We start from the raw sequence: 55,472 nt of genomic DNA on the forward strand, positions 1-55,472 counted from the left end.
CGAGGAGCAGCTCACCGGGCTCGGCTTCAAGGTCGCCTACAAGGCGTGCACGCCGGCAGCGGCCTGCGTGCTCGTCAACTGGAAGTCGCTGCTCACCGTGTCGAGCTCCGACCCCGGCGCGACAGCGACCGGCTTCCGGGGCGACACGATCACGCTCAAGTACAACGCGTTCGGGATCGGCTAGGCCGGAGGGCCGGCCGCCCGAAATTCAAGGAGATTCTCGGCCTCGTCGACGGCGCGACAGCGATCTCGGGCCGCTGCGGCAAATATCTCCTTGAATTTTGGCGGGGGGGGGCACAAGACGAGACCCCCGCCGACGGGAGTCGACGGGGGTCTCGGGGCTGGGCGCGGCGCCGCTAGTTGTTGCCGGCGAGCTCTTCGGCCACGAGGAACGCGAGCTCGAGCGACTGCATGTGGTTCAGGCGCGGGTCGCAGAGGCTCTCGTAGCGCGTCGCGAGGGTGGCCTCGTCGATGTGCTCCGATCCGCCGAGGCACTCTGTGACGTCGTCGCCGGTGAGCTCGATGTGGATGCCGCCCGGGTGGGTGCCCGCGGCGCGATGCGACTCGAAGAAGCCCTTGACCTCGTCGACGATCTCTTCGAAGCGCCGGGTCTTGTAGCCGGAGGGCGTCGTCATGCCGTTGCCGTGCATGGGGTCGCTGACCCACAGCGGAGTCGCGTCGGCGCCCTTGATGGCCTCGAGCAGCGGCGGCAGGGCGTCACGGATCGTGCCGGCGCCCATGCGCGTGATGAACGTGAGACGGCCGGGCTCGCGCTCGGGGTCGAGCTTGTCGATGAGCCGCATCATGTCGTCGGGCGTCGTCGTCGGGCCGAGCTTGACGCCGATCGGGTTGCGCACCCGCGACAGGAAGTCGACGTGTGCACCGTCGAGGTCGCGCGTGCGCTCGCCGATCCACTGGAAGTGGCTCGACAGGGCGTACGGGGTGCCGGTGCGCGAGTCGATCCGGGTCATGGGGCGCTCGTAGTCCATGAGCAGCGCCTCGTGGCAGGTGTAGAACTCGGCGCGCTTCATCTCGTCGAAGTCGGCGCCGGCGGCCTCCATGAAGCGGACGGCCTTGTCGATCTCTTTGGCGAGGTGCTCGTACATGACGTTCGCGGGGTTCGAGGCGAAGCCCTTGTTCCACGAGTGCACCTGGCGCAGGTCGGCGAACCCGCCCTGGGTGAAGGCCCGGATCAGGTTCAGCGTCGAGGCGCTGGTGTGGTACCCGCGGACGAGGCGCGCAGGATCCGGCTGCCGTGACTCGGGGGTGAAGTCGTACCCGTTGATGATGTCGCCGCGGTACGCCGGAAGCGTCACGCCGTCGCGGGTCTCGAAGTCGCTGGAGCGCGGCTTCGCGAACTGGCCGGCCATGCGGCCCATCTTGATGACGGGCACGCTGGCGCCGTAGGTGAGCACGACGGCCATCTGCAGGATCGTCTTGACCCGGTTGCGGATGTTGTCGGCCGTGGCGTCGGCGAAGGTCTCGGCGCAGTCGCCGCCCTGGAGGAGGAACGCGTTGCCGGCGGCCGCCTCGGCGAGACGGGCGCGGAGCGTGTCGACCTCGCCGGCGAAGACCAGCGGCGGGTACGTGGCGATCTCGGCCGAAGCCGCTTCGACGGCCGTCGAGTCGGCCCATTGCGGCTGCTGCTTGATGGGGAGCGTGCGCCAATAGTCCAGTCCTGCGATCACGTCGGGATCGGCGGAGATGACTGGGAAATCGGTCTGGAGCACGGCGTCCTCAATTAGGTGATGGCAGGTCGTCGATCAGTCGATCTCGACCAGGGGAGCCTATCGCGAAAGGACGGCTCGCCTCTCCTTGACCGAAGACGCGTAGACGTCGGCGTATTCCTGCCGACTGAGGGTCGCCAGCTCGTGCATGATCTCGTCGGTGATGGAGCGCAGGATGAACCGGTCGCCCTCCAGACCCTCGAAGCGGCTGAAGTCGAGAGGCTCGCCGAAGACGACCCCGATGCGGTGCAGGTGAGGCCGCTTCGAGCCGGTAATCATGACCTTCTGGGTGTCGATCATGGCGACGGGGATGACGCGGACGCGACCCTCGAGGATCATGCGCGCGACGCCGGTGCGACCGCGGTACAGGCGCCCGTCGGGGCTGCGCGTGCCCTCAGGGTAGATGCCGAGCTGCTCGCCCCGGGCGAGCACGGCGAGGCCGGTGTTGAGCGAGGCCTCGGAGGCCTTGCCGCCAGAGCGGTCGATCGAGAGCTGGCCGGTGGCGTTGAAGAACAACTTGGTGAGCATGCCGCGCACGCCGCGCCCGGTGAAGTAGTCGCTCTTGGCCAGGAACGAGATACGGCGCTCGAGCACCAGGGGCAGGAAGATCGAGTCGACGAACGAGAGGTGGTTCGACGCGAAGATCACGGGGCCCGACTCGGGCACGTGCTGCTTGCCGACGACCCAGGGCCGGAAGACGGACAGCAGGATCGGCCGGAAGAGGAACGTCTTCATGATCCAGTAGAACATCGGCGGTCTCCCTTGGCTGCGTCGGGCGTAGGCAGTCTAGAGCTTGGCTGCGTGCGTGCGGGCCAGGTCGGCGGCACCCACGACGCCGGCGTCGTTGACGAGCTCGGCGATGACGAAGTCGGGCTCGGGGTGGAAGCCGCGGGCTGGGAGATGCTCGAGGTAGGCGTCGCGCACGGGCTTCAGCAGCAGCTCGCCGGCCTGGGCGACGCCGCCGCCGAACACGAAGAGCTGCGGGTCGAGGATCACGCTGAGCGACGCGCACGCCTGGCCGAGCCAGGTGCCGAGCTCGGCGAGGGCCTCGAGCGCGCCGGGGTCGCCTGCGGCCATGAGGCCGGCCACGTCGTGGCCGGTCAGCTCGCCGTTCTTCACGCGGATGTCGCCGAGCGCCTTGCCGGTCGCGCCGCCGCGGTCGGCGACCTCGCCGGCCATGCGCAGCAGGGCACGGCCCGAGCCGTACTGCTCGATGCAGCCGCGGGCCCCGCAGCCGCACTCGAGGCCGCCGGGCACGATGCGCATGTGGCCGAGCTCGCCGCCGGTGCCGAAGCCGCCGCGGAACAGGCGGTCTTCGGTGACGATCGCTCCGCCGACGCCGGTGCCGATGGTGAGCATGGTCATGTCGCTGACGAGGCGGCCGGCTCCGAAGCGGAACTCGGCCCAGCCGGCCGCGTTCGCGTCGTTGTCGATGGTGATGTCGAGGTCGAGCTTCTCGCTCAGGCGCGCGCGGAGAGGCTCGTTGCGCCACGGGATGTTCGGCGTGTAGTAGACGGTCGACTGGGCGGCGTCGATGAAGCCGGGCGCGGCGACGCCGGCGGCGATCACGTCTCCCCCGGAGGTCGGCGCGACCTGCTGGAGCTCGTCGATCATGGCGACGACGGCGTCGACGATCGCCTGCGAGTCGTTGCCGGTGGGGGTCGGAACCCGCCTCTCGGCGACGATCTCGCCGAGCTCGGTGACCACGCCCCCTGCGATCTTCGTCCCGCCGATGTCGATTCCGATTGCCTGCACGAGCAATCACTCTACCCGGCGCGGCGCGGGCAGAGGGCGGCCCCGCCACGGGTCCGGACGGGTGGCCGCTACAGTGGAACGGCCCGACCCCGGGCGAGAGGAGCTGCCCGTGGACGACCCCGTCGAGGCCCAAGTCTCACAACCGGCGCTCCTGCCCGACGGCACGATCGGCGCCCTGGTCGTCCCGGCTCTCGAGGCCACGCCCGAGGCCGCTCTGATCGGGATCCCTGACGCGTTCGGCGGCTGGTTCGATCTGACGGCGGGCGAGTTCCTGCATCGGGCTCGCTCTCTGGCGTCCGGATTCATGGCGGCCGGGCTGCAGGCGGGCGACGTGATCGCCGTGCTCAGCACCAGCCGGTTCGAGGTGGCCCTCGTCGACCTCGCCGCCGCTCTGGCCGGCGCCGTCGTGCTTCCCCTCTCTCCTCTCGACGGGCCCACCGAGCTGCTCGCCGTGCTCGAGGAGACCCGTGCCCGCGCCATCGTCGTCGAGACGGTGCGCGACTTCGCCCGGTTCGACGAGATCCACGGCGACCTGCCCCTGGTGGCCGAGGCCTGGCAGATCGGCCTAGGCGACCTCGACAAGCTCGCCGAGCTCGGCGCCGGGATCAGCGCGCAGGAACTCGCGGCTCGCGCCGCGGCCGTCGACCCCGCCGCCGTCGCCGCGCTGATGGCCGACTCCGCCGGCGTCGTCGTCGAGCTCACGCACGCCGACCTGGTGTCGCGGGCCGTCGAGCTCGGCCTCGCCCTGGCGGGGTCGGGGGCCGTCGACGGGGAGGACACCGCCGTGCTGCAGATCCTGCCGGGTACAGACGCCTTCGCCCGCGTCACGACGCTGCTCGCCCTCTCGACCGGCTCGCGCCTGGGCCACCTCGCCGACCCGGCGCGGCTCATCGAGTCTCTGGCATCGTTCCGGCCGACGCTGCTCGTCGCCCGCCCGGCGACCTACGAGGCCGTCGAGGAGGCCACGCTCGCTCGCGCCGAGCAGACCAGCCGGGGCCCTGCGCTGAAGCAGGCGCTCGAGGTCGCGGTCGAGCACTCGGCCGCGCTCGAGGCCGGGACCGTGCCGCGCGGGCTCAAGACCCGGTTCGCCCTCGCCGACGCGCTCGTGCTGAGGGGCCTGCGGAAGGCCGTCGGCGGCCGCGTGCGCGTCGTCGTGTCGTTGGCCGACGAGGAGTCGCTGCCGCTGCGGCTGCGGCACCTGATGCGCGCGCTCGACGTGCGACCCCTCGAGGCGCTCGGCGGAGTACGGACCACCGGCCCGGCCCTCGTCGAGCGGTACGACGATGCGTTCGAGCGGCCCGTCGGCGGCGTCGGCGCCCCGCTCGCCGGCGTCGAGGTGGCCGTCGGCCCCGCCGGCGGCATCGGCCTGCGCGGCCCCGGCGTCGTCCCGCCCGACGGAGCCGACTGGCTCGACACCGGCCTCTTCGGCGAGGTCGAGGGCGGTCGGGTCTTCCTGGCCGACCGCTGACTCGCCTGGCGGATTCGCCGGGGTCGGCCGCGCGCCGAGATGGCCCCCGCCGTCGCCGAGCCCCCGCCGATCCGACGCCCACGGCCACCTCGCGCAGCCCGGCGCCGGCCGGCACCACGCCCCCGCGGCGCAGCCGCGAAGGGCGCACCGGATCAGAACCAGTCGCTCTCCCGGATCTGCCTCATGGCATCGCGTTTGATCTCGGGATCGAGGCCCATCACGTAGAGCTGCCCGTCGAGGTGGTCGGTCTCGTGCTGGAGCGCCTGCGCCATGAGGCCCTCGCCCTCGAGCACGACGGGGTTGCCGTCGAGGTCGACGCCCTCGACGCGAGCCCACGGAAACCGCCGGCGCGGGAAGTAGAACCCGGGCACCGAGAGGCAGCCCTCGTCGACGAGGTCGGCCTCGCCTCGCGTCTCGACGAGCACGGGGTTGAGCACGTAGCCGATCTCGCCGTCGACGTTGTAGCTGAACGCCCGGAGGCCGACGCCGATCTGGCAGGCGGCGACTCCCGCGCGGCCGGGGAGGGTGACGGTGTCGAGGAGATCCTGCACCAGATCGGCGAGGCCGGGGTCGCCGACCGTCACCGGGTCGGAGGGGCTGCGCAGGACGGGGTCGCCGAACAGGCGGATGGGGCGGTCGGTCATTCCGGGAGACTCCAGTGCGGCGAGATCAGGGGGCGGACTATTTCACCACGACCAGGAGGTCGCCGGCGTCGACCTGCTGCGTCACGGGGATGGCGAGGCGCTCGACGACGCCGGCCACCGGGCTGGTGATCGCCGCCTCCATCTTCATCGCCTCGATGGTCGCGATGGCGGCTCCGGCCTCCACGCGATCGCCCGCTGCGACCTTGAGCGTCACGACGCCCGAGAACGGCGCCGCGACCTCGCCGGGCTGCGTGCGGTCGGCCTTCTCAGCCGACTTCTGCGAGACCTCGATCGACCGGTCGCGGATGAACACCGGGCGCAGCTGGCCGTTGATCGTCGTCATGACCGTGCGCACGCCCTTGTCGTCCGCCTCGCCGATGGCCTCCAGGCCGATGTAGAGGTTCACGCCGCGCGAGACGGGCACCGTGTGCTCGACGCCGGGCTTGAGGCCGTAGAGGTAGTCGGGCGTGGCGACGACCGACAGGTCTCCGTAGGTGTCGACGACCTCGCGGTACTGCTTCGTCGGGCCGGCGAACAGGAGGCGGTTCAGGGTCTCCTGCCGTGCGCGGCCGGGCTCCTTCAAGAGCTCCAGGTCGGCAGGATCGACGGGCTCCACCCCGATCTTCACGTCGCGGCCCGCCAGCACCTTCGTGCGGAACGGCTCGGGCCACCCGCCGGGCAGATCGCCGAGCTCGCCGGCCATGAAGCCGATGACGCTGTCGGGGATGTCGAACTTCGACGGGTCGGCCTCGAACTCGGCAGGGTCGGCGTCGGCCGCCGCGAGCTGCAGGGCGAGGTCGCCGACGACCTTGGACGACGGCGTGACCTTCGTCGGGCGGCCCAGGATCCGGTTGGCCGCGGCATACCAGTCCTCGACCTTCTCGAACTGGTCGCCGAGGCCGAGGGCGATGGCCTGCTGGCGCAGGTTCGACAGCTGGCCGCCGGGGATCTCGTGCGAGTAGACGCGGCCGGTGGGGCCGGGCAGGCCCGACTCGAACGGCTTGTAGACGCGGCGCACGGCCTCCCAGTACGGCTCGAGGTCGCTCACGGCGGCGAGCGAGAGGCCGGTGTCGCGCTCGGTGTGCGCGAGGGCTGCCACGAGAGCCGAGGCGGACGGCTGCGACGTCGTGCCGGCCATCGGCGCGCTGGCGACGTCGACGGCGTCGGCTCCGGCGCGCGCCGCGGCGAGCAGCGTGGCCAGCTGGCCGCCGGCGGTGTCGTGCGTGTGCACGTGCACGGGCAGGTCGAAGCGCTCGCGCAGGGCGCCGACGAGCTTCTCGGCGGCGCTGGCGCGGAGAAGACCCGCCATGTCCTTGATCGCGATGATGTGCGCGCCGGCGTCGACGATCTGCTCGGCGAGGCGGAGGTAGTAGTCGAGCGTGTACAGCTCTTCGCTCGGGTCCAGGAGGTCGGCGGTGTAGCACAGGGCGACCTCGGCGACGGTGGTGCCGGTCGCCAGCACGGCGTCGATCGCCGGACGCATCTGCGACACGTCGTTGAGCGCGTCGAAGATGCGGAAGATGTCGACGCCCGTCGCGGCGGCCTCGTGGACGAACGCCTCGGTCACCTCGGTCGGGTACGGCGTGTACCCGACGGTGTTGCGGCCGCGCAGGAGCATCTGGATGGCGATGTTCGGGAGCGACTCGCGGAGCGACGCGAGCCGCTGCCACGGGTCCTCGCCGAGGAAGCGGAGGGCGACGTCGTAGGTCGCCCCGCCCCAGGCCTCGACGCTGAAGAGGTCGGGGGTCATGCGCGCGACGTACGGCGCGACGGCGAGGAGGTCTTTCGAGCGGACGCGGGTGGCCAGGAGCGACTGGTGGGCGTCGCGCATCGTCGTCTCGGTGACCGCCAGGCGGGTCTGGGCGCGGAGGGCGCCGGCGAACCCCGCCGGGCCGAGCTCGAGGAGCTGCTGTCGAGTTCCTGCGACCGGGGCCTCGGTGAGGTCGATCGACGGGAGCTTGAGCGCGGGGTCGATCGCGCCCTCGCCGTGGCCGTTGGGCTGGTTCACCGTGACGTCGGCAAGCCAGGTGAGGATCTTGGTGCCGCGGTCGCGCGAGACGTGGCCCTCGAAGAGCTGGGGTCGCTCCTCGATGAAGGCGGTGCTGAGGTCGCCCGCGGCGAAGGCCGGGTCTTCGAGGACGGCCTGCAGGAACGGGATGTTCGTCGAGACGCCGCGGATGCGGAACTCGGCGAGCCCGCGCTTGGCGCGCGTGACCGCCGCCGTGAAGTCGCGGCCGCGCGCGGTCATCTTGACCAGCATCGAGTCGAAGTGCGGGCTGATCTGCGTGCCGGGGTTGATCGTTCCGCCGTCGAGGCGGATGCCCGAGCCGCCCGGCGATCGGTACGTCGTGATGCGGCCGGTGTCGGGGCGGAAGCCGGCGTTCGGGTCTTCCGTGGTGATGCGGGTCTGGAGGGCCGCGCCGTGCAGGTGGATGTCGCTCTGCTCGAGGTGCAGGTCGGCGAGGGTCTGGCCGGACGCGATGCGCATCTGCGTCAGGACGAGGTCGACGTCGGTGACCTCTTCGGTGACCGTGTGCTCGACCTGGATGCGCGGGTTCATCTCGATGAAGACGTGCTGGCCGGCGCGCTCCCCCGCGGTATCGAGCAGAAACTCGACCGTGCCGGCGTTGACGTAGCCGATCGACTTCGCGAAGGCGATCGCGTCGCGGTACATCGCCTGGCGGATGCCCTCGTCGAGGTTCGGCGCCGGGGCGATCTCGACGACCTTCTGGTGGCGGCGCTGCACCGAGCAGTCGCGCTCGAAGAGGTGGACGGTCTCGCCGGTCGCGTCGGCGAGCACCTGCACCTCGATGTGGCGGGGACGCACGACCGCCTGCTCGACGAACATGGTCGGGTCGCCGAACGCGCTGTCGGCCTCGCGCATGGCTGCCTCGAGCGCGGCGCGGAGGTCTTCGGGCTCATCGACCCGGCGCATGCCGCGCCCGCCTCCGCCGGCGACGGCCTTGGCGAAGACGGGGAAGCCGATCTCGTCGGCACCGCTGATGAGCTCCTCGATGTCGCGGCTGGCGGGCGTCGACTTCAGGACGGGCACGCCCGCGGCAATCGCCTTCTCTTTCGCGGTGACCTTATTGCCGGCCATCTCGAGCACGTGCTGGCCCGGGCCGATGAAGGTGATGCCGGCTCTGGCAGCGGCCTCGGCGAGCTCCGGGTTCTCGGAGAGGAAGCCGTAGCCCGGGTAGATGGCGTCGCAGCCCGACTCGACGGCGACGCGCACGATCTCGGCGACGTCGAGGTACGCGCGGACCGGGTGGCCGATCTCGCCGATCTGGTACGCCTCGTCGGCCTTGAGCCGGTGCATCGAGTTGCGGTCTTCGTACGGGTAGACGGCCACGGTGCGGGCACCGAGCTCATAGGCCGCCCGGAAGGCGCGGATCGCGATTTCGCCGCGGTTGGCTACGAGGATCTTGGAGAACACAGGGTTCGTGCCTTTCGGAGGGGCCGGCGCCGCACCTGGGAATCCCTCGGATCGCCCCGCGGTTCGCTGTCGGCTTTTAGGTGCTTCAACAGTAGTGAAGCTATCGTGTTCAACGTGCATGTACTCAGCGTCAGCTCACTCAAAGGCGGCGTCGGCAAGACGACCGTGACGCTCGGACTCACGTCGGCGGCCTTCGCCAAGGGCCTACGGACCCTGGTCGTCGACCTCGACCCGCAGTCCGACGTGTCCACGGGCCTCGACATCACGGTGGCCGGGCACCTCAACGTCGCCGACGTCCTCGCCTCCCCGAAAGAGAAGACGGTGCGCGCGGCGATCGCGCCCTCCGGCTGGACGAAGGGGCGCCAGGGCAAGATCGACGTCATGATCGGCAGCCCGTCGGCCATCAACTTCGACGGGCCGCACCCGTCGATCCGCGACATCTGGAAGCTGGAGGAGGCCCTCGCGAACGTCGAGGCCGACTACGACCTCGTGCTCATCGACTGCGCGCCGTCGCTCAACGCACTCACGCGCACCGCGTGGGCGGCGTCCGACCGCGTCACCGTCGTCACCGAGCCCGGCCTCTTCTCGGTGGCCGCCGCCGACCGCGCCCTCCGCGCGATCGAGGAGATCCGCCGCGGCCTCTCGCCTCGCCTCCAGCCCCTCGGCATCATCGTGAACCGGGCGCGCGTGCAGTCGCTCGAGCACCAGTTCCGGATCAAGGAGCTGCGCGACATGTTCGGGCCGCTCGTGCTCTCGCCGCAGCTGCCGGAGCGGACGTCGCTGCAGCAGGCGCAGGGTGCCGCGAAGCCTCTGCACGTGTGGCCCGGCGAGTCGGCGCAGGAGATGGCGCGCAACTTCGACCAGCTGCTCGAGCGCATCATGCGCACGGCCAAGATCGGCGACTACGCCGAGACCCCCGCGCCCCGCTAGAGACCCTCCTAGGGCGCCAGACACACTGCAACGGCGAGAACGGCAGTCCGCGGACTGCCGTTCTCGCCGTTCTGGAGTGTCTAGGCCGTACGGGTGCGGCGGGCCGCGAGTTCGTCGGCTGGGTCCATCGCGGGCGTCGAGTCGAGCTCGACCAGGCTGTGCTCGACCTCGCGCAGCACCTTGCCGACGGCGATCCCGAAGACGCCCTGACCGCGCGACACGAGGTCGATGACCTCGTCGTTCGAGGTGCACAGGTAGACGGAGGCGCCGTCGCTCATGAGCGTCGTCTGGGCGAGGTCGTTGACCCCGGACTCGCGGAGCTGGTTGACGGCGGTGCGGATCTGCTGGAGCGAGATGCCGGTGTCGAGGAGCCGCTTGACGAGCTTGAGCACGAGGATGTCTCGGAAGCCGTAGAGGCGCTGCGATCCTGAGCCCGATGCACTGCGGACGGTCGGCTCGACGAGGCCGGTGCGGGCCCAGTAGTCGAGCTGGCGGTAGCTGATGCCGGCGGCGCGGGCGGCGGCGGTGCCGCGGTAGCCGTGATCGTCTTCGAGCTCGACCATTCCGTCGGTGAACAGCAGCTCTTCGCCGTAGGCCGGGGTGGTCGAGGGGCGAGAACCGTCGCTGAAGGCTTCCTCGGGGGAACCTGTCTCGCTCATGAAGTGCCTCTCACGTTGCCGACCACGCTGGACATTGACACATTAACGTTCAACATCGGGTTGATGGTTGTACCTGGGTCAACCGTACAGGCGGGCCCGCCTCGACCCGGCGACATTTGCCACCCTCGGGGCGGCGTGTCGCAGGTCGTCAGAGCAGTCTACGTATCGAGGCGGCCGAGCGCAGTGCGGATCAGCGATCCGCGCACGATCTCGAGCTGCTCGGCGATCTCGCGGGCCATCTCGGCGACGCGCGCGCGACCGGCGGCGTCGCGCCGACGGGCCGACGGTGCCACGGCGCTCTCGATGAGGCCGAGCTCGCGATCGGCGGCGGCGCGGAGGGCCCGGAGGTGACGCGGCTCGATGCCCGACTTCTTCAGCTCGACGAGAGCGGAGACGACGTGCACCGACTCGTCGCCGTAGAGATCGGTGGCCGGAATCAGCGAGGTGCCGACAGCGTCGTCGACGAGCGCCGCCGTGGCCCCGGTCTCGGCGATGAGCTCGTCGCGGCTGAGCCGGCGGGGCTGAGCCAGCATCGAGGTCGGCGCTGCGCCCGTGGGGAGGTTCACGGGGCGGCCGGCGTCGAGATCGTCGAGGTGCCCGCGGATCACCTTCAGCGGGAGGTAGTGGTCTCGCTGGAGCCCGAGGATGAACCGGAGGCGCTCGACGTCGTCGGGCGAGAACTTGCGGTAGCCCGAGGCGGTGCGCACGGGGGTGACGAGCTGGCGCTCTTCGAGAAACCGGAGCTTGGAGTTCGAGAGGTCGGGGAAGTCGGGCTTGAGGCGCGCGAGGACCTGACCGATGGTCAACAGATCCGGCGCAGCCTGGGCGGTGGACGCCCGGGCCAGAGCGCGCGGCACTACTTCGTCGCCAGATTCGCGAGATCGACTCGGGACGCATAGAAGGTGAGCCGGAACTTGCCGACCTGGACCTCGGCGCCGTCGCTGAGGAGGGCCTCGTCGATGCGGACGCCGTCGAAGTAGGTGCCGTTCAGCGAACCGAGGTCTTTGACGCTGAACGAGGTGCCGTGGCGGTGGAACTCGGCGTGCTTGCGGCTGACCGTGACGTCGTCGAGGAAGATGCCGGCGTCGGGATGACGGCCGGCGACGGTGACGTCGGCGTCGAGCAGGAAGCGAGCTCCGATGTTGGGACCGCGGCGGACCACGAGGAGGGCGGAGCCGGAGGGCAGGGCGGACACGGCCTCGCGCTCGTCGGACGACACGCCGCCTTCGAGGGCAGCAAGCTGCGCCTGGAACTCTTCGTTAAAGCTGAGGGTCGTGTCTACCTCGGGGCGGGCGTCACCGTGCGCGCTATCCGCGCCGGACGACGGGGTGGCTGACTCTGCCATCGTGGACCTCCTGTGGCCCCCAAGCGTAGCGGAATCGTTACCGAGCTTCAGCACCGGATTTCGCAGGTTCGGGCATTGGGCTGGTTATTGCCGTCTTCACCACTGTCGCTCAGAGTCGTCATAGGGATTTCCATGACTGGGCGCTTTGTATGGATTCACGTCACCACCCGCCCCAGGAAGGCAATCATGAACGACAGCAGCAACACCACGCCCGGTGCTTCTGGAGCCCCCGAAGACTCCCAGGGCGAGGAGAGCACGACGCCGACGTCGGCCCCCGAGAACGAGGCCGCAGCCGATGGCGCCACCGAAGAGCTCCCCACGGCCCACACGCTCCCGCACCGCACCGGCCCGACGCCCGCCCACTACGTGAGCGAGGCGGCCCCGCAGCAGGGCGCACCGCAGCAGGCGGCACCCGCCGCCGGCTCGGAGTGGTCCGAGATGGGCGCCGACGGCTACGCGGCCCAGCAGCGGGCCGGCTACGGCCAGCAGCCGTACGGCCAGCAGCCGTACGGGCAGCAGCCGTACGGGCAGCAGCAGTACGGCCAGCCCTACGGCCAGCAGCCCGGGTACGGCCAGCAGCCCGACTACGCTCAGCAGCCCGGCTACTACGGCCAGGCGCCCTCCGGCTACGGCGCCCCGGTGCCGCCCGCGTTCCAGAACGCGAAGGGCAAGCCGAAGCGCTGGATGACCATCGTCGGCGCGGCCGCGGCGGGCGTCATCATCGTCGGAGCAGCCGGCGGCGCCTTCGCGCTCGGCCACTCCACCGGCGAGAAGGCGGCCGACGCCGCCGGCCAGAGCCAGACGCTGCAGCTCCCGAACGGGTCGAGCGGCTCCGGATCATCCGGATCGGGTTCGACAGGCGGCACCTACGGCTTCGGCCAGGGCACGCTGCCCGGCTCCGGCGGCTCGTCGAGCGACGGGTCGAGCTCCGGCACCGGCACCGTTCCCGCCGACGCCACCGCGGCCACGTCCGCCGAGAAGCAGGGCGTCGTCACGATCGTGTCGACCCTCGACTACGACGAGTCGTCGAAGTCGGCCGGAACCGGCATGGTCATGACCAGCGACGGCGAGATCCTCACCAACAACCACGTCGTCGAGGGCGCCACGAGCATCACCGTCACGGTGGTCTCGACCGGCAAGTCGTACACGGCCAAGGTCGTCGGCACCGACGCGACGAACGACGTCGCCGTGCTCAAGCTCGAAGACGCGAGCGGGCTGCAGACGGTCTCCTTCGGCCAGAACGCCACCGTCTCGACCGACGACACCGTCCACTCCACCGGCAACGCGGAGGGCACCGGCAGCCTCGTCACGGCGAAGGGCACCGTCCTCGCGACCAAGCAGTCCATCACCGTGCAGAGCGAGTCCGGCACCGGCACCGAGTCGCTGTCGAACCTGATCGAGGTCAGCGCCGACGTGGTCTCGGGCGACTCCGGCGGCCCGCTCCGCAACTCGGACGGCAAGGTCGTCGGGATCATCACGGCCGCCTCGTCGGGCACCTCCGACACGACCGGCTACGCCATCCCGATCTCGGACGCCCTCACCATCGCCGGCAAGATCCTCGACGGCACGTCGACCAGCACGATCCAGATCGGCCTGCCGGCCTTCCTGGGCGCGCAGATCTCGTCCACGTCGACCGGCACGACCGGCAGCGGCGTCACCATCGCCGGAACCGTCTCGGGCAGCGCGGCCGCCAAGGCCGGGCTCGTCGCCGGCGACACGATCACGAAGCTCGGCAGCACGACGGTCACCGACTCGACCTCGCTAACCGACGCCGTGCAGTCGCACGACCCGGGCGACTCCGTCTCGGTGACCTACACCGACTCGGCCGGTGCCAGCCACACGGTCACCGTCACCCTCGGCGAGGGCCCGGCTCTCTAGCCACCCGCGTCACCGAACGGCCGTCCACCCCCGGGTGGGCGGCCGTTCCGCGTCGTGCAGGGTGCACGGCGCAGGAACTCGGGGCGCCCGCCTAGGCGAGCAGGTCGCGCAGCGCCGACGGCCCGATCACCGTCGCCCCGACGGCCGCCGAGCGCGAGGCGAGCTCCCGGTCGGCGGTCACCACGACGACCCGGGCCGAGCCGACGCGGGCCCGGGCCTCGGCGACCACGGCGGAGTCGCCGTCGACCGGAGCCCGGACGACGGTCAGGAGGTCGGGGGCCGGGAGTTCCTGCGCGGCCTTCGCTTCTCCTTCGACGACGAGCACGATGCCGGGCCAGCGTGTTGCGACGAGCGGGTCGTCGGTCAGGAGGGCGCCGGGGACTCCCCCGGCGGCGAGGCGGCCCAGGTCGGCGGCGAGGCGCTCGGTCGCGCCCACCCGGTCGCGCCACCAGCCGTCGGGCTTCGAGCCGACGACGTTGGCGGAGTCGACGATCAGGGCGACGCGGGTGTCGAGGAGCGGCCGGAGGCCCTTCCACGACGCGGCGAATCCGGGGTGGAGGGGGAGCGCGTCGACGGCGTCGACCGGCACCCACTCGAGCGCCTCGCTCTCGCCGTCGCCGATGACCGCCTCGAACGGGCGGATCGCCGTGGCGACGACGGTCGTGTACGACCAGAAGCCGAGGTCGACGGCCGAGGTGAACTCGATGCGGAGGGCGTCGGCGGGCACGGAGGCCTCTTCGGCGCTCTCGCGGAGGGCTCCGTCGACGGCGGACTCGTCGAACTGGCGGGCGCCGCCGGGGATCCCCCAGGTGCCGCCGAAGTGGCTCCATGCGACGCGGTGCTGCAGGAGGACGCGGTGCTGGGAGTCGACGATCAGGAGACCGGCCGCACCGGCCTTGCCCCAGTACTTGCGGCCGTCGGGCGCGACGACCCAGCCGTCGGCGGGTCCGTGAACAGTCACACCATGAAGCTTGCCACTGTTGGCGCCGGGTGAACGACCAGCGCCGCCCTCGACCGGATCAGAACAGCGGTGCGACGAACAGGAGGTAGGAGTACTGGGCGACGCCGAAGAGGCCGAGCCCCATCGCCCAGAGCGAGCGGCGGCGCCCGAAGGCCGCCTTGCCCCGGGCGACGAGCACGCGCGACCGGTGGAGGCCGAGGGCGCCGAAGACCAGGCCGAGCGCCGGGAGCACGTAGAAGCCGCTGACGAAGACCGCGCCGATCCCGACGATGATGCCCGCGATCGCGAAGCGGTTCGTCAGCTCGGGGTCGCGCACGGCCGGCGCCGGCGAGAGGCCCGGATCGGCCCCGTCGACGCGTGCCCCCGCGGCTTGCGCCATGCGGCGGCGCAGGCGCTCGGCTCGGAGCGACATGGACGTCACCGGTTGCGGCGGCGAGACCGCGGGCGGCGTCGGGACTGCGGGGCGCGTCGGCTCCGAGGGCGGCGTCGGGTCCGTCTGGTCAGCTGGCATGGCCCAGCAAGGATACCCGGGCCGTCAGGTCGACCGCGGCTCGACCGGACAGCGGCTCAGTTGGCGAGAACCGAGAGGATGTTGCCCGAGGGGTCGAGGAACCAGGCGATGTCGGGCCCCCGATCGGCCGCCTTGCCGCGCATGATGCCGCGCTCGTCGGCCCAGCCGCCGTAGTTCTCGAGCGAGACCCCGGCGGCCTCGAGCTCGTCGGCCGCCGCGTCGATGTCGGCGACCTCGAAGTTGAGGATCGTGAAGACGGCGGGCACGTGGTCGTCCTTCGGGTAGGCGATGACGTGGGCGCCGCCGGGAAGCGCGATGTCGAGGATCCCCATCCCGTTCTGCTCGACGGAGAACCCGAGCACTCCCCCGTAGAACTTCCGGGCGGCGTTGACGTCGCGGACGGCGAAACCGGAGAACGCGTGAGATGTGGTGAGCATGACGACTCCTTCGTGTCGATGTTGCATCAGCATGCCACTGGTGGTTCGATGTCGGAATGCTCTCGAACGACTCGGGAACCCACCACCCCGAGAATCAGTGAGGATTCGATGACCGACACCCGCGTGTCCGTTCCCGAGGCGCTGCACCGTGCGCTGGCGGACGTCGCGCTCGGCGGTCCGCTCACGTCGTGGGCCCACCTGACCGTCCAGGGCGACCGCACCCGGCCCGACGGCTGGCTCGACTCGCGCCGCCACACCCTCCGCCAGCGCCTCTGGTCGGCCGGCGCACCCGAACCCGACATCGACGCGATCGACGCCGCCATGGCCGTCGCGCCGGATGTCCCGGGCCGCGCCAGCCGCTTCGTCGTCGCCCGCGACGGCAATCTCCTGCTCAGCGAGCTCCTGCTCGGCGACCGCGCCGGGCACGACACCGGAGGCACGGGCTTCGTGCCCGACGTGGCGCCGGTGCTGGCCGCATTCGGCACCGTCGACGGCGGTGGCGCGCCGACCCGGTACGACGGCCTCGGCGTGCGCGACACCGTGCGGTCGCTGCGGGCGGGCCGCGTCGGCGTGCTGACGCTCGGCGACGCGGGCTTCGGCGAGCAGACGGTGGTCGCCCTGCGCGGGGCGCCCTGGCTGGGCGAGGTCGGCGACCTCGGGCTCGACGACGCCGACCGTCTGGCGCTCGTGCCGACGCGCGCCGGACTGCTGCGGGCGGCCCTGCAGACGGGTGTCGAGGTGGCGTTCGCGCAGCCCGGCGGCGTGCCCGACGACCTGCCGGTCGCGTACACGTTTTGCTGACCGCGCCTGCTCCCGGCCGGGCGGAGGGTCAGACGAACCGGACGGACTGCTGCAGGCGGTCGCGCAGCTCGAAGACGTCGACCCGCGGAGCCTCAGGGTCGAGCCCCTCTCGCAGCAGGTGCGGGAGCACGGATCGGCGCACGAGGTACGCCGAGTTCCGGCGCCCCTTGCCGATCGGCTCGACCGGATCGCCGGCGGCGTCGTCGGGCACCACGACCAGCAGGGCCGTGAAGGGCACCCGGCTGGTCTTGGCGAATGCGCGGGCGCTCCGGGTCAGCGCGCGCACCGGCTGCTCGTCGGGCGGGACGCCGTCGCCCACGAGCTCGCCCTTCACAGCCGACACCCGGCCGCCCCAGTCGTCGGACCGGATCGCGTACACGCCGGTCGGGGCCAGCACGACGTGGTCGAGCTTCACCTCGGCGCGCGCGGAGACGTCGCTCCAGACCGTGTAGGCGATGCCGAGCTCGCCGATGGCGGTCGCCGTCGCCTCTTCGGCCAGCGCCTTCGCCAGGCACCGACGGATCTCACCCGGCGCCGAGCGCACCAGCACCGTGTCGTACGGGTCGTCGACGGTCTCGCCGCGGCCGACCCACTCGTGCAGCAGAGCCAGGTACAGCTCGCGCGCCTGCCCGCCCGGGTGGCCGAACGCGCGGGCGCGGGGCTTCGACTCGGTGCGGCGCCGCGGCGGGGCGGGCGCCCAGGTGTGCCCCTCGCGCTGCGATTCACGGGCGGCGGGCCGCCCGCTGTCGTACCGGGCCCGATCGTCGACGGAGCCGACGAGCTCCCAGGCGAGCTGCACGCGCCGGAACCTCTCGGGAGTGCCGCCGAGGTCGGGATGCGTCTGGCGTGCCAGCCGCCGGTAGGCCCGACGCAGTTCGTCCTGACTGACGGCAGGCGAGACGCCCAGGACCTCGTAGGGCGTGGCGGAGGCGGGGCTGTCTGACATGTGTCGCACGAGGATACCGGGAGGGGATCGCCCCAGTATCCGAGAACGCCCCGAATCATCGGCGACGGCCGGGATCGCGGCCCGGGTACGGTTGTCGCGTGACTGATGACGACCTGAAGCCCCCGGCCAAGCGCAACGTCAAGGCGCTCACGGCGTTCCTCGCCGAGATGGAGCCCGACGACGCGATCGTCGCCACCTTCGCCACCGAGCGGTACGGCGTCTTCGCCGTGCGCGGCCAGTCGAAGCACTCGCAGTCGCTGGGCGGCTACAGCCTCGGCAGCCACCCCCTCGACTCGAACAGGAAGCCGCAGAAGACCCTGCAGCTGCTGCGGACCTTCCACTCGGCGGAGCGAGAGGCCCAGGCGCAGGAACTCCCGTCGGAGCCGCCCGCCGTCGACGCCTCCGTCGCCCACGGCGCCCTCGTGCGCGTCACCGTCTCCGAGCCCGCCTACGGGGTCTTCGACGTCGCCGGGGTTGCCGTGCACTCGTCCGTCGACGACAGCGTGCTGGTGGGCTCGTGGATCGTGTCGACCCGCGGCATCGTGGCCGAGCGGGTCGCCGCCGTCGAGGTGCTCGCGCCGGTCGGCGGGCACGACCTGGCCGTCCCCCGCGAGATCACGAGCTGGGGAGCCGAGGCGAGCGCCGAGGTCTAGCGCGGCGCTCGGGGGCGCAATCTGCTGCATTGTCGCTCCGCCGACATAGCTCCGCTATCGTCGGCGGCGCTCCGCCTTGCATCTCACGCCTCCGAGCACCGCGCCTCTACGGGGTGGGGGCGGCTTTGCGGGCGCGGCGACGCGCGCGACGGGCCTGGAACCAGGCGATGGCGCCCCGCACCTTGCGCTGCACCCACATGTTGAGCCGGTGCGCCGCCGGGAACTCCGTGCCGAGGATCGCCAGTCCGAGGAAGACGACGAGCCACCCCGGCCCCGGCAGCGGGATCAGGATGATGCCCGCGATGACGACCGCGAAGCCGATGATGCCGATCGCTACCTTGTAGGCCGTCCGCAGCCGCGGGTACAGGTTGAGCCGGGCACGGAAGAGACGGGCGCGCCTCGCGATCCGCGTGTTGCGGAGGCGGTGGTGGTGCGCGGGGTGGTCGGCCTCGTGCAGCGGCTCGTGCAGCGACATGACCGAAGCGTACCGGCGGCCCTTGGGAACCCCCGGGGTGCGAAGTGAGCGCTCACGGCCGGAGGGGTCTAGGCAGGACCAATGGAATACACACACCTCGGACGCACAGGGTTGTCCGTCTCCCGCGCCATCCTCGGCACCATGAACTTCGGTCCCGAGACCAGCGAGGCCGACAGCCACGCCATCATGGACGCCGCTCACGACAAGGGCGTCAACTTCTTCGACACCGCCAACGTCTACGGCGGCTCGGTGGGCAAGGGAGCCACCGAGTCGATCATCGGCCGCTGGTTCGCCCAGGGCGGCGGCCGCCGCGACAAGACCGTGCTCGCCACCAAGCTCTACGGCGACATGGGCGACTGGCCGAACTCGGGCAAGCTCAGCGCCTTCAATATCCGCCACGCCATCGACGCCAGCCTCGAGCGTCTCCAGACCGACCACATCGATCTGATCCAGTTCCACCACGTCGACCGAGACACCCCGTGGGACGAGATCTGGACCGCCATCGAGGTCGCCGTCACCCAGGGCAAGATCCTCTACGCCGGGTCGAGCAACTTCGCCGGCTGGCACATAGCGCAAGCGCAGGAGGCCGCGAAGGCCCGGCACTTCCTGGGCCTGGTCTCGGAGCAGTCGCTCTACAACCTCGTCGCCCGCGACATCGAGCTCGAGGTGCTGCCCGCCGCCCGCCACTACGGTCTCGGCGTCATCCCCTGGTCGCCCCTGCACGGCGGCATCCTGGGCGGGATCGTCGGCAAGGAGTCCTCGGGCAAGCGCCGCCTGACCGGACGCTCGAAGGAGTTCGTCGACGCGCACCGCGAGCAGCTCGAGTCGTACGAGACGCTGGCGCAGGAACTCGGCCACGCCCCCGGCGAGCTCGCCCTCGCGTGGCTGCTCCACCAGCCCGGGGTCACCGGGCCCATCACCGGCCCGCGCACCATGGAGCAGTTCGACTCCGCGGTCGCCGCCGTCGACATCCACCTCGACGACGCCGCCCTGGCACGCCTCGACGAGCTGTTCCCGGGGCACAAGCCCGCCCCGGAGGACTACGCGTGGTAAGAACGCAGCACCCGACGGCGGGAGCTGGCTCCTGCAACCCCTACGACAACGAGAGAGACCATTCATGAGACAGCGCATCATCGGAGATGTCAGCGTCAGCGCGATCGGACTCGGCGGCATGCCGATGTCGATCGAGGGCCGGCCCGACCGCAAGCGGTCCATCGCCACCATCCACGCCGCCCTCGAGGCAGGCGTGACGCTCATCGACACGGCCGACGCCTACAGCCTCGGCGGCAAGCCCGACGACGAGGGTCACAACGAGATCCTCATCGCCGAGGCGCTGAAATCGTGGCACGGGAGCATGGACGACGTGCTCGTTGCCACGAAGGGCGGCCACACGCGGATCCACAGCACCGACGGAGGCTGGGATCAGGACGGCTCCCCCGCCCACCTGAAGGAGGCCGCCAAGGCGTCCGCCAAGCGCCTCGGCGTCGACGCCATCGGGCTGTACCAGTTTCACCGGCCCGACCCCAGGGTGCCGTTCGCGGACTCGATCGGCGCGCTCGTGGAGCTGCTCGACGAGGGCGTGATCCGGATGGCCGGCATCTCGAACGCCGACGTCGACCAGATCCGCGAGGCCAACACGATCCTCGACGACCGCCTCGTGTCGGTGCAGAACCAGTTCAGCCCGGCGTTCCTGTCGTCGACGGCCGAACTGGAGCTGTGCGACGAGATGAGCATCGCCTTCCTGCCGTGGTCGCCCCTCGGCGGCATCACGGGGGCGTCCGCGCTCGGGTCGAACCACGCCGTGTTCGCCGAGATCGCGAACGCGCGCCGGCTCTCGCCTCAGGTCGTGTGCCTGGCATGGGAGATGCGCAAGTCGGAGGTCGTCATCCCGATCCCGGGAGCCAGCCGCCCGCAGTCGATCATGGACTCGGTCATCGCCGCGTCGATCAAGCTGAGCGACGACGAGTTCGCGCGTCTGGAAGCCGCCGCCGTCTCGGCGTAGGCCACCTCGAAAAGCCCCGATCGGGTGTTCTCGCTTGCGAGAACCCCCGATCGGGGCTTTTGACGTCTCCGCGGGGGGGGTCTAGGCCTCGCGGCCCGTCGGCATCTGCGTCAGCGTCGGGTCGGTCTCGGCCAGGCCGGCGAAGACGCCCTCGATGCGCTCGACGACGTCGGCCTCGAGAGCGACGCCCGCGGCGACCGCGTTCGACTCGACCTGCTCGGGGCGCGAGGCCCCGATGATGGCAGAGGCGACGTTGTCGTTGTGCAGCACCCAGGCGAGCGAGAGCTGCGCCTGCGTGAGGCCGAGGTCGGCGGCGATCGGCTCGAGCTGGGCCACCGCGTCGAGCACGTCGTCGCGCATCCAGCGGGAGATCATGCCGGCGCCGCCCTTGTCGTCGGTGGCTCGGGAGCCGGCAGGGAGTTCCTGCCCCTTCTTGTACTTTCCGGTCAGGACACCCTGGGCGATGGGCGACCAGACGATCTGCGAGATGCCGAGCTCCTTCGAGGCGGGCACGACCTCCTCTTCGATCACTCGCCACAGCAGGGAGTACTCGGGCTGGTTCGAGATGAGCTGGATGCCGAGCTCCTTCGCGAGGGCGGCGCCGTCGCGGAGCTGCTGGGCGTTCCACTCGCTGACGCCGATGTAGAGCACCTTGCCCTGGCGCACCAGGTCGGCGAACGCCTGCATGGTCTCTTCGAGCGGGGTCTCGACGTCGTAGCGGTGCGCCTGATAGAGGTCGACGTAGTCGGTCTGGAGGCGCTTCAGCGAGCCGTTGATCGACTCGGTGATGTGCTTGCGGCTGAGTCCGGTGTCGTTGTGCCCCTTGGGCCCGGTCGGGCCGTAGACCTTCGTGAAGATCTCGAGCGACTCGCGCCGCTCGCCCTTGAGGGCCTCGCCGAGCACGACCTCGGCCTGCGTGTTGGCGTACACGTCGGCGGTGTCGAAGGTCGAGATGCCGACGTCGAGGGCGGCGCGAACGCACGCCGTCGCAGTGTCGTTCTCGACCTGGGAGCCGTGGGTGAGCCAGTTGCCGTACGTGAGCTCCGAGATCTTGAGGCCGGAGTTGCCGAGATACCTGAATTCCATGCGAGTGTCGCTCCTGTCGTGGGGCGCGGCGGTGCGCCCTGGGCGACGGTACTCCGTGAGCGCTCACACGGGCGCGCGATCCGAGCCGTCGGAACCCTCGGAGTCAGAGGCGGAAGGTCGCGCGCGGGATCGTGTCGACGAGGTCGCGCGCGACGCGGAGGGCGTCGTCCTCGCTCATCTGATGGGTGACGACGAGCGACGCCAGGTAGCCGGCGTCGACCCGGCGCGACATGTCGTGGCGGGCCGGTATCGAGCAGAACGCGCGCGTGTCGTCGATGAAGCCGGAGGTCTTCGTGAAGCCGACGCTGTCGGTGACGGCCTCGCGGTAGCGGCGGATGGCCGCCGGGGTGTCGATGAACCACCAGGGAGCGCCCGCGAAGACCGAGGGGTAGAAGCCGGCGAGCGGCGCGATCTCGCTCGAGAAGGCCGTCTCGTCGACGGTGAAGAGCACCAGCCGGAACGTCGGGTGCGTGCCGAACGCCTCGAGGATCGGCCTGAGCGGACGCGTGTACGTGCCGGCGACGTCGGGCAGGTCGTGCCCGCGGTCGGGCCCGAAGCGGTCGAGCGACGGACGGTGGTGGTTGCGGAGCACGCCGGGGTGGAGCTGCATGACCAGGCCGTCGTCGGCCGACATCGCGGCGCTCTGGAAGAGCATGGTGCGGCGGTAGGCGACGGCGTCGTCGGGTGTCGCCAGGCCGCGGAGGGCGAGTGCATGCACGCGCTCGGCGTCGGCCGGGTCGAGCGGCTCGGACGACGCGTCGGGCACGCCGGTGTCGGTGGCGGTCGCACCGTGCCGGATGAAGTGCTCGCGGCGCGACCTCAGGGCGTCGAGAAGCCCCCGGTGCGTCGAGGTGTCGATGCCGCTGACCTCGGCGAGGCGCTCGACCGAGGCCGCCCACTCCGGCCGCGCCGGGTCGAAGTACGAGTCGGCGCGGAACGTCGGCAGCACGCGCCCGGTGAACGTCGGATCGTCGCGGAGCGCGGCGTGCGCCGAGAGCGACGAGGCCGGGTCGTCGGTGGTCGCGAGGACCTCGATGCGGAACGCGTCGAAGAGGGCACGCGGCCGCATGTCGCCAGCGGCGAGCCGCGACACGAGATGGTCGTACTGGCTGTCCGCGTTCTCTGCCGACGGATGCTCGTCGAGACCGAAGACGTCGTGCAGCTCGGTCTCGAACCAGTAGCGGACGGGTGTGCCGAGGAAGACGTCCCAGTGCTCGGCGAGGGCTCGCCACACCTCGCGGCCGGGCGCCGCCCGGCCCGACCCGTCGACCGGCTCGACGCCGAGCGCCTCGAGCGGCACCCCGGACGCGTGCAGCAGGCGCAGGACGTAGTGGTCGGGGGTGATCAGCAGCTCCGCCGGGTCGCCGAACGGCAGGTCGTCGACGAGCAGCTGCGCGTCGACGTGGCCGTGGGGCGACAGGATCGGCATCCGGGCGACCGACTCGTACAGGTCGCGCGCGATGCGCAGGGTCGCGGGGTCGGCCGGGAGCAGGCGGTCGGGGTGCGGGGCGAGGAGCCGCCCGATGGAGGTGGACGTCATCGTCGTGCCTTTCGTGATCAGCGAAGCGGGTTCGGTGGAGAGGGCTTGGTGGAGAAAGCTCAGTGGAGAGGGCTTGGTGGAGAAAGCTCAGTGGAGAGGGCTCAGCGGGGTGCGGGCCCGGTCGTCGACCGGACCGTCAGCGTGGTGGGGAGCACGACCGACTGGCGCTGGGGGTCCGTGCCGTCGGCCGAGCCGAGCTTCGCCATCAGCATGGAGACGGCCACGCGGCCGGCGCGCTCGATGGGGGCGTGGAGTGTCGTGAGCGGAGGGTTGCAGAAGTCGGCGCCGAAGATGTCGTCGCAGCCGACGATGCTGAGGTCGTCGGGCACCGACACGCCGCGCTCGCGGAGCCGCTGCAGCATGCCGATCGCGATGAGGTCGTTGAAGACGATGCAGGCGGTGGCACCCGAGTTCAGCGAGACATCGGCCGCGACCACGCCGGCGGCGGTCGTCGGCGTGAAGGGGCCGACGCGGCGGGGCGAGATCCCGAAGCGATCGGCGGCGCGCTCGAGCGACTTCCAGCGGCGCTCGTTCGACCACGACGTCACCGGACCCGACACATAGACGATGTCACGGTGGCCGAGCGAGTAGAGGTGCTCGAGGGCCTGCTCGATGCCGCCCGGGGTGTCGATCAGGACGTTGGCCACACCCTCCGGCCGGCGGTTGATGGCGACGAGCGGAATCCGGCGCGCGAACTCGGCGAGGTCGGCATCCGGCAGCCGGGATGCGGTCAGGATGGCGCCCTCGGCGCTGGACCGCAGAGACATCAGGGTGGCGGCCTCGAGCTCGCCCGACTCCTCCGTGTCGACGAGCAGCTGCGTGTAGCCCGCCGCCTTCAGCTGCTGCTGCGTGCCGCGGATGATGTCGAAGTAGAACGGGTTGGTGATGTCGGCCACGAGCACCGCGATGGCCCGCGAACGGACCTGGCGGCCCGAACGACCGGACCTCGACGGCACATAGCCGATCTCGGCCGCCGCGCGCTCGACCCGGGCGCGAGTGGCGTCGCCCACCCGCTCGGGCGTCGACAGGGCGCGCGACACGGTCGACGGCGCGACGCCGATCATCTCGGCGACGTCGGTGATCGTCGCGGCCTTCCGGCGGGAGGGATCGGTCATGCGATCCATCATGTGGCAACGAAAGGCAATCGTGGCAAATTAGTGGCAAATAATTGTCTCTAATTTGCCATCCTCCTAGGGTCGGGGCAGTCGACGACGGACGCGGTCACCACGCATCGCCGCTTGACGCCACTCACCGTTTCAAGGAGGAAACCGATGAAAGCTCGCACGATCGCCGCGACCGTCGCCGCCATGGCAGCGCTCGCCCTCGCCCTGCAGGGCTGCTCCAGTTCCGGGTCGTCCGGCGACGGATCCGTGAGCGGCGCCGGCAAGACGCTCAACGTCCTGACGGGCGTCGACACCCTCTACCCCGCCGAGCAGAAGCAATGGCAGCAGGATCAGGCCGCCCGGTTCAAGAAGGACACCGGCGCCACCCTCAAGTACGACACCTACGCCTCGGCCAACGAGGAGCTCACGAAGATCCAGACCTCGGTCGTGTCGGGCCAGGGCCCCGACGTCTACAGCATCGGCACGACCTTCACGCCGACCGCGTACTCGACCGGCGCGTTCGTGAAGCTGAGCGACGACGACTGGAAGAAGGTCGGCGGGCGCGACAGGTTCGTGCAGGCGAGCCTCGGCATCTCGGGCCCCTCGAAGGGCGACGAGATCGGCGTGCCGTTCGCCAGCCGCCCGTTCGTGATGGCCTACAACACGAAGCTGCTGAAGGCCGCCGGCATCGAGAAGCCGGCGACGACGTGGGATGAGTTCGCCGAGCAGGCCAAGGCCCTGACGAAGGGCGACACCTACGGCATCGCGGCGGGCTACGCCGACGGATTCGACGTCTGGAAGTTCGTGTGGGCGATGGCCAACCAGGCGGGCAACCCGATCGTCGACGGCAAGACCGCCACCATCGACAGCCCGGCCATGCGCGCCGCCTACAAGGCCTACTTCGGCTGGGTGACCTCCGACAGGGTCGTCGACCCGGCGTCCGTCGGCTGGAACAACGCGCAGGCGCTCGCCGCCTTCGCCTCGGGCAAGGCCGCGTACTTCCCGATGACGACGGCGACCAGCAAGAACACGCTCGACAAGTCGGCAGTCAAGGGCGACTACGCGTACGCGCTCATGCCCACCGTCCCGCCGGGCGCCACGGAGCGTCCCGCCGATGGCAGGGACGCCGCGTCGATCCTCTCGGGCGACAACCTCGTCGTCGCGAACTACTCGTCGAACCAGGACCTCGCCTTCGCCTACATCAAGCAGGTGACGGAGCAGAAGGAGCAGGAGGACTTCTACACGACCTTCGGCCAGCTCCCCACGAACCAGGCCGCCGCGACCGCCCTCGAGACGGACGACAGCACGCTGGCTCCCCTGATCGCCGCCGCCGGCAAGTCCGTCGCCACCCCGTTCTCCGGAGCCTGGGGCGACGTGCAGCTGGCGATCACCAACATCACCGTGCAGAGCATCCCGGCGCTGAAGAGCGGCTCGATCTCGGACGATGCGATCGAGAAGCAGCTCCAGACGGCCCAGAAGGCCGCGGAGTCATCGCTGAAGAGGACGAAGTGAGATGGTCATGACGACTCCCACCGTCGGCGAGCGCGCGGCTGCGCCGACTGGCGACCTGCGGCCGCAGCCGAAGCCGCCCCGGCGACGAGGTCTCTCGACCCGGGGGCGTCCGCTGTGGATGCTGCTCCCGGGCGGCGTGCTCATGGGCCTGGTCATCGTGGTCCCGCTGCTGCTGGGCGTGTTCATCGCGCTCCTCGACCTCGACCAGTACACGCTGCGCGCGTGGCTCACGGCCCCGTTCATCGGGGTGCAGAACTTCGTCGAGGCCCTGACCGACTCGCCGCTGCTGTCGTCGATCGGCATCAGCGCCAGCTTCGCGCTGATCGTCACGGCGGTCACGCTCCCGATCGGCGTCACCGCGGCGATCGCGACGCAGAACGCGTTCCGGGGTCGGGCCGTGATCCGCTCGATCTTCCTGATCCCGTACGTGCTGCCCGCGTTCGTCGTGGCGACGGTGTGGCGCACGATCCTGCAGCCCTCGGGTATCGCGAACAACGTGCTCAGCGGCTTCGGCATCGACGGCGGCCTGTGGCTGAACGGGCCGAAGAGCTACTGGGCCCTGGTGTTCGTGGCGATCTGGTCGTCGTGGCCGTTCATCTACCTGCTCGCGCTGTCGGGCCTGCAGAGCGTCGACACCGAGGTGCACGAGGCGGCCGCGATCGACGGCGCCCTCTGGTGGGCGAAGCTGCGCTACGTGATCTTCCCGTACCTGAAGGGGCCGATCTCGCTGGCGATCATCATCTCGATCCTGCACGCGATCAACAACTTCACGCTGCCGTTCGTGCTGTTCGGGGTTCCGACGCCGTCGAACGTGCAGGTGATGCCGGTGCTGACCTACATCGCGAGCTTCCAGAGCTTCCGGTTCGGGCTGTCGGCCGCGATGGCGATCGTGTCGCTCGTGATCGTCGCCATCCCCCTGTTCGTCTACCTGCGGGCAGTGCGTCTCGACTCGGGCGACGAGAAGGTCCTGACCGAGACGGAGGCCGCCGAGTGAGCGCCGTCACCCCCCTGAAGAGCACGGGCGCAGGAACTCGCCGCTCCCGCTCGCAGCAGGCGCAGATCATGCGCCTCCTCCCCCTCCCCCTCCTCGTCGTGATCCTCGCGGTGCTCCTCGCGTTCGTGCTGATCCCCGTCGTGTACATCCTCCTGGCGTCGGTGAACTCCGATATCGCGGTGGCGCGCGGCGACTTCTGGCCGACCGCGTTCACGATGGAGAACTACTCGAAGATCTGGACGACGGTCGCCCTGGGCCGGGGCCTCGCCAACAGCGTGATCGTCGCCGGCGGCGTCGCCCTCGTCTGCGCGTTCCTCGCCGTCGCGACGGCGTACGTGCTGGTGCGGTTCCAGTTCCGCGGCCGCCTGACCTTCCTCCGCGGCCTCCTGGCGCTGCAGTCGATCCCGGGGACTCTGCTTCTTTTGCCGGTGTTCGTGCTGTTCTCCAGCTTCGCCACGGTCACGGGGGTCCAGGTGATCGGCACCCGGTGGGGCCTGTTCATCACGTACCTGACCTTCGCCCTGCCGTTCTCCACCTGGGTCATGGTGACCTACCTGCGCGGGCTCCCCCGCGAGCTCGAGGAGGCCGCCCGCATCGACGGGGCGTCGTCGTGGCGGATCCTCACCCGCATCGTGGTGCCGCTGTCGTGGCCCGGGATCGTGGTGTCGGGCATCTTCGCGTTCCTGCTCGGCTGGAACGACGTGCTGTTCGCCTCGATCATGACCAACCCGGACAGCCGCACGGCCGCGGTCGCGCTCCAGGTGTTCGGGGCCACGCAGGAGGGCGGGGCCATCCCCGTCTACGGCCAGATGATGGCGGCCGCGCTCGTGTGCGCCCTGCCCGTCGTCGTGCTCTATCTCATCTTCCAGCGCTACCTCGTCGGTGGCCTGACCGCAGGAGGCGTCAAATGACCACAGCAACCTCGACACTCACCTGGACCCTCTCGGGGTTCGGCGACGAGATCGACGCCGACCCGGGCGTTCAGGCGGCCGTGCTCGGCTCGCTCGGCGCCCGCCACATCGAGGTGCGCGGCGCCTGGGGCACCAACGTCGTCGACTTCACCGCCGAGCAGCTCGCCGAGCTGGCGTCGGTGCTCGAGCACCGCGGCATGAGCGTCTCGGCCATCGCCTCCCCCGTCGGCAAGGTGCTGGTGTCGCTGCCCGTCGAGCACGAGGTCGAGAGGCTGGGCCGGGCCATCCGCGCCGCCCACGCCCTCGGCGCCCGCTACGTGCGGATCTTCTCGTTCTACCCGGCCGGGGGCCAGGACCCCGACGAGATCCGCGACGAGGTGATGGCGCGGATGCGCGCTCTCGCCGAGGTCGCCGAGAGGGAGGGCGTGATCCTGCTTCATGAGAACGAGAAGGAGATCTTCGGCGACATCCCCCGCCGCGTTCTCGACATCGTGACGACGGTCGACTCCCCCGCGCTGAGGCTCGCCTGGGACAACGCGAACTTCGTGCAGTGCGGCGTCAGGCCGTTCACGGAGGCGTGGCCGCTGCTCCACGAGTGGGTGGACTACCTCCAGGTGAAGGACGCCGTCATGGCAACCGGTCAGGTCGTTCCTGCGGGAGAGGGCGACGGGGAGCTTCTCGAGACCGTCACCGCCCTGCGCGATCGGGGGTACGACGGCTTCGCCTCCCTCGAGCCCCACCTCGCCGACACCAACGCCCTCGGCGGCTTCTCGGGTCCCGCCGAGTTCGGGCGCGCCGCCCGCGCCTTCGCCCTCCTCACCGACCGAATCGGAGTCACCACAGCATGAGCACGATCAAGGCAGCCATCGTCGGCTGCGGCGTCATCGGACGCCACCACGCAGCCGTCCTGACCGCGCACGACGGCTTCGTCGTCACGGCCGCCGTCGACTCCGTGCTGCCCGCCGCGACGGCGCTCGCCGACGAGCTCTCCGCCGCCGGCGCACCCTCCCCCTTCGTCGCCGAGAGCCTGGGCGAGGCGCTCGCCGGCGCGGACGTCGACCTCGTCGTCGTCTGCTCGCCCAGCGGCCTGCACGTGTCGCTCGCCGAGACCGCGATCGCGGCCGGCCGCCACGTCGTCATCGAGAAGCCCCTCGACGTCAGCATCGCCCGCGCCCGCCGCATCTCGGAGCTCGCCGCCGAGGCGGCCGAGCGCGGTCTGGTGGTCTCGGTCATCAGCCAGCACCGCTTCGACCCGGCCAACGCCCTGCTCGCCGGCGCCGCCCACGACGGCCGCTTCGGACGCATCACCTCGGGCCTCGCCTCGGTCGCCTGGTGGCGGAGCCAGAAGTACTACGACTCCGGCGACTGGCGCGGCACCTGGGCGCTCGACGGCGGGGGCTCGGTGATGAACCAGGGCGTGCACACCGTCGACCTGCTCGTCTGGATGCTCGGACGGCCGGTCGAGGTCAGCGCCCAGACCGCCGTGCTCGCCCACGAGCGCATCGAGGTCGAGGACCTTGCTGTGGCGACGATCCGCTTCGAGTCGGGCGCCCTCGCGGTCGTCCACGCGACCACCGCCGCCTACCCGGGCGACCTCACGCGCATCCAGGTGCACGGCGACCGCGGCACCGGGATCGTCTCGGACGACCGGCTGGAGTACTTCCACGTCCAGGCTGACGACGTCGAGGACACCCTGCAGGGCTCGGCGAGCAAGGAGAACCAGGCGGCGGGGATGCTGCCCGACGACCAGATGGCGGGGGGCCCGGCCGAGAAGGACCACTTCGTGCGCGGCCACTCGCGCCAGTACGACGACATCCTCGGCGCGATCACGGAGGGCCGTCAGCCGGCCGTCCGCGTCGACGACGCCCTGCTCTCGCTCGCCACCGTCAAGGCCGTCTACGTCGCGGCCACGCTCGGCCGGCCGGTGCTCGTCGACGAGGTGCTCACCGGCATCCTCGACGACCAGGACGTCACCGTGGGGGTGCGCTCGTGAGGTTCTCCGTCTTCACCGCGTCCACGCCCGACTGGGAGCCCGCCGAGGCGGCGCGCACCCTCGCCTCTCAGGGGTGGGAGGGCGTCGAGTGGCGCGTCGTCGACCAGCCCGCCTCCGACTCCCCCGGGTTCTGGGCGGGCAACCGCTCGACCTGGCCGCTGACCGGGCTCGAGGAGTCCCTCCCGGCGATCGCCGCCGTGACGAACGACGCCGGCCTCGCGATGTCGGGCATCGGCGGGTACGCCCGCGCCGACCAGCACGACGACGTCGAGCGGATGCTCGCCGCGACGGCGGCGCTCGGCGCGGGCCAGGTGCGCGTCACCATGCCGCGCACGGACACCGGCGCCGCCTACCCCGCCGTGCAGCGGCGCACACGCGAAGACCTCGAGTGGGTCGCGTCGCGCGCCGCCGAGCACGGGGTCAAAGCGCTCGTCGAGCTCCACCACGAGACCATCACGCCCTCGGCCAGTGCCGCGATGCGACTGATCGACGGACTCGACCCGGCCCACGTCGGCGTCATCCACGACCTCGGCAATCTCGTGATCGAGGGGCGCGAGAACCACGTCGCGGCATTCCAGCTGCTGGGCGAGTACCTTGCCCACGTGCACGTGAAGAACGCCCGCTGGGTGACCGACGGCTCCCGCCGCGACGACGGATCGCTGATCTGGACCCACGAGTGGGCCCCGCTCCGCGACGGCCAGGCCGACGTCGGCGGGTATCTCCGCGACCTGGCCGACCACGGGTACGACGGCTGGGTCACCGTCGAGGACTTCTCGACCGACCTGCCGCTGGCCGAGCGCACGGCCGACGACCTGGCCTTCCTGCGCTCGCTCGTGAGCACGCATGTCTGAGCGGCTCACGGCGGCGGCGCTCTTCCCGGACGCAGCCGCGGTGCGGGCGAACCGGCGGCGCGGCATCGTGCACCTCGGCCTCGGCGCCTTCCACCGGTCGCACGAGGCCTGGTTCACGCAGCGCGTTCCGGCCGACCGAGAGCAGTGGGGCATCGTGGCCTTCACCGGCCGGAAACCCGATGCGGCGCAGGAACTCGCCGCACAAGGCGCGGTCTACACCCTGCTCGAACGCTCGGCCGACGACGACACGGCCACCCTCGTCGACGTGATCCTCGAGGCGCACGACGGGGCCGACGCCGCCGCCTGGCGGGCTGCCGTGGCGTCGCCGGCCACGGCCGTCATCAGCCTCACCGTCACCGAGGCCGCCTACTGCCGCGCGGCCGACGGCTCCGTCGACGTCGACCTGCCGGAGGTCGCCGCCGACCTGGCGGCCCTGGCCGCCGGCGAGCCCTGCCGCACCGTCCCGGGCCGCCTCGTCGACGGCCTCCGGGCCCGGCGCGACGCCGGCTCGGGGCCCCTCGCGATCGTCCCGTGCGACAACCTGACGGCGAACGGCGAGGTCGCGGCGCGGGTCGTGACGTCGCTCGCGGAGGTCGCCGCGGATACCGGGCTTGCCGCATGGATCGGCGCCAACGTCTCGTTCGTCTCGTCGATGGTCGACCGCATCACGCCGGCGACGACGGACGCCGACCGCGCCGACGCCGAGGCGCTCACCGGCTGGCGCGACGAGTGCATCGTCGTGGCGGAGCCGTTCGCCGAGTGGATCGTCGCGGGCGACTTCCCCGCCGGCCGCCCCGCGTGGGAGACCGCCGGAGTCCGCTTCGTCGACGACGTCGCGCCGTTCGAGCAGCGCAAGCTGTGGCTGCTCAACGGGGGCCACTCGCTGCTCGCCTACCTCGGCCTCCTCCGCGGTCACGAGACGATCGCCGAGGCCATGGGCGATCCCGTGTGCGTCGAGGCCCTCGAGACGCTGTGGAGCGAGGCCGCCGCCGAGCTCTCCCTGCCCGCCTCCGAGGTCGACGAGGCCCGCGCAGCGCTCCGGACCCGCTTCGAGAACCCCCGCATCCGCCACCTCCTCCGCCAGATCGCCGCCGACGGCTCGCACAAGATCCCGGTCCGGGTGATCGACCCGCTGCGGCGCCGCCTGCAGCGCGGAGCCGGAGTCGGACCCGGGCAGGCGACCGCCCTCGCGGCCTGGCTGCTGCACCTGCGCGTGCAGCCGTCGCTCGTCTCCGACCCCCGGGCTCCGGAGGCCTCGACGTCCGCCGTCCTCGCCGCCGTCGCTCCCGACCTCGCCACCCTGCCCGACCTCACCGAGGCGGTCGACGCCGCCGTCGACCGCCTCTCCGCCGACCTAGGAGTCCCCGCATGATCATCGCCAAGGCCGAAGTCATCGTCACCAGCCCCGACCGCAACTTCGTCACCCTCAAGCTCACGACCGACGACGGCCTGACCGGCCTCGGCGACGCCACCCTGAACGGACGCGAGCTCGCTGTCGTCGCCTACCTCGAGGAGCACGTGCTGCCGTTGCTGATCGGCAAGGACGCCCATCGGATCGAGGACATGTGGCAGTTCCTGTACCGGAGCGCCTACTGGCGCCGCGGCCCGGTGACGATGGCCTCGATCGCCGCGGTCGACGTCGCCCTCTGGGACATCAAGGCGAAGGCCGCCGGGATGCCCCTCTACCAGCTGCTCGGCGGCGCCTCGCGCACCGGGCTCCTCACGTACGGCCATGCCTCGGGCAAGGACCTCGAGGAGCTCTTCGACAGCGTGCGCTCGCACCAGGAGCAGGGCTACAAGGCCATCCGCATCCAGACCGGCGTGCCCGGCCTGAAGTCGATCTACGGCATCGCCTCCAACGCGACCTTCGAGGCCAACAAGGGCGTCCGCTACGACCACGAGCCCGCGCAGCGCGGGGCCCTGCCGAACGAGGAGGACTGGGACACCCGCTCCTACCTCCGCCACGTGCCGACGGTCTTCGAGGCCGTCCGCAACGAGTTCGGCCCCGACATCCCGCTGCTGCACGACGGACACCACCGCATGACGCCGATCCAGGCCGCGTCGCTCGGCAAGAGCCTCGAGCCGTACGACCTGTTCTGGCTCGAGGACGTCACGCCGGCCGAGAACCCGGAGGCGCTGCGCCTGGTGCGCCAGCACACCACGACGCCGCTCGCGATCGGCGAGATCTTCAATACGGTGTGGGACTACCAGCAGATCATCCGCGAGCAGCTCATCGACTACGTCCGGAGCGCCGTGACGCACACCGGGGGCATCACGCACCTGAAGAAGATCCTCGAGTACGCGTCGCAGTACCAGATCAAGTCGGGCATGCACGGCCCGACCGACATCTCGCCGGTCGGCATGGCCGCCGCGATGCACCTCGGGCTGTCGATCCACAACTTCGGCATCCAGGAGTACATGAAGCACGGCGAGAAGACCGACGCCGTCTTCGAGCAGTCGTTCACCTTCGAGGACGGGATGCTGCACCCCGGCGACAAGCCCGGCATCGGAGTCGAGCTCAACGTCGACGAGGCGGGCAGGTACCCGTACGAGAAGGCGTACCTGCCGTACAACCGGCTCGCCGACGGCACCGTGCACGACTGGTGAGGCGCGCCGACCGCGCACGCGATCTGCGGCGTCGTCGGTCGCCTAGGAGCCGAGGCCGGCCACGAGGTTGATGAGCGTCGCCAGGATCACGGAGCCGAAGAGGTACGACAGCAGGCAGTGCCCGAGGACGACGTGGCGGATGGCGCTCTGCGTGATGCTGGTGTCGCTGATCTGGAAGGTCATGCCGAGGTCGAAGGCGACGTAGGCGAAGTCGAGGTACGCCGGCGGCTCGTCCTGGTTGAAGTCGATGCCGCCCACCGTCTCGCCCGAGTAGTAGAGGACGGCGTACCGCAGCATGTAGAGGGTGTGGATCAGGAACCACGACAGCGCCACGCTCGTGAGGGCGAGCCCGGCCAGCAGGTCGGCGTGCAGCCCGGTCGCGTCGTGGGCCTCGACGACCGTCACCACCACCGTCACTAGGCTCGCGACGCTGGCGAGCACGAGCAGCAGATGGCTCGTCGGGCGCGACGGATCTTCGCGGTGGGCGTGCGTGCGGACCTCGCCGGCGGGCAGCGGCACCACGACGGCCCACACCCAGACGAGAAAGGTCAGGCACGCGACGGCCCAGCCGATCACGACGGACTGGAGGCCCGCGCCCAGCGCGGCGGCGACCCCGCCGCTCACGAGGCCGACCGCCGCCATCACCGCGAACCGGAGGCGGCTGCGACCCCGGATGCCCGCCTCGGTGCTGGTGGCGTCGGGGCTGCTGTCCATGGGCTGATCGTCGCGCGCGCCCGGGCCCGGCGCGCGGCGACACGCCGTGTCGCCGGTCGTCCGCGCGCGGGGGCGCGCCGTGAGCGTGTCGTCCGCGTGCGTGCTCGCGCTGCTCGGGCCGCGCGAGGTGGCCCTCCGCGTCGCCGGCACCCCACCCGCCCGACGGCGAGGGCCACCTCGTGGGCTCGCCGGCCCGTCGGCTCACCGGCCCGCCGGCTCACCGGCCCCGCACGGCCTAGCGGCCCGACGCCGCCGCATCCGCCGGCGCGACCCCACCCGCCACACCCCGCGAGATGGCCCTCCGCGTCGCCGGCACCCCACCCGCCCGACGGCGAGGGCCACCTCACGGCTCACGCCGGGGGGGGCGCCGGGCCGGGGCCGGGGTTACGGCATCACGGCGCGGGCCGACGGCGCGCGGCCTCGCCGCGAGCCAGCGCGCGACGCAGCCGTCCGACGAACGCCGCCCAGTGGGGGCCGCGGAGATCGTCGTCCGAGAGATAGAGCACGGTCCACCCGGCGTCGGCGAGTGCCTCGCGGCGGCGCTTGTCGTCGCGGTACGTCGTCCGGTTCGTGCGGTGGTGGTCGCCGTCGTACTCGACGCACACCCGTTCCCGGCCGAAGATGATGTCGGGCCGCGCCACGAAGCGGTCGTCGGCGTCGTGGATCGCGCAGTTGAGCAGCGGCAGACGGAACCCCTCCCGCAGCAGCTGGAGCCTGAGGCGCGTCTCGCGCGGCGACTCCGACCCGACGCGCACCTGGTCGAGCGCCGCGCACAGGGCTCGCACGCCGCGCTGCCCGCGCCGGCGGTCGGCAGCGGCGCGGAGATCGTCGAGGTCGCAGCCCGCCGGCCCGACGAGGTGGTCGCCTGCGGCGACGAGCTCGTCGACCGAGAGGAGCGTCGCGCACTCCGCCCACGCGTCGACGCGGTCGGACACGCGGATGCCGCGCAGCACGGCCACCCGCGCCCGCTCGGCCGTGATCCGATGGCCGACGAAGCCCTCCCGTCGAGTGACCGACCCTGCCCCGATCGTCGTCGTGTGGACGCCGCCGACCGCCGGGACGGGCATGCCCCAGAGAGCGGCGGCCGTCGTGTGGCTGAAGTGCTGGTTCGGGCCCAGCACCCCGGCCAGGAGCACGGGCGGAGGCAGCCCCGCGAGCGACACGTGCGCTCGGAGGCCGCGCGCAGGGCGCAGCAGATCGCGGCGGCGGAGGCGCTCGGGCGAGACGAGAGGGAGGGCGTCGCGGACGACGAACGGGTGAGTGCTCAAAGGCGAAGGAAGGGGTCGGGGGCGCATGCCGACAGAGTGGCCGAGCCGGGAGTTCCTGCGCTGGTGCTCTCCACAGGGTGCGGCGAGCTCTCCACAGGCCCCCGCGCCGTGAGATGGCCCCCGCGGTCGCCCCGGCCCGCGCGCGGTGACAGCGAGGGCCATCTCGCGAACGCGAGCGGCACGGCGGCATGTGACCGCAGTCCAGCACGGTCAGCGGCGAGCCCAGGAGGTCGGCGAAACGCGTCGCCTGCTCGACCGTCCGCACGGGGTCGAGCCGCCCGCGCACGACCTCGACCGGCATGGCCCGCACCGCCGCGAGACGGGGAGCGCAGTCGAGGGCGTGCTGGCTGGCGAGCATGTCGAGGGCGGCCCGCCGCTCGACGCCGAGGGCGTAGGCGAGCATCGAGGCTCGCACCTCGGGCGGTGGCGGCGACGCGAACGAGCGGTCGAGGATCCCCTCGGCCAGGGCGGGCGACCACGCCGTGCGGATGGCGCAGGATCGCCCCCACGTCGCCGTGCTCGTGCATGTTCGGGCCGGTGTCGACGAGGACGAGCCCGGCGACGACGTCGGGGTGGGCGAGTGCGAGTTCCTGCGCCAGGGCACCGCCTGTGGAGTGGCCGATCACGACGGCGGGTTCGCCGGGCTTTCTCGCGAGATGGCCCTGCTCGTCTGGCCGCCCGCGCCGAAACGACCGGCACGGCCATCTCGCGCGACACGACCCGGGCGGCCACGCCGCAGCGCCGACCCGCGATCCAGGCGACGCGTGTAGAAGGGACGACGGACCAAAGGAGAACACATGAGCACGACCTCACGCACGAACCCCTACGACGACATCGCCCAGGTGCCGACCTTCGACCTCACCTCGACCGACGTCGGAGACGGCTCCGAGCTGCCCACCCCGCAGGTCTCCGGCATCTTCGGCGCCGGCGGAGACGACGTCAGTCCGCAGCTCAGCTGGTCGGGATTTCCCGAGGGCACCAAGAGCTTCGCCGTCACGGTGTACGACCCCGACGCCCCCACCGCCTCGGGCTTCTGGCACTGGGCCGTCGTCGACGTGCCCGTAGCAACGACGTCATTGCCTTCCGGCGCGGGCGATGCCGAGGGGTCGGGCCTGCCATCCGGCGCGTTCCAGCTCAAGAACGACGGGGGTCTCGCCCACTACCTCGGCGCGGCTCCCCCGGAGGGCCACGGCAGGCACCGGTACTTCATCGCCGTGCACGCGCTCGACGTCGACACGCTGGGCATCGACGCGAGTGCCACGCCCGGCTTCCTCGGCTTCAACCTGTTCAGCCACACCCTCGCGCGGGGCGTCATCACGCCCTGGTTCCAGGCGAAGTAGCGCTCGCAGCCACCCAGCCCCTCCGCTTCGGCACACCCCCTGCATCCCGCAGGCGGGATCATGCCGAAGCGGAGGGGCTCTGCCGTGGGCGCAGCAAGTGCCCGTCGGGCGGGGCCTACTTGGTCAGCTGCACTTCGGTGAACGCGCCGTCGGCGAGCCGCGTCGGCGCACCGCCCGCGGCGTCGTACCGCACGAGGCCCGTCGTCTGGCCGACGTAGAGGGCTCCGGCGGTGTCGGTCGTGACCGACGTCGTCGCCGCGGGGAAGCGCTCGTCGTCGGTGGCCAGCGCGAGCGAGTCGACGGGGATCGACGTCGTGGTGCCCGCGAGGTCGGTCGACTGGACGGCCGCGACGGCCAGGTCGGGCGTGCAGGTACCGGAGCCGAGGCCGTACGACGTGCACCATCCTGCCGCCTGCAGAAGCGAGAAGTCGCCCGAGAGGCCGACGCCGCCCACGACGTAGCCGCCGCCGAGCGAGACCGGCGCGGTGCCGCCCTTGGCGACGCGCGCACACGAGACGGAGACGCTGCCGCCGGTCGAGATGCTGGCGTAGTAGAGGTTTCCCTTGGCGCCGAACGTGCCCGACACCGGCGTGGAGTAGGCGGAGTCGGCGATCGCGCGCGTCGCTGTCCGGCCCGAGGTCGTATAGGCGACGACCTGGTGCGCGCCGGCGACGTTCTCGAGCACGCGGACCGTGCCGCTCGGGGCGACGCCGAAGCCGACGGGCGCGACTGGAAGCGTGGCGACCGCGATCGCCTTCGTGGTGCCGGCGAGCACCTTGAAGACCCTGGTGCCGCTCGAGATGTAGACGGTTCCGGCGGCGTCGAGGGCGACGGCCGACGAGGCGGCCGCCGTCGCCGACGTGAGGACGCTCGTCGTCGCGCCGGTTCCGCTCACGCGGACGAGGCCGGCGGGCGTCACGGCGTAGGAGGTCGCCGTGGCATCGACGGCGTAGGCGGTGACGTCGGCCGCGACGGTGGTGGCGGTGCCGCCGACGGCCGGGAGGCGCACGAGGTCGCCGTCGGCGTCAAGGGCGAAGACGGTCGCGGGGGTGGCGGCGGCGAGCTTGGCTCGGGCGGCGGCGGCCGCGGCATCGCGCAGGTGGCGCTCGACCTCGGAGCGGCGGCGGGGGGTGAGCTCACCCGACGGCGCACTGATCGCGACGGAGCCGACGATCATGCCGGCTCCGTTGCGGACTCCGACTGCGGCGCAGGTCTGGCCGGTGACGAACTCCTCGTTCTCCCAGGCGACGCCCGAGTTGCCGACTTCGACCAGCTCGGCGAGCAGATCGGCGCGGGCGGTCTTGGTCGTCGGAGTGAGGCGGCCGAGTCCGTGGACGTCGAGGTACTGGTCGCGCTGCTCGCTCGACATCCCGGCCAGCAGGAATTTGCCGAAGGCCGTCGCGTGGGCGGCCTCGTGGAATCCGAAGTTCAACGGGGTGAGCCGCGGGTGCGCCGGCGAGTCGACGACGTAGGCGACGACGACGTCGGCTCCGCGGTAGACGCGAAGTACGCCGCCGTCTGCGTCAGCGAGTGCAGGCGCGACACCTCCGCTCGCACCGACGTCGGGATGCCGACCTGGCGGTGCAGCGAGACGCCCAGCCGGTCGAGCTTGTAGCCCAGCTCGAAGCGGTGCTCTCCTGTGAGGTGCACGAGGTAGTCGCTTTGGACGAGCGCCTGGAGCAGCCGGTACACGGTCGGTATCGGGTAGCCGAGGACGTCGGAGACCTCGCGCGCCGTGGCTCCGCCGCTCTCGGCGACGGCCTCCAGGATGGCCAGGGTCTTCTCGACGGTGGCGACGCCGGACTCGCGGGCCGTGGCGGAGGGGCCCCGCCCCGCGGTGGGCGCCACGATCGGCGACGTCGGAGCGGGTGGCGCTTCGGAGGGTCGGGCAAGTGTCGAAGCTTCATCGATTCGCATGCCCCCAGTGTGCGCGCCCGCCGGCCGATACGGCCTCCCATGTCTCTCATTCTGTGAGAACGGTCGACTTTTTAGTATTTACATGTCACGGCGGAATATGGCATAGTGGCGGATCTCGGCACGACGAAGCGCCGGAGAAAGAGGATCGAATGAACTGGTCAAAACGCGTCGCCATGACGTCGTCTCTCGTGGTCGGACTTGCTGCCATCGGGGTCGCTCCGGCCCTGGCCGCGCCGACCTCTTCAGCGCCCATCGAAGTAGCGGTTCCGCAACCGGCGCACAACGTCCAAGCGACTTTTACGGCCGCGGAGTGGGCCCAGGCCTATCGCGAATTCAACTCGACGGAGCTCGACCGTGAATACTCGCGTTCCGCTGGCGTCGAGACTGCCACGTTTCATGTGACGCCCGATCTCAGCCTGACGTTGGTCAATCCAGAGTCCATTGGCGAGGTTGGCGAAGAGATCACGCGTGACTCCCGGCTCGGTGTCGGCAAGACAAAGTACGGCTATTGGTTCTCGTTCAATCAGTTCGATCAAAACGTCCTCTCGAACACGTTGATCACTGCGGGAATCGTGGCTGCCATCTGCGCCATCCCTGGAGTCGGCGCGGTAGCTTGTGCCCTTGCGGGAATCGTGGTCGGTGTGGCCGTCTCATACATCCACAAGAAGGGTGTCTGCTCGCAGAAGCGCAACCTCTACTGGTATGACGTCAAGGGCGGCAGCACGATCCAGTGCCGGACATCGGCGCCGAAATGAGCCGAGCAAACCGCAGCGTTCAGGATCGCCTGATCGCCACCGCGATCCTCTTCTGGGTGGCCGTCCTTCCGTTGTGGTGGCTGTCCTTCGCGGCTGCAGCCGGGGTGAGCCACCTCCTGGGAATCGTCCTGGCCATTCCGCCATCTGCCTGCATGGCGCTGGGCTTCTCCCGGTTCACACGCGCCCGCGCTCTGAGCCGCAAGCCCGGTGCCTGACGGCGAGACTCCGGTGCGAGCCCTTTCGACGTCGCTTCTCGCGGCCGACGCTGGAGTCTCGGCCGCGTCCGGCTACGAGAACTGGATCCCGCCGTCGACCAGGATCGTCTGCCCCGTGATGTAGTCCGAGTCGGGGCCGGCGAGGAACGACACGAGCTGCGCCACGTCGTTCGGCACCGAGACGCGGCCGAGCAGGATGCTCTTGGCGTTCTCGGCCAGCGCCTCGCCCTTCTGCAGGCCGTCGCGGGCGGCGAGCTTCTCGTCGATGAGGTCCCACATCGCCGTGCCGACGATGCGGGGGCCGTAGGCGTTGACGGTGATGCCGTACTCCGCCCACTCCATGGCGGCGGCCTGCGTCAGGCCGCGGACGGCCCACTTCGTCGCCGAGTACGGCCCGAGGTACGCGAACGGCCGGAACGCGACGATCGACGCGGCGCCGATGATCTTGCCCGGGGTGCCCTGCGCGATGAACTGCTTCGCGGCGGCGCGGTAGCTCAGGAAGACACCGGTGATGTTGACGTCGAGGATCTTCTGGAAGTTGGCGAGGTCGTAGTCGAGCAGCGCCTCGACCTGCGCGATGCCCGCGTTCGCGACGAAGGCGTCGAGCCCGTCTCCGGCTTCGGCGGCGGCGGCGACCAGCGAGGTGACGGAGGCCTCGTCCGTGACGTCGGCGACGACGGCCGTGGCCGTGCCGCCCGCGTCGTTGATGGCCTTGGCGGTCTGGTGCAGGTCGCTCTCCATCACGCCGAGGTCGGCGACGACGACGTGGTGCCCGTCTTTCGCAAGACGGAGGGCGATGCCCTCTCCGATCCCGCGGGCTGCTCCGGTGACGACGACTGTCTTCTGGCGTTCGGTGCTCATGATGGTCCTCCTCGACCCTCCGCGCCCTTCGCGGAGTCCACTGATCACACCAAACGGTTCGGCCGTGCACCCGCCGTCGTCTCACCCTGTGAGAGCGACGGATCTTACGAATCGCGCAGGAACTCCGGCCCACGCCCGTGGTCACCTCACCCCGGCCGTACGCTCGACACGATGGTTACCCTCGTCTTCCTGGGGCTCGTCGGTGGTCTGATCACCGGCATCTCGCCCTGCATCCTGCCGGTGCTCCCGGTCATCTTCCTGTCTGGCGGCGCGCAGGGCGCGAGAGAGAACATGCGCGACGTCGGCAGCCGTCCGTTCCTGGTCGTAGCGGGTCTCGCTCTGAGCTTCAGCATCTTCACGCTGCTGGGCTCCGTCGTGCTGAGCGCCCTGCCGCTGCCGCAGGACATCATCCGCTGGGTCGGCCTCGCCGCCCTCGTGCTGCTCGGCGTCGGCATGATCGTGCCGCGCTTCCAGCACCTGCTCGAGAAGCCGTTCTCGTGGGTGCCGCAGCGGCAGGTCGGCACCGACCGCGGCGGGTTCCTGCTCGGCCTCATCCTCGGCGCGGTCTACGTGCCGTGCGCGGGCCCGGTGCTCGCCGCCATCACGGTGGCGGGGGCGACCGGCAGGATCGGCGGCGACACCGTCGTGCTCACCGTCGCATTCGCGATCGGCACCGCCACGCCCCTTCTGATCTTCGCGCTCGCCGGCCGCGGCGTCGCCGAGCGGGTCAAGGCGTTCCGCACGCGGCAGCGCGCCATCCGCGTCGGCGCCGGCGTGGTCGTGCTGGGCCTCGCCGTCGCGCTCGCGTTCAACGCCACCGACGGGATCCAACGGGCCATTCCCGACTACACGGCGTCGCTCGACCAGTCGCTGCAGAGCGGCGGCTCCGGGGTCTCGTCGGCCCTGCAGGATGCCAGCGGGTCGGGGTCGGGGTCGTCCGGGAGCACCGGCGGCTCGGGTGGCTCCGGTGTCTCCGCCGGCGACGGCAGCCTCGCGACCTGCCAGGGGGAAGCTCAATACACTGTCGCCAAGACGCTGCGCGACTGCGGCGCCGCACCGGCGCTCACCGGCCTGACCGGCTGGTTCAACACGGCCGACGACAAGCCCGTCACCCTGGCGTCTCTCCGAGGCAAGGTCGTGCTCGTCGACTTCTGGGCGTACTCGTGCATCAACTGCCAGCGCGCGATCGCGCACGTGGAGCAGTGGTCGAAGACGTACTCGGCCGACGACTTCGTCGTGCTCGGCGTGCACACCCCCGAGTACGCGTTCGAGCACGTCGGCTCGAACGTGAAAGCCGGAGCGAAGCGCCTCGGAATCACGTACCCCGTCGCCCAGGACAACGGGTACAAGACGTGGTCGGCTTACGCGAACACGTCGTGGCCGTCCGACTACCTGATCGACGCGTCGGGCGACATCCGCCACGTGTCGGTCGGCGAGGGCGACTATGCCGGCGTCGAGGGCATGATCCGGCAGCTCCTCGCCGCGGCCGATCCGACGGCGACCCTGCCGCCGGCGACCGATGTGGCCGACACGACGCCGACCGACTCGTCGCAGTCGCCCGAGACCTACCTCGGCACGAAGCGGGCGACCTACTACGCGGGCAGCCCCGACCTGGCGAACGGCACAGCGACTTTCACGACGCCGTCGACCGTGCCCGCCGACGAGTTCGCGCTCGGCGGGCGGTGGAAGGCCGGCTCCGAGAAGCTGACGAGCGTGTCCGGATCGACGATCACGCTCAGCTACACGGCGTCGAAGGTCTTCCTCGACGTCGGCGGGACGGGCACGCTGACCTTCGGTGGCAAGTCGATCGCCGTGTCGGGGGCGCCGAACATCTACACGGTGGCGTCGTCGTCGGCCGCGGAGACGGGTACGATCACGGTCCACCTCACGCCGGGTCTCGACGCCTACTCGTGCACCTTCGGGTAGGCGGCGTGCGGCGTGCGGCGCTCGGCGCTCGCGGCTCGCGGCTCGCCGCTCGGCGCGGTCGCCTCCTCGAGATGGCCCCGCGCGTCGGCGCGGCGCCGGCCCGGCGACACGCACGGCCACCTCGCGCCACGCGGCCGCCGGCGCGCCGGCCGGGCGACGCGCGCCCGCGCTACCCCAGCCAGGCCTGGATCGGCCCCCGAGCGAAGTAGACGAGGAATCCGACGGCCACGATCCAGAGCAGCGGGCTGATCTCGCGTGCCTTGCCGGACAGCGACCGGATCAGCACCCACGAGATGAAGCCCGCGCCGATGCCGTTCGAGATGGAGTACGTCAGCGGCATGACGATGACGGTGAGGAACACCGGCAGCGCGACGGAGAACTCGCCCCAGTCGATGTGCCGGATCTGCGACACCATCAGGGCGCCGACGACGACGAGCGACGCGGCGGCCACCTCGAGCGGCACCACCTGGGTCAGCGGCGTCAGGAACATCGCGAGCAGGAAGAGCACGCCGGTCACGACCGATGCGAGGCCCGTGCGGGCGCCCTCGCCGATGCCGGCCGCCGACTCGACGAACACCGTGTTCGACGAGCCCGACGATGCACCTCCGGCCACGGCACCTACGCCCTCGACGATGAGGGCCGAGCGGAGCCGCGGGAACGTGCCGTCGGGGGCCGCGATCTCCGCCTGGCGGGCGAGGCCGGTCATCGTGCCCATCGCATCGAAGAAGTTCGTGAAGACGAGGGTGAAGATGAGCATCGTCGCGGCGACGCCGCCGATGCGCGAGAAGGCGCCGAAAAGGTCGAACTGGCCGACGAGCGAGAGGTCGGGCAGCGAGACGATGCCGGTCGGCAGGACGGGCGCGTTGAGGTTCCAGCCGGCCGGGTTGGTCCCGAGCGACTCCGGGACCTTGAAGATCGCGTTGAGGATGATGGCGACGATCGTCGTCGCCACGATGCCGATCAGGATCGCCGCCTTGACCCTGCGGGCCATCAGCACGCCGATGACGATCACGCCGATCACGAAGACGATCGTCGGCAGCGTCTGGATCGACCCGGCGTCGCCGAGCTGCACCGGTGGCGACGCCTCGCCCGACGTCCGCACGAAGCCCGCGTCCACCAGCCCGATGAACGCGATGAACAGGCCGATGCCGACGGTGATCGCCGTCTTGAGGGCCGCGGGCACGGCCTTGAAGATCATGGTGCGGAGGCCCGTGGCCGCGAGGATCACGATCACGAGGCCCTCGATCACGACGAGGCCCATCGCCTCGGGCCAGGTGACGTCTTTCACGACGCTGACCGCGAGGAACGAGTTGATGCCGAGGCCCGCCGCGAGGCCGAACGGCATGCGGGCGACGACGCCGAACAAGATGGTCATCACGCCGGCGGTCAGGGCCGTGACGGCGCCGACCTGGGCGTTCTGCAGCCAGTTGCCGAGGATGTCCTTCGACGCCTGATCGGCCGAGAAGCCGCCGAGGATCAAGGGGTTCAGGATCACGATGTAGGCCATCGTGACGAAGGTCACGAGGCCGCCGCGGACCTCCCTGCCCCAGGTCGACCCCCGCTTCGTGATCTCGAAGTAGGTGTCGACGGTCGTCGAGAGAGCGCGGTTCGCCATCGGTTCTCCTCAGGTTCAGGAATGGCCGTCAGCAAGCCTACGGCGTGGCCGGACCCTCACACGACCGAGGCCGCCGCGGTCACGGGAGGCGCGTGACCCGGAGGGGGATGACGCGCTCGGGGAACGACATCGGCGCCTGCAGGCCCGCCGAGGCGAGGGCGGCCCCCGGCAGGTCGACGCCGGGCCACCACGACGGAGGCCGGAGGCCCGGCTCGGGCTCGCCGATCAGGATCGGCTCGACGCGGTAGCGCGCCGCCGGGTCGAGGCCCGGCAGCACGAAGCGGCCCGCCGGCGCCGTGATCGACGTGCCCGTGAACGCGACGAAGAACAGGGCCTCCGACCGGTCGCCCGCCACGGCGCCGTACACGTTCAACGTGGGGTCCTCGGTGTCGGAGCGCACGACGACGCCGGTGTGCATCAGGGCGCGCGAGCGCTTGTAGAGCGCGACCCACTCGGTCAGCTCGGCCATCTCGAGTTCCTGCGCCTGGCCGAGGTCCCACTCGATGCCGAAGTGGCCGAAGATCGCCGTGCCGGCACGGAACGACAGCGGGTGCGCGCGCCCGGTCGTGTGGCTGACCCCCGAGCCGATGTGCGAGCCGAGCAGCTCGGGCGGCAGCAGCTGCATGCTCCAGCGGTTCATGTCCTGGCGCTCGAGCGGGTCGATGCAGTCCGAGACCCAGACCCGGTCGGTGCGCTCGATGACGCCGAGGTCGACGCGGCCGCCGCCCGACGCGCAGGCCTCGATCTCGAGGCCCGGGTGGCGGCGCTTCAGCTCGTCCATCAGCGCGTAGGCGGCGAGCGTCTGCGCGTGGACGCCGGGCGCGCCGACGGGAGGAGTGCCCGCGTCGAACAGGTCGCGGTTGTGGTCCCACTTGATGTAGGCGATGGCGTACTCGTCGAGCAGCGCCGACATCCGCTCGAGGATGTGATCGAACGCCTCGGGGATGCCGAGGTTCAGCACCTGCTGGCTGCGGGCGCGCACCGGAAGCCGGTCTCCGGTCTGCAGGATCCACTCCGGGTGGGCGCGCGCCAGGTCGCTGTCCTCGCTGATCATCTCGGGCTCGAACCACAGCCCGAACTCCATGCCGAGGCCGGTGACGTGATCGATCAGCGGCCCGAGCCCGTCGGGCCAGACGCCCTCGTCGACGTACCAGTCGCCGAGTCCGCGGGTGTCGTCGCGCCTCCCGCGGAACCACCCGTCGTCGAGCACGTACCGCTCGACGCCGACCTGGGCCGCGCGGTCGGCGAGGTCGGTCAGGCGCCCGAGGTCGTGGTCGAAGTAGACGGCCTCCCACACGTTCAGGGTCATCGGGCGCGGCCGCGTCGGGTGCTGCTCGCGCGACCGCAGCCAGCGGTGGAACCGCGCCGCCTGATCGTCGAGCCCGTCGCCGTAGGCCGCGTAGACCCACGGCGACCGGTAGGCGCCGCCCTGCTCCAGCCTGATCTCACCGGGAAGCAGGAACTCTCCCCCGCCGACGACCGCGGCGCCGGTGAAGAGGCGCTCGGCGTAGTGCCGGTGGTTGCCGCTGAACGCCGTGTGCACGCCCCACACCTCGCCGCGGCGGAACCCGAAGCCGGGCACGCCCGCGCTGAGCACCGTCGCCGCATCGGCGCCGGTGCGCCCCTTGCGGCCCTCGCGCTCGTGGATGCCGACGGCGAAGTCGTTGCGCTGCGGCACGCGCTCCTTGCCCCAGCGGCCCGCGAAGTCGAGAAGCACCTTCGCCCGGGGTGGCACGGGGAAGGCGAGGTTCAGTTCCTGCACCCGGTACAGGCCCGGGGCCTCGTTCAGGAGGGTCGCCCGCGCGCGGACGAGCCCGGAGGCGAGCAGCTCGAGCTCGACGGTGATCAGCAGGCCGGCGACCGCGTCGCGGGCCCCGACGACCAGGAGCCCCGCCCCCGCCTCGACGAAGACGCCGAACGCGGCGCCGTCGAGGGCCACGCCGTCGAGGGTGGACGACTCGGGGGTGAACGCGGGAGCCCAGGCCGAGCCGTCGTCGCGGTTGCCGGCGACGCCGGGCTTGCCCGCCCAGCCGACGTGCTGCTCGGGCACCAGGGCCAGGCGGATCGGGTCATCGACGATGTTGCCGGTGCGCGCCTCGACGTTGGCCAGCACGAGCGCCTCGGCGTCGGCCCGGGTCAGCTCGCCGAGGTCGGCGCCCCAGTGGACGATCGCCGGCAGCGCGGCGTCGGCGATGTCGACGAGCAGGCTGACTCCAGACGAACGGAGGTGGACGAGTTTCGGCATTGGAACTCCAGGGGGGGGTGAGGCGCGATCGGCGGAAACACCAGTATGGCGACGTTGACACTCCGTTACGAGCGACCCGCGCGGAGAGCCGCGACGACGAGCGGAACTTGCAGCGGCAGGCGCACCACGGCGATCGCCCTGCGTCGGTTCGATGCGCGCGGGCTCCGGAGGGCGCCGACGGCCATCGTCACGTTCGCGGGAAACACCGCCACGAACAGCGCGGCCGTCAGCACCCCGCCGAGACGCCGAGTGCGCGGCACGGCGAGGGCCGCGGCGCAGACCAGCTCGGCTGCGCCCGACAGGTGAGTCCAGGTGCGGGCGGTGCCCGGCAGGGATCTCGGCACGATTCCGTCGAAGGTCTGAGGGCGAGCGAAGTGCAGGGTGCCCGACGTGCCCAGCAGGGCGACGAGGGATGCGGCGAGACGGGTCATGACGACGATCTCACTCCGCCCGGCTGACACCGCGACTCAGGATCGCGCTCGTCAGGGCCTCGACCGGCTCGCGCGCGGCCGACGGATTCGCCTGCAGCACGTAGTCGACGTCGCCCAGGTCGGGCAGCGCGAACCGCACCGACACCTTCACCAGGTCGGACGGGATCAGCGAGTACGGGAACGCCGCCACCCCGATGCCGGCGCGCACCGCCGCCAGGATCCCGTTCACGTCGCGCGTGTTGCAGGTGATCCGCCAGGTGCGGCCCGCGGCCTCCAGCGCGTCGATCGCCATCTGCCGGCTGAGGCTCGGCCCCTGGTACGTGATCAGCGGAACCGGCTGGTCGGGGTCGAGCTGCATCCGCTCCTGCGCCATCCACACCATCGGGTCGCCGGCCACCCGCGTGCCGGTGTCGAACTCCCCCGCGTTCTGCTTGACGAAGATGAGGTCGAGGTGACCCGACGCGAGGCGCCGCCGCAGGGGCATCGACTGGTTGACGGTCAGCTCCAGGTTGATCTGGGGGTAGAGCTGGCGAAAATGGCGCAGGATCCGCGGCAGCTGCGTGATAGCCAGGTCGTCCGCCGCGCCGAACCTCAGCCGCCCCCGCATCGCCGAGCCCGAGAAGTAGCTCTCCGCCGCCGCGTGCGCGGCCAGGATCGTACGTGCGAACCCGGCCATGGCGTCGCCGTTGTCGGTCAGCGCGACCTCGCGGGTGTCGCGGGCGACGAGCACGCGGCCGGCCGCCTTCTCGAGCTTCGAGACGTGCTGGCTCACCGTCGGCTGGCTGATGGCCAGGCGCTGCGCGGCCTGCGTGAAGCTGTGCGTCTCGGCGACGACGAGGAAGGTGCGGAGCAGGGTCGGGTCGTACACGCGGTCTCCTCGCATTACGAAAGCCAATGACCTTGATTATGGCCATAGGGGAACAGAATGACAACGACGAACCTAGCGTGGAAGGAGATCATCTCTCGCACCACGACCTCTGGAAACCTCTCTGTGACATCGTCGACGTCGACTGCCTTCCCCCCTACCGAACCGCTCACGATCGTGACCGAGCGCCCGCCGTGGCGTCACACCTTCATCGCCCTCTCCGTCCGCAACTTCCGCGTCTGGACGGCCGGCAACATGGTCGCCATGACCGCCGGCTGGATGCAGCGCGTCGCTCAGGACTGGCTCGTGCTCGAGCTCACCGGCAGCGCCACCGCCGTCGGCATCACCGTCGCCATGCAGTTCGCCCCGATGATCATGTTCGGCCTCCTCGGCGGCGTGCTCGTCGACCGGGTCTCGAAGCGCATGCTGATGATGATCACGCAGTCGGTCTTCGCCGTGCTCTCGATCGGCCTCGCGGCCCTGACTCTCTCGGGCGTCGTCGAGGCCTGGATGGTCTGGGGCATCGCCTTCGTGACCGGTCTCGTCACCGTCATCGACAACCCCGCCCGCCAGGTGATCGTGACCGAGCTCGTCGGCCCGAAGAACCTCCGCAACGCGATCAGCGTCAACTCGTCGGTGTTCCAGCTCGGCGGCATGATCGGCCCGGCTATCGCGGGGGTCCTGCTGCTCGCGGTCGGCGCCGGCTGGGCGTTCGTCATCAACGGCGCGGCCTGCCTGCTCGTGGTCGGCATGCTGTCGCTGCTCCGGGCCGGAGAGATGTTCCGCACTGCTCCCGCGCCGCGCCAGAAGGGCGCGCTCAAGGCCGGCCTCGCCTACGCCGTCGGCAAGCCGACGATCATCTGGCCGGTGTTCCTGGTCGCCGTGTTCGCCGTCTTCGGCCTCACGATGCCGGTGCTGCTCGCCTCGTACGCCGATGTCGTGTTCAAGGTCGGCGCGGGCGGCTACGGCCTGTTCAACTCCATGGTCGCGGTCGGCGCCCTCACCGGTGCGCTGCTGTCGACCCGGCGCGCCAACCTGCGGCTCCGCACCGTCGTCATCGGCGTCGGCGTCACCGGGGTCATCCAGGCGGCCGGCGGGCTCATGCCGAACATCGTCGCGTTCGCCGTCGTGCTCATCGGCGTCGGGATGTCGGCGCTGCTGTTCCAGACCGCGTCGAACTCGCTCGTGCAGATGTCGTCGAACATCGGCGTGCGCGGCCGCGTGATGTCGCTGTACATCCTCGTGCTGCTCGGGGGCCAGGCCGTCGGCGGGCCGCTGATGGGCTGGATCGTCCAGAGCTTCGGCGTGCACGTCGGCATGATGGTGTCGGGCGGGGTGCCGGCGCTCGCGGCCGTCTTCGCCGGCGTGATGCTGGCGCGCCGCGGGCACCTGGCGCTGCACGTGCGGGTGCGCCACCACGTGCCGGTGCTGAGCATCGACCACCGCGTGGCGTAGGCGGCGTCGCTCTCCGCGAGGTGGCCCGCGCAGTCAGGCCCCGCCGCGCGAGCCGACGCGCACGGCCACCTCGCGAGATGGCCCACGCCGTCGCTCCCCGCCGCGCAGGCCGACGCCCACGGCCACCTCGCGAGATGGCCCGCGGCGTCGCACCCCGCCGCGCCTCGCGAGATGGCCCGCGCCGTCACGCCCCGCCGCGCCCCGCGAGATGGCCCGCGCCGTCGGGCCCCGCCGCCCGGGCCGACGCCCACGGCCACCTCGCGAGATGGCCCACGCCGTCGCGCCCCGCCGCGCGGGCCGACGCCCACGGCCACCTCGCGAAGTGGCCCGCGCCGTCGGGCCCGGCCGCGCGGTCCGACGCGCACGGCCACCTCGCGCCGCAGCTACTCGCTCGCCGAGGCCACCGCCGACGCGCTCGGGCCGCCGCTCGGTGCACCGACGACGCCGCCGTCGCGGTGGTCGCGGTGGTCGCGGTGGTCGCGGCCGTCGCGGTGCAACTGACCGTCGCGCTCGGCCTGCACCCGCACCGACGATGTGTCGACGCGCGCGTCCCCGTCCGACGGCGCCGTGCCGACGCCGCCGCCCTGGGCGCTGTTCGCGGCCTCCTCGGCCGCCTTGCGCCCGGCCGCGATGGCGAGACCCTGCGCCGTCGCGAGCATCGACGGCCGCTTGCCGGTGATGGCGGCCGTGCGCATCCGGCGCGTGAACAGCTTCTTGCCGAAGATCGTGAGCAGGGCTCCGGCCACGAGGTACCCCGCGAAGATCCGGAAGGCGCTCCACACGTCGGGGCCGACGCCGTACTCGGCGCGTCGCAGCAGCTCGATGGTGCCCGTTCCTGCGACGAAGGGGTGAAGGTGCTGGAAGAACTCCGGCACGAGCTGCACGGGGATGGCTCCACCCGAGGCCGGGACGGTGAAGAAGACGAAGATCAGAAGGGCGCCCGCGGCGACGAACCGGCCGAGGAAGTACGCGAGCCCGTTGGTCACGAGACCGACGGTGAAGACCGTGAGCGCGCCGATCCCCCAGATCTCGAAGAAGTTGCCCGACACGGCACCGATGATCGAGTGCGTGATCACCACGGCGATGAGCGGCAGCACGACGGCGACGCCGGCGATGATGGCCAGGCGCACCCGGTGCCGCAGGGCGCCGCCCATCAGGCCGACGAACATCGCGCTCATGTAGCCGGCGATCATGAAGACGAGCGTGACGTAGAAGAGCACCGTGCCGAACGAGTCGCCGGCGGGCAGGGGTGCGAGGTCGTCTACCGCGAGAGTGCCACCGAGCTGAGTCGCGACCGGAGTGAATGCCGTCTTGGCGAGGGTGGCGATCTGGTACTGCGCAGCGCTCGCGACCACCAGGGTCGAGGTGGTCGTGCCGGGCTCGAAGGCGGCGACGAGCTCGCCCGACCGCACGCCTTCGCGGGCCTCGGCGAGCGTCGCGACGGTGGTGACGTCGAACTCGCCGACCGTCTGCTTGGCGAACGCGTCCGCGACCTCGGAGCTCGACGAGCCGACGAACGCGACCGGGAGGTCTCTGGGCGTCGGGTCGTGGAACGCCAGCACGTAGAAGAAGCAGAAGCAGATCACGAAGAAGAACGGCAGCCAGAGCTGGAGCCCGATGAGCTGGACCCCGGGCGGCAGCTTCTCGTACGAGTTGCGGTAGCGGGTCCAGGCGCCGGGCTTGTCGCCGACGTGCTTGTGAGAGTCTTCTGCAGTTGTCATGGCTTCAGGCAGGATATCCCCGACAGGTGTCGGCCTTGGCGGGTGGCGCTCAGACTGCCGTGCGACGGCGCCCGCCGAAGGCCAGCGACACGTCGAGCCGCCACGGCGACTCCGACCACGGCGTCTGCACCTCGCCCACGAAGCGCAGCCGGTCGCCCGCGTGCACGGTGAGGCGCCCGCCGAGGTCGAACCGCGAGCTCAGGACGAAGACGGCCTCCCCCTCGTCGAGCTCCAGGTCGTCGACGAAGGCGGTGTCGATGGTCGCCCCGAACCCCGCCTCGTCGAACCATACCGGGACCCTCGCGAGCAGGATCTGCGGAGCCACCGTCGCCCACTCCGCCACAGCGCCGGGCACAGCCCCGGCGAGCACGCGCGCGTCGAGGCACCCGTCGGCGTCCAGGGTGGCCACCGACCTCCGGAGGTCGACGCCGAGGTCGACGCCGTCCACACGAAACCGGTCGTCCATCCATCCAGCGTAGGCCGCCGTCCGTTTACTTGTAGAGACAACCAATTGCTAGGATCTCGCCCATGACGGAAACCCGGTGGCTCACCTCCGACGAGCGCGAGGCGTGGGTGCGGTTCGCGGCCGTCCTGGAGCTGCTCCCGGGCGTCCTCGACTCCCAGCTGCAGCGCGACGAGCGGCTCACCCACTTCGACTACTTCGTGCTGGCGATGCTGTCCGAGGCACCCGAGCGCACGCTCCGCATGACGGCGCTGGCGACCCGCACCAACGCCACGCTCCCCCGGCTCTCCCGGGTCGTGACCCGCCTCGAAGAGCAGAGGCTCGTGGCCCGCAGCCCCAGCGCCGACGACCGCCGCGCCACCGACGCCTCGCTCACGGACGCGGGCTGGCGGAAGGTCGTGCACGCCGCGCCCGGCCACGTGGCTAACGTCCGCGACTCGGTCATCGACGCCTTGACGCCCGCGCAGGTCGCGCAGCTCCGCTCCATCAGCGACGCGGTGCTCGGCCGGCTCGACCCCGACGGGAAGCTCTTCGCCTCCGGTAGTTGACTGGGCTCATGCGAACCATCGTCTACACCGAGCCCGGCTCCCCCGACGTCCTCCACCTCGTCGACCGCGACATCCCGACCCCCGGCCCCGGCGAGGTGCGCCTGCGCGTCGTCGTCTCGGCCGTCAACCCCACCGACTGGAAGTCGCGGCAGAACGGACCCGTCGAGTTCCCCGAGGTCACCCCGAACCAAGACGGAGCGGGCGTCGTCGACGCTCTCGGCGACGGCGTCTCGACCCTCGAGGTCGGCGACCGCGTCTGGACGTACCTCTCGGCTCGCAATCGCCCGACCGGCACCGCGCAGGAGTACACCGTCCTCCCAGCCGAGCGGGTCGTGAAGCTCCCCGCGGGCACGAGCTTCGACGTCGGAGCGACCATGGGCGTCCCCGCGATGACCGCCCACCGCGCCCTGACCGTGCTCGAGGGCGGTCCCGACCGCCTGCACGCGGGCGCGCTCGACGGGCGGGTGGTGCTCGTCGCGGGTGGCGCCGGAGCCGTGGGCCACGCCGCCATCCAGCTCGCGCGCTGGGCGGGCGCGACCGTCATCACGACGATCTCGAGCGACGAGAAGGCCGAGCTGGCGCGACGCGCGGGCGCGCACCACGTGGTGAACTACCGCACCGAAGACACGGCCGCTGTCGTGAAGGCGATCGCCCCCGACGGCGTCGACATCGTCGTCGAGGTCTCGATCGTGCAGAACGCCGACCTCGACGCCGACGTGGTCGGGCAGCGCGCCGTCGTGTCGATTTACGCCGACGACGGCGGCGCGACCGCAGAGCTCGCGGTGCGCCCCAACATGTCGAAGAACACGCGCTACCAGTTCGTGCTGCTCTACACGATCGGCGAGACGGCCATGCGGGCCGCGGTCGAGGACGTCACCGAGGCCCTCATCGCCGGCGCGCTCCCCGTCGGCGAGGCCGCGGGGCTCCCGCTCGTCCGCTTCCCCCTCGCCGAGACGGCGGCGGCGCACCAGGCCGTCCAGGATTCCGTCACCGGGAAGGTGCTCATCGACATCGGCGACACGACCTCAGCCGGCTGACGTCCCTGCGGCGGGGCGGCGGCGGTCGAGGTGCCGGCCACGTCAGTCGCCCCCGCCGCCGCCTCCCCCGCCCCCGCCGTCTCCACCCGCGCCGCCGCCGTCGAATCCGCTGCCGCCACCGTGCCCACCGCCGAGGTCGAACCCGCCGCCGTGACCGCCCGCATGGTGTCCGCCGCCGGAATCGCCGACGCCGACCCCGAAGGCGTAGGGCGCGTAGTCGACATCGTTCCGGCCCACCGCAGGCTCCCGCCGCGCCACGATGATCCTGCGCACCGCCTGCGCCACGTCGGCCTCGCGGTGCACCTTCAGCCGCTCGGGGTCGATCGGCGTCACGAGCCAGCGCAGGATCCCCGCGGCGTCGCAGAACCCCACCAGCGCGCGGGTGCGCTCGTCTCCGTCGACCTCCCCCGCGAGGACGGCCTGCATCGCCGCCACGGCGCGCGTGCCGACCGCGGCGTCGCCCTCGACGACCGAGCGGCGCCGGAAGACCCCCAGCACCCTCCGCTCCCGTTCGACGAGCACGACGATGCAGTCGCGCGCGACGCGGGCGACGCGGTCCCGCGGCAAGTTAACGCACCCGTAACAGCAGAGAAACGGGGGCGTGACGCCACGCTTCCAGACTGTGAGGCACATACCTGTCGCTCGACAGGAATTCCCCTCGCGAAAGGCACGTCATGAGCTCGCCCTCTCGCTCCACCCCGCTCTCGCCCCGCACCGAGCCCGCCGCGGTCCGCACCGACTCGGCGGAGCCGAACGCGCTCGGCTACCCGCAGGACCTCCACCGCGGCGTGGGCTCCTTCGCCTCGTTCGCCGCCGGATTCTCGTTCGTCTCGATCCTCACGACCGTGTTCCAGCTGTTCGGCCTCGGCTTCTCGTTCGGCGGCGCCGCGTTCTTCTGGGCGTGGCCGGTCGTGTTCGTCGGCCAGCTGATGGTGGCCCTCAACTTCGCGCAGCTGGCGGCCTGGTGGCCGATCTCAGGCGCCATCTTCCAGTGGTCGAGCCGCCTGGCCGGGTCGGTGGTCGGCTGGTTCACCGGCTGGACGATGATCATCGGGCAGATCCTCACCGTCGCCGTCGCAGCGGTCGCCGTGCAGGCCGTGCTCCCGGCGATCTGGTCCGGCTTCCAGATCGTCGGCGGCCCGACGGCCGACTCGGCACCGCTGTCTGCGACAGGAGCGCAGAACGCCGTCGTGCTCGGCATCATCATGCTGGCGATCACGACGGCGGTGAACATCGTCTCGGTGAAGCTCATGGCGCGCGTGACGAGCGTCGGCGTCACCATCGAGATCGTCGGCGTCGTCGTGCTCGTGGCGGCGCTGTTCCTCCTGCCCGAGCGGTTGGCGAGCGTCGTCTTCACGACCGAGGGCCGCGCCCCGGGCGGCTCGTACCTCTGGGTGTGGCTGGCGTCGGCGCTGATGGCGGCCTACGTCATGGTGGGCTTCGACTCGGCGGGCGAGCTCTCGGAGGAGACGCATGCGCCCCGCCGCACGACGCCCAAGACGATCATCCGCGCCCTCACGGTCTCGGGCCTCGGCGGCGCGCTCCTGATCGTCGCGGCTCTCGTCGCGGCTCCGAGCCTGTCCGACGGCTCGCTCGTCTCCGGCGGGCTCGCCGGCGTGGTCGAGTCCCGGCTCGGAGGCGTCCTCGGACGACTGCTCCTGTGCTGCGTGGCCGTGGCGGTCTTCGCCTGCACGCTGGCGGTGCAGACGTCGGGCTCGCGCATGGTCTACTCCATGGCCCGCGAGCGGGCTCTGCCGTTCTCGGCCTTCCTCGCGAGGGTGTCTCCGCGCACGGGGACGCCGATCGCGACCTCGGTCGTCGTGGGCGTGGCCGCCGCGATCGCTCTGGCCGTCAACTCGGGCAACTCGGCCCTGTTCACGGCGCTGTCGAGCCTCTGCATCGCGATGCTCTACCTCGCCTACCTCGGCGTCACCGTGCCGCTCCTCGTGCGGCGTCTCCAGGGCTGGACGCGCGACAAGGAGGCCGGCGTCGACGAGGACGGCAGGCCGCTGTTCTCGATGGGCCGCTGGGCCATCCCGGTCAACGTCGTCGCGGTCGTCTTCCAGGTGCTCATGGTGATCAACCTCGCCTGGCCGCGAGCGGCGATCTACGACCTGACCGGGCACAGCTGGTGGCTGCAGTGGTCGGCGCTCCTGTTCATCACGGCCACGCTCCTCGTCGGCGGCGCGTACTACGCCGCGACGCACCGCCGTCACAGCGCCCTGCGGCTCGTCCCGACGACCGCCGCGATCCCCCTGGTGGAGGCCGCATGACGGCCGACACGACGGCCATCGGCGCCGCGGCTCCCGGCACGGACACGGTGTGGGCCGCCCGCGAGAACGCGCGGGCGCGGGCGGAGCTGACGGCCGACTTCATGCCGTACCTCCCGGCCTCCACCTCGCCGTTCGCGCCCGAGGGCATCGATCCGAGCGACCTGACCTGGGCCGAGACCGTCGCGCCCGGCGGATACACCCACCGCGTCGTCGCCCGAGGCACGCGCGTCCGCTTCGACGATCCGACGGGCGACGCGTGCGCGCACGTGCTCGTCTTCAATGCGCTCGAGCCGTGGGAGCGCCTGAACGTCGCCGACACGCAGAAGATCCCGTGGCAGGCGTACCTCGGCGAGGGGCATCCGCTTCTCTCGGGCGACGGGCGGGTGCTCGCCACGGTGACCCGCGACGGCTCGGGTCATCACGACGCGTTCTGCGGCACGTCGAGCGCGGTCTGGAACGACAGGAAGTACGGCGCCAGCGTGCCCGAGGGCCCGGCGCCGGCGGGCCGCGACCTGTTCGTGCTCGGCGCTGCGAAGCACGGCCTGACTCCGCGCGATCTGCCGCCGTCGGTGTCGTTCTTCCAGGGCGCCCGCGTCGA

At 71.3% G+C, this 55,472-nt stretch carries 53 protein-coding genes and 1 pseudogene (2 of these 54 only partly in view); 25 read left to right on the forward strand and 29 right to left on the reverse strand.

Annotated features, from left to right (window positions below; genetic code table 11):
* Positions 1 to 184: the final stretch of a Stk1 family PASTA domain-containing Ser/Thr kinase gene (gene pknB / locus AC07TY_RS04125; protein ID WP_494784398.1), read on the forward strand. Its footprint begins 1,820 nt before the window's first position; the window shows 184 of its 2,004 coding nt (coding positions 1,821-2,004); its start codon lies beyond the left edge, outside the window; it ends in the stop codon at positions 182 to 184.
* Positions 185 to 356: 172 nt separating this feature from the next.
* Here pknB and AC07TY_RS04130 read toward each other — a convergent pair whose 3' ends face one another.
* From AC07TY_RS04130 to AC07TY_RS04140, 3 genes are all read right to left on the reverse strand, one after another.
* A complete protein-coding gene (locus AC07TY_RS04130; RefSeq protein WP_488626711.1) occupies positions 357 to 1,688 on the reverse strand; it encodes a class II 3-deoxy-7-phosphoheptulonate synthase in 1,332 nt (443 codons plus the stop codon).
* 99 nt (positions 1,689 to 1,787) lie between these two features.
* Complete coding sequence (locus tag AC07TY_RS04135) at positions 1,788 to 2,477, reverse strand: lysophospholipid acyltransferase family protein (protein ID WP_123504420.1); 690 nt, start codon at positions 2,475 to 2,477, stop codon at positions 1,788 to 1,790.
* A 36-nt stretch (positions 2,478 to 2,513) separates the two neighbouring features.
* Positions 2,514 to 3,482 carry an ROK family glucokinase gene (locus tag AC07TY_RS04140; RefSeq protein ID WP_488626132.1) on the reverse strand — a complete coding sequence of 323 codons (969 nt, stop codon included), beginning with the start codon at positions 3,480 to 3,482 and terminating at the stop codon, positions 2,514 to 2,516.
* Positions 3,483 to 3,591: 109 nt separating this feature from the next.
* On the opposite strand from AC07TY_RS04140, the gene AC07TY_RS04145 reads away from it, so the two are divergent.
* Entirely contained in the window at positions 3,592 to 4,950 is a 1,359-nt protein-coding gene (locus AC07TY_RS04145) for an AMP-binding protein (RefSeq protein WP_494784399.1), read from the forward strand.
* A 152-nt stretch (positions 4,951 to 5,102) separates the two neighbouring features.
* Here the strand turns inward: AC07TY_RS04145 and AC07TY_RS04150 are convergent, their stop codons facing one another.
* Both AC07TY_RS04150 and AC07TY_RS04155 read right to left on the reverse strand, forming a co-directional pair.
* Positions 5,103 to 5,594: a peptide deformylase gene (locus tag AC07TY_RS04150; protein ID WP_123504418.1), complete on the reverse strand. Its 492-nt coding sequence runs from the start codon at positions 5,592 to 5,594 to the stop codon at positions 5,103 to 5,105.
* A gap of 37 nt (positions 5,595 to 5,631) precedes the next feature.
* A complete protein-coding gene (locus AC07TY_RS04155) occupies positions 5,632 to 9,030 on the reverse strand; it encodes a pyruvate carboxylase (protein WP_488626130.1) in 3,399 nt (1,132 codons plus the stop codon).
* A gap of 114 nt (positions 9,031 to 9,144) precedes the next feature.
* Between AC07TY_RS04155 and AC07TY_RS04160 the strand changes: the two genes are divergently transcribed.
* Positions 9,145 to 9,960 carry a ParA family protein gene (locus AC07TY_RS04160; protein ID WP_123505136.1) on the forward strand — a complete coding sequence of 272 codons (816 nt, stop codon included), beginning with the start codon at positions 9,145 to 9,147 and terminating at the stop codon, positions 9,958 to 9,960.
* A gap of 80 nt (positions 9,961 to 10,040) precedes the next feature.
* Here AC07TY_RS04160 and AC07TY_RS04165 read toward each other — a convergent pair whose 3' ends face one another.
* The 3 genes from AC07TY_RS04165 to AC07TY_RS04175 all read right to left on the reverse strand — a co-directional run bounded on the left by AC07TY_RS04165 (position 10,041) and on the right by AC07TY_RS04175 (position 11,964).
* On the reverse strand, positions 10,041 to 10,619 hold the full coding sequence (locus AC07TY_RS04165) for a MerR family transcriptional regulator (RefSeq protein WP_123504416.1): 579 nt from the start codon (positions 10,617 to 10,619) through the stop codon (positions 10,041 to 10,043).
* A gap of 158 nt (positions 10,620 to 10,777) precedes the next feature.
* A complete protein-coding gene (ftsR, locus tag AC07TY_RS04170; RefSeq protein ID WP_123504415.1) occupies positions 10,778 to 11,476 on the reverse strand; it encodes a transcriptional regulator FtsR in 699 nt (232 codons plus the stop codon).
* Positions 11,476 to 11,964 (reverse strand): FHA domain-containing protein, encoded by a 489-nt coding sequence (locus AC07TY_RS04175; RefSeq protein WP_123504414.1) that lies wholly within the window; start codon positions 11,962 to 11,964, stop codon positions 11,476 to 11,478. Before AC07TY_RS04175 ends, ftsR begins: the two co-directional genes overlap by 1 nt.
* 186 nt (positions 11,965 to 12,150) lie before the next feature.
* On the opposite strand from AC07TY_RS04175, the gene AC07TY_RS04180 reads away from it, so the two are divergent.
* On the forward strand, positions 12,151 to 13,842 hold the full coding sequence (locus tag AC07TY_RS04180) for a S1C family serine protease (RefSeq protein WP_494784400.1): 1,692 nt from the start codon (positions 12,151 to 12,153) through the stop codon (positions 13,840 to 13,842).
* Between the two features lie 91 nt (positions 13,843 to 13,933).
* On the opposite strand, the gene AC07TY_RS04185 is transcribed toward AC07TY_RS04180, so the two are convergent.
* From AC07TY_RS04185 to AC07TY_RS04195, 3 genes are all read right to left on the reverse strand, one after another.
* On the reverse strand, positions 13,934 to 14,803 hold the full coding sequence (locus tag AC07TY_RS04185; RefSeq protein ID WP_494784401.1) for an NUDIX domain-containing protein: 870 nt from the start codon (positions 14,801 to 14,803) through the stop codon (positions 13,934 to 13,936).
* Between the two features lie 58 nt (positions 14,804 to 14,861).
* Positions 14,862 to 15,215, reverse strand: a complete 354-nt coding sequence (locus AC07TY_RS04190; protein ID WP_494784402.1) for a hypothetical protein — start codon at positions 15,213 to 15,215, stop codon at positions 14,862 to 14,864.
* Between the two features lie 155 nt (positions 15,216 to 15,370).
* Positions 15,371 to 15,751, reverse strand: coding sequence for a VOC family protein (locus AC07TY_RS04195; RefSeq protein WP_494784403.1), 381 nt, complete (start codon positions 15,749 to 15,751; stop codon positions 15,371 to 15,373).
* Positions 15,752 to 15,859: 108 nt separating this feature from the next.
* Here AC07TY_RS04195 and AC07TY_RS04200 point away from each other — a divergent pair, with 108 nt between their 5' ends.
* Positions 15,860 to 16,552, forward strand: a complete 693-nt coding sequence (locus AC07TY_RS04200) for a hypothetical protein (RefSeq protein WP_494784404.1) — start codon at positions 15,860 to 15,862, stop codon at positions 16,550 to 16,552.
* A gap of 28 nt (positions 16,553 to 16,580) precedes the next feature.
* Here AC07TY_RS04200 and AC07TY_RS04205 read toward each other — a convergent pair whose 3' ends face one another.
* A complete protein-coding gene (locus tag AC07TY_RS04205; protein ID WP_488626125.1) occupies positions 16,581 to 17,498 on the reverse strand; it encodes a J domain-containing protein in 918 nt (305 codons plus the stop codon).
* A 98-nt stretch (positions 17,499 to 17,596) separates the two neighbouring features.
* Between AC07TY_RS04205 and AC07TY_RS04210 the strand changes: the two genes are divergently transcribed.
* Complete coding sequence (locus AC07TY_RS04210; protein WP_494784405.1) at positions 17,597 to 18,151, forward strand: hypothetical protein; 555 nt, start codon at positions 17,597 to 17,599, stop codon at positions 18,149 to 18,151.
* A 106-nt stretch (positions 18,152 to 18,257) separates the two neighbouring features.
* On the opposite strand, the gene AC07TY_RS04215 is transcribed toward AC07TY_RS04210, so the two are convergent.
* The gene (locus AC07TY_RS04215) at positions 18,258 to 18,626 is read right to left on the reverse strand and encodes a TIGR02611 family protein (RefSeq protein WP_123504407.1); all 369 of its coding nucleotides are present in this window, start codon (positions 18,624 to 18,626) and stop codon (positions 18,258 to 18,260) included.
* A gap of 81 nt (positions 18,627 to 18,707) precedes the next feature.
* Between AC07TY_RS04215 and AC07TY_RS04220 the strand changes: the two genes are divergently transcribed.
* Complete coding sequence (locus AC07TY_RS04220; protein ID WP_123504406.1) at positions 18,708 to 19,679, forward strand: aldo/keto reductase; 972 nt, start codon at positions 18,708 to 18,710, stop codon at positions 19,677 to 19,679.
* 64 nt (positions 19,680 to 19,743) lie between these two features.
* Positions 19,744 to 20,628 carry an aldo/keto reductase gene (locus tag AC07TY_RS04225; RefSeq protein WP_494784406.1) on the forward strand — a complete coding sequence of 295 codons (885 nt, stop codon included), beginning with the start codon at positions 19,744 to 19,746 and terminating at the stop codon, positions 20,626 to 20,628.
* Positions 20,629 to 20,709: 81 nt separating this feature from the next.
* Here the strand turns inward: AC07TY_RS04225 and AC07TY_RS04230 are convergent, their stop codons facing one another.
* From AC07TY_RS04230 to AC07TY_RS04240, 3 genes are all read right to left on the reverse strand, one after another.
* On the reverse strand, positions 20,710 to 21,714 hold the full coding sequence (locus AC07TY_RS04230; protein ID WP_488626122.1) for an aldo/keto reductase family protein: 1,005 nt from the start codon (positions 21,712 to 21,714) through the stop codon (positions 20,710 to 20,712).
* A 103-nt stretch (positions 21,715 to 21,817) separates the two neighbouring features.
* Positions 21,818 to 23,254: a glucuronate isomerase gene (gene uxaC / locus AC07TY_RS04235; protein WP_123504403.1), complete on the reverse strand. Its 1,437-nt coding sequence runs from the start codon at positions 23,252 to 23,254 to the stop codon at positions 21,818 to 21,820.
* Positions 23,255 to 23,355: 101 nt separating this feature from the next.
* Positions 23,356 to 24,378 (reverse strand): LacI family DNA-binding transcriptional regulator, encoded by a 1,023-nt coding sequence (locus tag AC07TY_RS04240; protein ID WP_488626710.1) that lies wholly within the window; start codon positions 24,376 to 24,378, stop codon positions 23,356 to 23,358.
* A 147-nt stretch (positions 24,379 to 24,525) separates the two neighbouring features.
* Here AC07TY_RS04240 and AC07TY_RS04245 point away from each other — a divergent pair, with 147 nt between their 5' ends.
* The 8 genes from AC07TY_RS04245 (at position 24,526) to manD (ending at position 33,225) form a co-directional block, all read left to right on the forward strand.
* Positions 24,526 to 25,869 carry an ABC transporter substrate-binding protein gene (locus AC07TY_RS04245; protein ID WP_494784407.1) on the forward strand — a complete coding sequence of 448 codons (1,344 nt, stop codon included), beginning with the start codon at positions 24,526 to 24,528 and terminating at the stop codon, positions 25,867 to 25,869.
* Between the two features lie 7 nt (positions 25,870 to 25,876).
* Positions 25,877 to 26,863: a carbohydrate ABC transporter permease gene (locus tag AC07TY_RS04250; RefSeq protein ID WP_494784408.1), complete on the forward strand. Its 987-nt coding sequence runs from the start codon at positions 25,877 to 25,879 to the stop codon at positions 26,861 to 26,863.
* A 68-nt stretch (positions 26,864 to 26,931) separates the two neighbouring features.
* The gene (locus tag AC07TY_RS04255; protein WP_494784555.1) at positions 26,932 to 27,774 is read left to right on the forward strand and encodes a carbohydrate ABC transporter permease; all 843 of its coding nucleotides are present in this window, start codon (positions 26,932 to 26,934) and stop codon (positions 27,772 to 27,774) included.
* A complete protein-coding gene (locus AC07TY_RS04260) occupies positions 27,771 to 28,622 on the forward strand; it encodes a sugar phosphate isomerase/epimerase family protein (protein ID WP_494784409.1) in 852 nt (283 codons plus the stop codon). The genes AC07TY_RS04255 and AC07TY_RS04260 overlap by 4 nt, the downstream gene beginning before the upstream one ends.
* Positions 28,619 to 29,767, forward strand: a complete 1,149-nt coding sequence (locus AC07TY_RS04265) for a Gfo/Idh/MocA family protein (RefSeq protein WP_494784410.1) — start codon at positions 28,619 to 28,621, stop codon at positions 29,765 to 29,767. The genes AC07TY_RS04260 and AC07TY_RS04265 overlap by 4 nt, the downstream gene beginning before the upstream one ends.
* The gene (locus tag AC07TY_RS04270) at positions 29,764 to 30,618 is read left to right on the forward strand and encodes a sugar phosphate isomerase/epimerase family protein (RefSeq protein ID WP_494784411.1); all 855 of its coding nucleotides are present in this window, start codon (positions 29,764 to 29,766) and stop codon (positions 30,616 to 30,618) included. The genes AC07TY_RS04265 and AC07TY_RS04270 overlap by 4 nt, the downstream gene beginning before the upstream one ends.
* Positions 30,611 to 31,990, forward strand: coding sequence for a mannitol dehydrogenase family protein (locus AC07TY_RS04275; RefSeq protein ID WP_494784412.1), 1,380 nt, complete (start codon positions 30,611 to 30,613; stop codon positions 31,988 to 31,990). Before AC07TY_RS04270 ends, AC07TY_RS04275 begins: the two co-directional genes overlap by 8 nt.
* A complete protein-coding gene (gene manD, locus AC07TY_RS04280; RefSeq protein WP_494784413.1) occupies positions 31,987 to 33,225 on the forward strand; it encodes a D-mannonate dehydratase ManD in 1,239 nt (412 codons plus the stop codon). The genes AC07TY_RS04275 and manD overlap by 4 nt, the downstream gene beginning before the upstream one ends.
* A 42-nt stretch (positions 33,226 to 33,267) precedes the next feature.
* On the opposite strand, the gene AC07TY_RS04285 is transcribed toward manD, so the two are convergent.
* From AC07TY_RS04285 to AC07TY_RS04295, 3 genes are all read right to left on the reverse strand, one after another.
* The gene (locus AC07TY_RS04285) at positions 33,268 to 33,939 is read right to left on the reverse strand and encodes a DUF1345 domain-containing protein (RefSeq protein ID WP_494784414.1); all 672 of its coding nucleotides are present in this window, start codon (positions 33,937 to 33,939) and stop codon (positions 33,268 to 33,270) included.
* Between the two features lie 392 nt (positions 33,940 to 34,331).
* Positions 34,332 to 35,207 (reverse strand): DUF559 domain-containing protein, encoded by an 876-nt coding sequence (locus AC07TY_RS04290; protein WP_494784415.1) that lies wholly within the window; start codon positions 35,205 to 35,207, stop codon positions 34,332 to 34,334.
* The gene (locus AC07TY_RS04295; protein WP_494784416.1) at positions 35,204 to 36,004 is read right to left on the reverse strand and encodes an alpha/beta hydrolase; all 801 of its coding nucleotides are present in this window, start codon (positions 36,002 to 36,004) and stop codon (positions 35,204 to 35,206) included. The genes AC07TY_RS04290 and AC07TY_RS04295 overlap by 4 nt, the downstream gene beginning before the upstream one ends.
* Here AC07TY_RS04295 and AC07TY_RS04300 point away from each other — a divergent pair, their 5' ends adjacent.
* Positions 36,005 to 36,547: a YbhB/YbcL family Raf kinase inhibitor-like protein gene (locus AC07TY_RS04300; protein WP_494784417.1), complete on the forward strand. Its 543-nt coding sequence runs from the start codon at positions 36,005 to 36,007 to the stop codon at positions 36,545 to 36,547.
* Between the two features lie 115 nt (positions 36,548 to 36,662).
* Here the strand turns inward: AC07TY_RS04300 and AC07TY_RS04305 are convergent.
* Positions 36,663 to 37,982 (reverse strand): annotated as a pseudogene (locus AC07TY_RS04305) (IclR family transcriptional regulator domain-containing protein); the annotation flags it as partial.
* A complete protein-coding gene (locus tag AC07TY_RS04310) occupies positions 37,976 to 38,464 on the reverse strand; it encodes a helix-turn-helix domain-containing protein (RefSeq protein ID WP_494784418.1) in 489 nt (162 codons plus the stop codon). The gene AC07TY_RS04310 and the pseudogene AC07TY_RS04305, both read right to left, overlap by 7 nt.
* 149 nt (positions 38,465 to 38,613) lie before the next feature.
* Here AC07TY_RS04310 and AC07TY_RS04315 point away from each other — a divergent pair, with 149 nt between their 5' ends.
* Positions 38,614 to 39,219, forward strand: a complete 606-nt coding sequence (locus AC07TY_RS04315) for a hypothetical protein (RefSeq protein ID WP_494784419.1) — start codon at positions 38,614 to 38,616, stop codon at positions 39,217 to 39,219.
* Positions 39,195 to 39,434, forward strand: coding sequence for a hypothetical protein (locus tag AC07TY_RS04320; protein ID WP_123504388.1), 240 nt, complete (start codon positions 39,195 to 39,197; stop codon positions 39,432 to 39,434). Before AC07TY_RS04315 ends, AC07TY_RS04320 begins: the two co-directional genes overlap by 25 nt.
* A gap of 72 nt (positions 39,435 to 39,506) precedes the next feature.
* On the opposite strand, the gene AC07TY_RS04325 is transcribed toward AC07TY_RS04320, so the two are convergent.
* Complete coding sequence (locus tag AC07TY_RS04325) at positions 39,507 to 40,295, reverse strand: SDR family oxidoreductase (RefSeq protein WP_494784420.1); 789 nt, start codon at positions 40,293 to 40,295, stop codon at positions 39,507 to 39,509.
* 171 nt (positions 40,296 to 40,466) lie between these two features.
* Here AC07TY_RS04325 and AC07TY_RS04330 point away from each other — a divergent pair, with 171 nt between their 5' ends.
* Positions 40,467 to 42,221: a cytochrome c biogenesis protein CcdA gene (locus tag AC07TY_RS04330; RefSeq protein ID WP_494784421.1), complete on the forward strand. Its 1,755-nt coding sequence runs from the start codon at positions 40,467 to 40,469 to the stop codon at positions 42,219 to 42,221.
* 169 nt (positions 42,222 to 42,390) lie between these two features.
* Here AC07TY_RS04330 and AC07TY_RS04335 read toward each other — a convergent pair whose 3' ends face one another.
* From AC07TY_RS04335 to AC07TY_RS04350, 4 genes are all read right to left on the reverse strand, one after another.
* A complete protein-coding gene (locus AC07TY_RS04335) occupies positions 42,391 to 43,836 on the reverse strand; it encodes an NCS2 family permease (protein ID WP_494784422.1) in 1,446 nt (481 codons plus the stop codon).
* Positions 43,837 to 43,915: 79 nt separating this feature from the next.
* Positions 43,916 to 46,081 (reverse strand): alpha-galactosidase, encoded by a 2,166-nt coding sequence (locus AC07TY_RS04340; protein ID WP_488626109.1) that lies wholly within the window; start codon positions 46,079 to 46,081, stop codon positions 43,916 to 43,918.
* 65 nt (positions 46,082 to 46,146) lie between these two features.
* Positions 46,147 to 46,512: a DoxX family protein gene (locus tag AC07TY_RS04345; protein ID WP_488626108.1), complete on the reverse strand. Its 366-nt coding sequence runs from the start codon at positions 46,510 to 46,512 to the stop codon at positions 46,147 to 46,149.
* A 10-nt stretch (positions 46,513 to 46,522) separates the two neighbouring features.
* Complete coding sequence (locus AC07TY_RS04350) at positions 46,523 to 47,380, reverse strand: LysR substrate-binding domain-containing protein (protein WP_123505133.1); 858 nt, start codon at positions 47,378 to 47,380, stop codon at positions 46,523 to 46,525.
* A gap of 57 nt (positions 47,381 to 47,437) precedes the next feature.
* Here AC07TY_RS04350 and AC07TY_RS04355 point away from each other — a divergent pair, with 57 nt between their 5' ends.
* Positions 47,438 to 48,832 carry an MFS transporter gene (locus AC07TY_RS04355; RefSeq protein WP_494784423.1) on the forward strand — a complete coding sequence of 465 codons (1,395 nt, stop codon included), beginning with the start codon at positions 47,438 to 47,440 and terminating at the stop codon, positions 48,830 to 48,832.
* Between the two features lie 383 nt (positions 48,833 to 49,215).
* On the opposite strand, the gene AC07TY_RS04360 is transcribed toward AC07TY_RS04355, so the two are convergent.
* A complete protein-coding gene (locus AC07TY_RS04360; protein ID WP_494784424.1) occupies positions 49,216 to 50,553 on the reverse strand; it encodes an ABC-2 transporter permease in 1,338 nt (445 codons plus the stop codon).
* Positions 50,554 to 50,602: 49 nt separating this feature from the next.
* Positions 50,603 to 51,019: a hypothetical protein gene (locus AC07TY_RS04365; RefSeq protein WP_494784425.1), complete on the reverse strand. Its 417-nt coding sequence runs from the start codon at positions 51,017 to 51,019 to the stop codon at positions 50,603 to 50,605.
* Positions 51,020 to 51,081: 62 nt separating this feature from the next.
* Between AC07TY_RS04365 and AC07TY_RS04370 the strand changes: the two genes are divergently transcribed.
* The gene (locus AC07TY_RS04370; RefSeq protein ID WP_494784426.1) at positions 51,082 to 51,564 is read left to right on the forward strand and encodes a MarR family winged helix-turn-helix transcriptional regulator; all 483 of its coding nucleotides are present in this window, start codon (positions 51,082 to 51,084) and stop codon (positions 51,562 to 51,564) included.
* Positions 51,565 to 51,572: 8 nt separating this feature from the next.
* The gene (locus AC07TY_RS04375; protein WP_494784427.1) at positions 51,573 to 52,601 is read left to right on the forward strand and encodes an NADPH:quinone reductase; all 1,029 of its coding nucleotides are present in this window, start codon (positions 51,573 to 51,575) and stop codon (positions 52,599 to 52,601) included.
* 42 nt (positions 52,602 to 52,643) lie between these two features.
* Here the strand turns inward: AC07TY_RS04375 and AC07TY_RS04380 are convergent, their stop codons facing one another.
* Positions 52,644 to 53,168 (reverse strand): GPP34 family phosphoprotein, encoded by a 525-nt coding sequence (locus AC07TY_RS04380; protein WP_494784428.1) that lies wholly within the window; start codon positions 53,166 to 53,168, stop codon positions 52,644 to 52,646.
* A 107-nt stretch (positions 53,169 to 53,275) separates the two neighbouring features.
* Between AC07TY_RS04380 and AC07TY_RS04385 the strand changes: the two genes are divergently transcribed.
* Both AC07TY_RS04385 and AC07TY_RS04390 read left to right on the forward strand, forming a co-directional pair.
* A complete protein-coding gene (locus AC07TY_RS04385) occupies positions 53,276 to 54,874 on the forward strand; it encodes an APC family permease (RefSeq protein WP_494784429.1) in 1,599 nt (532 codons plus the stop codon).
* Positions 54,871 to 55,472: the 5' portion of an urea amidolyase associated protein UAAP1 gene (locus tag AC07TY_RS04390; RefSeq protein WP_494784430.1), read on the forward strand. 262 nt of this gene lie beyond the right edge of the window; 602 of the gene's 864 nt are visible here — the first part of the coding sequence; the start codon lies at positions 54,871 to 54,873; the stop codon falls past the right edge of the window. The genes AC07TY_RS04385 and AC07TY_RS04390 overlap by 4 nt, the downstream gene beginning before the upstream one ends.

The organism is Frondihabitans sp. GW821-FHT04F02 (assembly GCF_059420045.1).

Bases quoted from the DNA above. Each gene is read 5' to 3' on its own strand.
- AC07TY_RS04335 (WP_494784422.1), bottom strand. From the start codon at position 43,836: ATGGCGAACCGCGCTCTCTCGACGACCGTCGACACCTACTTCGAGATC.
- AC07TY_RS04165 (WP_123504416.1), bottom strand. From the start codon at position 10,619: ATGAGCGAGACAGGTTCCCCCGAGGAAGCCTTCAGCGACGGTTCTCGC.
- AC07TY_RS04250 (WP_494784408.1), top strand. From the start codon at position 25,877: ATGACGACTCCCACCGTCGGCGAGCGCGCGGCTGCGCCGACTGGCGAC.
- AC07TY_RS04265 (WP_494784410.1), top strand. From the start codon at position 28,619: ATGAGCACGATCAAGGCAGCCATCGTCGGCTGCGGCGTCATCGGACGC.
- AC07TY_RS04385 (WP_494784429.1), top strand. From the start codon at position 53,276: ATGAGCTCGCCCTCTCGCTCCACCCCGCTCTCGCCCCGCACCGAGCCC.
- AC07TY_RS04205 (WP_488626125.1), bottom strand. From the start codon at position 17,498: ATGTCAGACAGCCCCGCCTCCGCCACGCCCTACGAGGTCCTGGGCGTC.
- AC07TY_RS04190 (WP_494784402.1), bottom strand. From the start codon at position 15,215: ATGTCGCTCCGAGCCGAGCGCCTGCGCCGCCGCATGGCGCAAGCCGCG.
- AC07TY_RS04285 (WP_494784414.1), bottom strand. From the start codon at position 33,939: ATGGACAGCAGCCCCGACGCCACCAGCACCGAGGCGGGCATCCGGGGT.
- AC07TY_RS04370 (WP_494784426.1), top strand. From the start codon at position 51,082: ATGACGGAAACCCGGTGGCTCACCTCCGACGAGCGCGAGGCGTGGGTG.
- AC07TY_RS04195 (WP_494784403.1), bottom strand. From the start codon at position 15,751: ATGCTCACCACATCTCACGCGTTCTCCGGTTTCGCCGTCCGCGACGTC.
- AC07TY_RS04330 (WP_494784421.1), top strand. From the start codon at position 40,467: ATGGTTACCCTCGTCTTCCTGGGGCTCGTCGGTGGTCTGATCACCGGC.
- AC07TY_RS04245 (WP_494784407.1), top strand. From the start codon at position 24,526: ATGAAAGCTCGCACGATCGCCGCGACCGTCGCCGCCATGGCAGCGCTC.
- AC07TY_RS04300 (WP_494784417.1), top strand. From the start codon at position 36,005: ATGAGCACGACCTCACGCACGAACCCCTACGACGACATCGCCCAGGTG.
- AC07TY_RS04135 (WP_123504420.1), bottom strand. From the start codon at position 2,477: ATGTTCTACTGGATCATGAAGACGTTCCTCTTCCGGCCGATCCTGCTG.
- AC07TY_RS04315 (WP_494784419.1), top strand. From the start codon at position 38,614: ATGAACTGGTCAAAACGCGTCGCCATGACGTCGTCTCTCGTGGTCGGA.
- AC07TY_RS04365 (WP_494784425.1), bottom strand. From the start codon at position 51,019: ATGGACGACCGGTTTCGTGTGGACGGCGTCGACCTCGGCGTCGACCTC.
- AC07TY_RS04255 (WP_494784555.1), top strand. From the start codon at position 26,932: ATGCGCCTCCTCCCCCTCCCCCTCCTCGTCGTGATCCTCGCGGTGCTC.
- AC07TY_RS04240 (WP_488626710.1), bottom strand. From the start codon at position 24,378: ATGGATCGCATGACCGATCCCTCCCGCCGGAAGGCCGCGACGATCACC.
- AC07TY_RS04220 (WP_123504406.1), top strand. From the start codon at position 18,708: ATGGAATACACACACCTCGGACGCACAGGGTTGTCCGTCTCCCGCGCC.
- AC07TY_RS04200 (WP_494784404.1), top strand. From the start codon at position 15,860: ATGACCGACACCCGCGTGTCCGTTCCCGAGGCGCTGCACCGTGCGCTG.
- AC07TY_RS04230 (WP_488626122.1), bottom strand. From the start codon at position 21,714: ATGGAATTCAGGTATCTCGGCAACTCCGGCCTCAAGATCTCGGAGCTC.
- AC07TY_RS04150 (WP_123504418.1), bottom strand. From the start codon at position 5,594: ATGACCGACCGCCCCATCCGCCTGTTCGGCGACCCCGTCCTGCGCAGC.
- AC07TY_RS04325 (WP_494784420.1), bottom strand. From the start codon at position 40,295: ATGAGCACCGAACGCCAGAAGACAGTCGTCGTCACCGGAGCAGCCCGC.
- uxaC (WP_123504403.1), bottom strand. From the start codon at position 23,254: ATGACGTCCACCTCCATCGGGCGGCTCCTCGCCCCGCACCCCGACCGC.
- AC07TY_RS04360 (WP_494784424.1), bottom strand. From the start codon at position 50,553: ATGACAACTGCAGAAGACTCTCACAAGCACGTCGGCGACAAGCCCGGC.
- AC07TY_RS04215 (WP_123504407.1), bottom strand. From the start codon at position 18,626: ATGTCGCTGCACGAGCCGCTGCACGAGGCCGACCACCCCGCGCACCAC.
- AC07TY_RS04355 (WP_494784423.1), top strand. From the start codon at position 47,438: ATGACAACGACGAACCTAGCGTGGAAGGAGATCATCTCTCGCACCACG.
- manD (WP_494784413.1), top strand. From the start codon at position 31,987: ATGATCATCGCCAAGGCCGAAGTCATCGTCACCAGCCCCGACCGCAAC.
- AC07TY_RS04260 (WP_494784409.1), top strand. From the start codon at position 27,771: ATGACCACAGCAACCTCGACACTCACCTGGACCCTCTCGGGGTTCGGC.
- AC07TY_RS04225 (WP_494784406.1), top strand. From the start codon at position 19,744: ATGAGACAGCGCATCATCGGAGATGTCAGCGTCAGCGCGATCGGACTC.
- AC07TY_RS04175 (WP_123504414.1), bottom strand. From the start codon at position 11,964: ATGGCAGAGTCAGCCACCCCGTCGTCCGGCGCGGATAGCGCGCACGGT.
- AC07TY_RS04275 (WP_494784412.1), top strand. From the start codon at position 30,611: ATGTCTGAGCGGCTCACGGCGGCGGCGCTCTTCCCGGACGCAGCCGCG.
- AC07TY_RS04345 (WP_488626108.1), bottom strand. From the start codon at position 46,512: ATGACCCGTCTCGCCGCATCCCTCGTCGCCCTGCTGGGCACGTCGGGC.
- AC07TY_RS04180 (WP_494784400.1), top strand. From the start codon at position 12,151: ATGAACGACAGCAGCAACACCACGCCCGGTGCTTCTGGAGCCCCCGAA.
- AC07TY_RS04310 (WP_494784418.1), bottom strand. From the start codon at position 38,464: ATGCGAATCGATGAAGCTTCGACACTTGCCCGACCCTCCGAAGCGCCA.
- AC07TY_RS04375 (WP_494784427.1), top strand. From the start codon at position 51,573: ATGCGAACCATCGTCTACACCGAGCCCGGCTCCCCCGACGTCCTCCAC.
- AC07TY_RS04340 (WP_488626109.1), bottom strand. From the start codon at position 46,081: ATGCCGAAACTCGTCCACCTCCGTTCGTCTGGAGTCAGCCTGCTCGTC.